Source organism: Serratia sp. P2ACOL2, from assembly GCF_003691565.1.
In the GTDB taxonomy this organism is placed as follows: Bacteria; Pseudomonadota; Gammaproteobacteria; order Enterobacterales; family Enterobacteriaceae; genus Serratia; species Serratia liquefaciens.
Genome location: NZ_CP033162.1, coordinates 1,724,264 through 1,778,257, shown reverse-complemented (window position 1 = coordinate 1,778,257; position 53,994 = coordinate 1,724,264). Strand labels below are relative to the sequence as shown.

The following is a 53,994-nucleotide window of genomic DNA, read 5'->3' as shown; positions in this document are numbered from 1 at the left end:
AGACCGAATCTGAAAAGAACGGGGCTTATTGCGTTTGATTTTCCACACGGGTAATACCGTGTTTCTTCATCACTTCTTCCATGGTCAGATTGTCATCATCCGGCGTTTCGTCAATCACAACATCCTGCGGGCGGACATAAGGCTTGGTTGCGCGTTTGAACATCCACCACCATACGAACACCAGAAAGGCACCGGACTTCAGAAAGATCATGGTCCATAACGCTATTTGATACCAGCTCATCTTAATCTCCATGAAAGCGTTAAACGCGAGCGAATGGACCTATTTTAACCCTTGGCTTGATCGGATCAATAGTAAACGGCAGATCCCTCCGGGTTCAGGCCACTGTTATAGGGATTTCTATCATGATCTGCTCTACCTGCCGCTAAAACCCCCTTGAACTGCCTCAGAAACCCTGCCCGCAGCCTGATCCTGTTTTTGCCCGCATTTTGTCATAGTGAAAGCCATGCAAGATCCTTTGCACCGGTTTTTCCCTGAAAAAAGAGTGAATTACCCTTTCTCATCGCAATGTTTTTATATAGCTAAAACGTCTAACCAAACCACTTAAAACAGCCTTTTTGACCATAAAAATGTAAATTGCCCCGATTTTTCTATATACTCGCGGAGTTTAATTTCTTGGGCAGCCTGTTTGCCCCTCTTTTTATGGAGTTGTTTTAACGGACTATCCCATTCCCTAACGGACTAGCAAGAAGGTATTCTATGAGCCAAAACGACACTGAAATTGTGGCACGTCGTAGCCATATCAATCCTCCGGTATTTTTTATATCTGCCGCTTTAATCATCGTCCTGGTGGCCTTTGCCGCCTTCTATCCTGAGTTAGCCGATCGTAAGTTCAAGGCGCTGCAACAGGGTATTTTCACTAACGCCAGCTGGTTTTACATTCTGGCGGTCGCCCTGATCCTGCTGAGCGTGACCTATCTGGGGTTATCGCGTTACGGCAATATCAAGCTCGGGCCGGATCACGCCCAGCCAGACTTCAGCTATGTTTCCTGGTTTGCCATGCTGTTTTCTGCCGGTATGGGCATTGGTCTGATGTTCTTTGGCGTTGCCGAACCGGTGATGCACTACCTTTCTCCCCCGACCGGGACACCGGAAACAGTGGAAGCGGCTAAACAGGCCATGCGCCTAACCTTCTTCCACTGGGGCCTGCATGCCTGGGCGATTTATGCCATCGTGGCGCTGATCCTGGCGTTCTTCAGCTACCGTCATGGCCTGCCCTTGACGCTGCGTTCCGCGCTCTATCCCATCATCGGCGATCGCATATACGGGCCGATTGGCCACGCAGTCGATATTTTTGCGGTAATAGGTACCGTATTCGGCGTCGCGACCTCCCTGGGCTACGGCGTGTTGCAGGTTAACGCCGGGCTTAATCACCTGTTCGGCTTGCCGATCAATGCAACGGTACAGGTGGTTCTGATTGTCGTGATCACCGGGCTGGCAACGCTGTCGGTGGTTTCCGGGTTGGATAAGGGCATCCGCATTCTTTCCGAACTGAACCTCGGCCTGGCGGTGCTGCTGCTGGTCCTGGTGGGTACGCTCGGCCCGACCGTGCTGTTGCTGAAATCCTTTGTTGAAAACACCGGCGGCTATCTTTCCGATATCGTCAATAAAACCTTTAACCTGTATGCCTACGAGCCGAAGTCCAGCAACTGGCTGGGAGGCTGGACACTGCTGTATTGGGGCTGGTGGCTATCCTGGTCGCCGTTCGTCGGCATGTTTATCGCCCGCGTTTCACGCGGACGTACCATCCGTGAATTCGTTACCGGCGTGTTGTTCGTTCCGGCGGGCTTTACGCTGCTGTGGATGACCGTTTTCGGCAACAGCGCCATTAATTTGATCATGAACGAAGGGGCGCGCGATCTGGCCAATACGGTGCAAAACGACGTAGCCCTGGCGTTGTTCAACTTCCTGGAGCACTTCCCGTTCTCTAATATTCTGTCGTTTATCGCCATGGCGATGGTCGTGGTGTTCTTCGTCACGTCGGCAGACTCTGGGGCGATGGTGGTTGATACGCTGGCTTCGGGCGGTTCGGATCAAACCCCCATATGGCAGCGGATCTTTTGGGCTTCCCTGATGGGTCTGGTGGCGATTGCGTTGTTGATTGCCGGCGGTTTAAGCGCATTGCAAACCGTGACTATCGCCAGCGCCCTGCCGTTCTCGATGATCCTGCTGGTCTCAATCTACGGGTTGTTAAAAGCCTTACGTATCGACGCCTACAAACGCGACAGCCAGATGATGACCACGATTGCGCCGACCGCCGCGCGCAACCCGATCTCATGGCAGCGGCGTTTGCGTAATATTGCCTATTTCCCGAAACGTTCTCAGGTAAAACGCTTTGTCGGTGAAGTGGTTCAACCGGCGATGGCGCTGGTGGAAGCCGAACTGGCCAAGCAAAATACCACCTCCTCGATTGACGATTCGCAAGACGATCGCATCCGTTTCGAAGTTGATTTAGGGGAAGATCTGAACTTTGTCTATGAAGTGCGCCTGCGCGCTTACATTCAACCGGCCTTTGCTCTGGCGGGGTTGAAAGATGAGGAACGCGACGAGGAACATAAATACTATCGCGGTGAGGTTCATCTGAAGGAAGGGGGCCAGGATTACGATGTGATGGGCTGGACGCAAGAACAGATCATTCACGATATTCTCGACCAGTACGAGAAGCACCTGCACTTCCTGCATTTGGTTCGTTAGTGGTTGCTTTGCCAGACAAACCGTCCCAGCCGGGGCGGTTTTTTTATGGGTCCACGGCGGCGATTGCCATCTTTCAAACCCAATAAAAAACCCCACGCTCAGAGAGCACGGGGTCATAATTTATGGCGGAGGAGCAGAGATTAAAACAACACCATTAATACATTGATATATATGCATTTAAATGAGTTCTATTTATATAGTTATACACCAAACTATACACAGAAGATCTTCCTTATCTGAGTAACACTCTCATGTGCCCAAAATCGCCGTTCAAAAACATGAAAAAAAATATCACATGTACAATTCTTAGTTATCAATTTAACACCTGATTATGGATTCATTTTCCCTGAAAAAATTCCCTATATATAACCAGAAGGTGGTGGGTTCGGTAGGTTCAGTCGGTTCACGCGATTAACTAGTTGACTGGAAAGGAATATATTTATCATTTTGAACCGACCTATGGGTGGGGTCATGAGGAATCAAAGTAGGTTCAGTTGCGTTCTACAGGTAGGCGAACTCAGAACATGACAATTGCAACTCATTGATTATAAGGGTGAGCACCGTGCACTCTGAATTTTCCATGAGAGATAATGCGAATTTATGTTGAGGTTCGAGTGGACAAGAGCAAGCAGCTTCCGCCAGACGCAGCTTCGGCATTGACTATCGAGCTGAACAAACGCTTGCAGCGGAAGTTTTGTGATATCAAAGCTACAGTTCGCCTATCTGTCTATCAACCAGCCTTACGACACCCAATCCCTGCACTGTACCCGCAGCAGAGGCACGATACCCCGGCATCGGCGCCGGTCTATAATACCTCCGAACCTACTTTTGCGGCGCAACGATCGTTTTCAACGATCAATCTGCAACTAATTGATCGGTAATACCCATTTGCAACTCCAAAACAATACACGCACCATTCATAATGATTTTCATATGGAGGTGTATCATGTCTGCGTACAACATGACGTTTTGCAGAACGTGCGGGTTATGGATAGGCGATGAATCTGACTGGTCCAATGGCGAACCGGGTTACTGTGAGAAATGCAAGCCAGCATCGATTTTAAAGCGCGTGGCAGCAAGAATCGGAAACATTATCCGAGCGGTATATACCGGAATTATAAAAAAATAAAAATACTATCAGCACCAGGGCAAACTCATTGAGGCGGCTCAACCGCCTCTTCACTTTTCGTTCAATTATAGGTAATTCAGCGTGAAATTAGCCACAGCCTGATAATCGCCCGGTTTAATGTTTCCCGGTACACCATCACCCTGAAGATAAGCAGCAAAAGAAAGAGTATTATTGCCATTTTGAAACGCAAAACTTTTACTTGGCTGATCCAGCTTAATCACCTCACCCGCACCATCTGTAAATGCAATACTGGCGCCACTGGCTGTTCCTGAAATACCAAGACGCCCATCTTTACCTGCCGCTCCAGAAAAAGTGACATTTACGCTCTTGCCCCCACCGGCTTCGCAATTCTCCAGATTAATTGAAAAATTGCGAGGTGTTGATTTGCCAGATCCATTACCGGCCTGCAAAACCGTATCGGCAATCTGACCAAAATCGATAGTTTGATCAACACTTTCAGGTGATAGTGAGCAGGTAGGCTGCGTACTAACAATGCTCCCAACCATCGCTGCCTTGCCATGCCCTTGATCAGCTACAGCATAGACGGAACCTACCATTCCCAGAGAGAGAATTGAAACCGCCATTAATTTCTTTGCAAACATAGTAATCTCCGTATTTTAATTGCGCCGTGATTGGCAAAACCAAAATATAACCACAAATAAGAAATGGAAATTCTTAGCTGTTGTGCCAAAGACAGATAAAAACAATCACCTCGCATCACCAGGAAGTTAATCGAAATAGCCAATGCCATCGGATTTCTTTTTCTTCTTCGCACCTTTACTGCCGGCAGGTGGTTTAATATCTTTTGCCAGGTTAAACGCCATCGTCAGGCCTGAGCTGCTCAAAGAAAATGCAAGGGACTCGATTAACCAGGTGCGATCCTCTTCCTCACCAAATCCCGCCGTTGTTATCCGGCTTTCGGCCGTCAACGGCACATACTGCGGCCGGCCCGGGCCGCTTAGCGTCATTCGCCTTTCGTTCCGGTTGGCCTGCGTCATTTTTGATTTGGCGCTGCTGTCCGCCTGGGCTTTGCTCGGCTGCGTGAAGGGGTTGGACTGGTCAGGCCCATCATGCTCCAGTGATTGCGTTTTCGTTCGACCATCAGCGGGGTCGAAATAGGCAACGCTCACTTTGCCCTTTTTGCCCTTACCGTCTGCAGTCTTCGCCGGCTTTCCCGTTGTGGCCCCGCGCTGGCCATCTGAATAGCTCCACGAGGATAGCGCCTCCCGGGTTATCGTTACGTTACTGAGGGCGCCACCGCTGGCGGTGGTCGCCTCCCCCTGCTCCAGGAACAACCAATAACCACCGGCGGCCTTGCTTACCGCGTTATGCGCACGCGCCAGGCGGGTCATAAGCGCCGCGTCGGACTCTCTCACCTGGTCAATGTGTTCTATCGCGATACTGGCCAGCTGCGTGGCTATTTTGGGGATGAGGCCGTTATCGGTGGCCACCGTTTTCACAATGTCCCCCAGCGTCACGCCGTCCCAGCTGCGGCTTTTCTGGCTCTGCACATCACCTGGCTGTTTTTGCGCGTTCATTGGGGCCGATGTGGCGTAAAGCTGGATCTTGCGCGGTGGCCCGCTACTGGCGCGGCCAGACACCACAAACCAACCCTTATCAACCAACTGGCCATTAAAGCCCAGGGCAACGCTCAGACGGGCGCCTTTTGACGGGAGTTTTAGCGTTTCCGACAGGAGGGTAATTTGCAGTTCATCAGTTTTGCCCGTGGCGCCGCCGTTGTCCGTTAAGCTGAGATCCACCAGGTTTTCACGAATGATCGCGGTTATATCCCGCCCCTCCGCAATAATGCGGAATTCTGGCCGGAATTCGGCCGGCTGTTTTTGTTGCATCGGTTAATCCCATAGCTGGATCGGTGATTCAGGCGTTGGCGTCTCTATGTCCGGCAAGGTAATGATTAACCCTGCCGGATAAACAGCCCCCAGCGCCGCCAGTTCGCGATTAGCGCCTAAAACCGTTACAACGGTCTGCGAAAGGTTCTCCGTGCCGTAGTGGGCCGCGCAGACGGCATCCAGCACGTCACCCTCACGGGTTAGATAGGTCATCGGCATAATGTTTTATCGTGATCGAGTAGGTTTTCTTGCGGGGGGCGCCACCCGGTAAAAACAGCGGCGTCGTGTCGGAAAATTCGGTAACAACCCACCAGCCCAGCACATCGCCGGCGCTGCTCACCAATTGCTGAGGCTCGGCTTTGTCGGCCAGATCATAAAGCGCATCGATGCCGGCCACACCGTTCCGAAACTGAGAATGCGCTTCCCCGTCCATTTTGACCGTCCTGGCGGATTTCCCTGTGTACTGCAGCAAGTCCTGTTTGCCGATCCGCTCCTGTTCACTCCAGCGCCAACTTGCCTCCCGCGTCAGCTGGTTATAGGTCGCCGTGTCGATAGAAAACTCAAAGTTGCCGAGCATCATCATAATGCTGGCGCTGTCCGCCGGCCGCCGTTCATCGTAGGCGCCCGTGATCGTGCCGATAATGTCCACCATTACCAGACCTCCGCAGGGTCATGCATTGCGTTGTTACCGTTAAATACATCCAGGTTTTTCATTGACGTTACGGCGCTATCCGCCACCGCCTGCGGGTCCTGGCCTGGCTGAGCGATCACCGTCATGTTGACCTGCTGCCGGCGATTGTCCGTAACCGGCGCTTTCTCACCGCTACCCGAGCCGCTAATACTCCCTATCATTTCTGAGAATTTACTGAGTACCGGATCACCTTCCTCTTTATTCACCGTTTTATTAAATATATCGTCAATATTTTTATCGTATGCTTTATTGTCTCTAAACATCCAACCTTTAGAGTCTGTATTAGCTTTTACAGCTTCTTTTACCAAATTAGGATTAGCTTTCAATTGTTCATCAAACCACGCGCCTAACCCATTCCTTTCTGCTGTATTCCTGGCTATTTCAGTTGAACCATTAAGACTTAGAGAGCGTAATACATCTTTTTTATCTTCATTTTCATCAGGGACGAATTTAGATAAAAATCGGGCAACACTCATGGCTACTTTGCTAAATGTGATTAAACCGTTACCAAATTCAATTAACGCAGGGATCCAGGATTCTCTAATGGTGGAGGCGATAACCTCAATGCCTCCATTTTTAAACCAGTCGGATAGCTCGTCCGCCAATTCTGTCACCATCGGCGCCAGGTCGTTACCTAACTTGCCGGCGATTTCTTCAACAGAGGATCCCCAGACCGTGCGCAAGTTATTGAAAGCAATGTTGCCACGAATGGCCCCATCAGCGCCCTCCTTCGTCACCAGGTTGTATCGTTTCTGCTGATCCATCATCTCCTTGTAACTTTTGCCGGTCAGGCGCATGTAGGTCAGGATTTTATTGGCTTCACCCCCCATCAGCATATCGACCGCGGACGCCGCCTCCTGCTCGTCTTTATGCGTCAGCGCACGCCCCATTATTTTTTCAAACATCTGCTCATTGTTCATGCCGGCCAAATCGCCGGCACCGAACCCCAGCATTTTAAAAGCATCATTGAGGGAGCTTTGTTCCCCGGTCGCTTTATACTCGCCGACCTTGTTTTTTAACTCTTCCAGCAAGTCGCCAAAATTTTCACCATTCAGCCCCATCTGCTGCGCATAACTATCCCAGGCGTTATAGGTTTCAACCCCCACCCCATAGGTGCGGGCCTTACCTACAGATTCAGCCGTTTTTGCATTCATACTGACAGGGGTCATTACGGCACCAATACCGGCACCAATTAAACCGCCTATTGCGGCAACCCCTAACCCCGTGCCGACCGTCCGGCCCAGACGCCCGCCGAGCTGCCCTACTTTTCCCCAGCGCTCGCGGCGCCGCTCCAGTCGCTCGGCCAGTTTTAAATTGCGATTCAGTTCCTCCTGCTCATCATTGGCCCGCTTGATGGCGCGGCCCACTTTGTCATATTGCAACTTTAATTCATTAATGTTTTTCCCTTCATTTTTCGCCTTTAAAATTGCTTCCCGCAATTTCTTTTGCTGCGCGGTCAATTTTCCCGATTGTTGGGTAACTGTTTTTAAGCCTTTATTTAATCCGGCTGTAGATTGTCCCCAGCTTGAGTCGATATTGCCGCCAAAATTAATGGAAGCATTCATTTTCTGGCTAATGCTTGTCATTTATATGCTCCAATTCAATTTCTATAAATTGACAAAACACTGAGAATGGCATGGTTAACCAGTCTGCCATTGTGTAATGCAATCGACGGCCCATAAGCCTTAACGCTTTTTGGATTTCGCTTTCTGTCGCTCGTCCGGTGGCAGCAAAAAACGGTTAAACGCTGCCTCAACCTGCGCATAGTCTGCGGCAGTCAATAAATACATATCCTCTATATTCATATCGCAAAGGTTCGCCATCATTCCCGCGTCTTTTTCGACTGCGTTCCCAGGGTTTTTAGAGTAATCGAGGCGGTCCCTTAGCAATGGCTCACGCATATAGACACTCGTTAATTGACTGCCATCCTTCAACGTAAGCGGGGTGTAAAATTTAATTTCTTCTTTCTGACCTGGGTAATTCATATAAAGCTCCAATAAAAAAGCGGCCCACGGGCCGCTTGATAGCAAGGGTGATTAAGGATTAAAGGCGGATTTTGGCGGCGATGCCGCGCAACTGATCCACGCCATTCACACGGCGAATAAAGCGCTCCGTGTCGATTTCGAACAGCTCGCGACCTTCAAACGTTTGTTTGTAGTAATTGATCGCGATTTCGACCGTGGTCGCCTTTTCTGACAGTGCCTGATTATCCCGGGCGTCAGGCGTAATTTTCGAAACAAATCCCTCTATCTCGTCAATCGCCCCCAGTGCGCGGCCGTTGCTGAGATAGCCCTCATAGGCCGCAAAGCGATTGCGATTGCCCGTCACAAAACCAAATCGGGTCAGCATGTCCGTATCGATGCCATAAAACTTGATCTGGCAGGTTAGCGCCTCCATGCCGTCATCCATCGGCGTGGGGGCATCCTGCGCGCCGGTGCGCAGGTCTGTTTTGACGATCGACAGTTCCGGCGGCGTGTACTCATGCGCGCCCTGGATACGGAAACCGCCGGCAAAAAATGTCCAAGCTCTTACCGTTGCTTTATCGCTCATACCGTCCCCAGCTCCTCTACTGCATATTGATTATTAATGCGAACCCGCATCGTGATCCGTTCTGTGGGTGATTTCGGCCCAAAGTCATAATCGATATAGACCTCACCGGCCGCTAGGGTTTCGGTGGTGTTCAGTTCCTCATCCAGCCAGGCCCGGCCGCCAAAAATGGCTTTGAGCTTGGTCAGCGTGCGCATATAGGAGTTAATCGTGCCCAGGATGTCATCGATATTCTCCAGGTCGAGCGGCCGATCGACGTACAGCAAAGCCGTCTCCTGGATACTGTCCTCGATAACGTCTGCAGTACGTCGCACTGATTCAAACTGCCATTGCGGATCCTGGATACACAGGCGGTTACCCCAATGCCGAAAACCATCACGGCGGATAATGGTCGTGACGTTTTCCATGTTCAGTAAGTTGGCCTGGCAGTTACGATCGCCGAGGATAAACTCGTCTACCTGTTCAACGCCGAGGATGTTCGCGATCGCCTGATTGGACTTGCTCCACCACCAGCCCTTTTCTAAATCAATCCGCGCGCGCAGGCCTGCCGCCAACGCGGAATAAGGGCGAAAGGTGATTTCACCGTTGGCTTTCACTTTCGAGACTCGCGGGCGTAACAGCTCCACCCGGGCGCCATACATTTGGCGGCGGCTGACAACCTCCTGAGCCGTGGCCATCGATTCACAATCAACATAGGCCACCGCGCGCAATTTGTTTGCGGCCGTTTCCAGCGCTTTCCCGATCACATCGTCTTCACTGAAACCCGGGGCAATCAAAATGCGCGGCCGGTAACTGGTGATCGATTCACTTAATGACCAGGCGCCCATAGCGGCGATAAGATTAGCCCGCATGTCCTGCTCTACGGCAAAGGTCTGCTCTGTGAGCAATTTCGCCCCGCCTTCGGTCGTTAACTTCACGCCCTTTTCCGTACTCAGCACGGCAGCGGCTTTACCTTCCGCTTTATCCGCCGCACGCACGACAATGATCAGCGCGTTCGTTTGGTCCGTGATGTCCGTAATCGCCTCGCCCAGCGTGCCGGCGGCGCCGAGGGCGCTTAGTTGGGTGCCGCCCATCACGGCCACCGGCGTATTCAGCGGAAACGGCTCATCGGTCCCGCCGGCTAACAGGGCCGTGAATGGCGCCACAATCCCCGGCGCCGTGGTTTCAACGGCAATGATTTTGCTATCAGCCACCGCCTTCACCGCTGCAGCCACCTCGGCCGCGGTCGCGATTATCACGCCCTCTGTATCTGCGCCCAGGATGATCGACAGCACCCCGGCCGCATAGCTGGCCGAGGTTTTCGCCTCTGCAGCGCCGGCGACTGCCTTAACACTGTACTGATTGCCCAGGCGCCCCGGCTCTGAGGCGTTAAACGTCAGCTCATTATCCAGCAACGGGGTGCCCGTGGTCCGGCTTGCTACCGTCCCTTTAGACGCGTTTGGCGCCGTACCCACCAGCCCGATAATCGCGGTCTGAATGGTTGTCACGGCTACCGAGCCGATATTCAGCTCTATTGTTTCCACACCATGTAAATCTGCCATTGTTATCTCCAGGCATAAAAAAACCGCCGGCGGCGGTCAGGGGGTTGTTTTATCAGGCTGGCAACGCGGGCCAGGGGATATCGGGGGCCTGGCCGATATCAACACGGCTTAACAGCACGCGGTATTTTTTCCAGTTGGCCAGGCGTTGATCATCGCCCTCTTCGCTCATTCCTGTCTCTGCAGCGTCGTTAAGCAATTCAATCTGCTGATCTGCCTGCTGCCGCAACTGCTGCCGGATTTGCGCGGCTTGCTCTACAGCGGCCCGCTGTTGGGCATCGGTATCTGTTACCCACTGCTCACCGTCCCACTGGTCCCAGGGCGTTGCTGGCGGCGTAAAGGTGCAGTCAGGGGGCAAGATAAAATAGGGGTCGGGCACTGCCTGGGGGCGACCGTCGGCGGTGTAGTAGGTCTGCCCTGATCGGTCTTCAATTTGCTGCCAGCCGTCGCCCGTATGCAAAACCGCATGGCCAGGTTCTGCAGCCGGCGGCGCGGCGGTTACGGCCCATTCAGGCAGCGCGGCCAGCTCCATCATGACAAACTGATTTCCACGCGGATCCCAATAGGTTGATCCGCGCACATCGGGAATATACGTCCAGCTTGTGCCATCCCATACGCCCGCCTGGCCCGCCTTCGGGTTACACTTCAACGGGGTGCAATTCGCCGGTAGTCCCGTGTGCGGCGCGACGTAAAAATTGAGGGAGCCGGTAAAAATGCCGGCATCGTCAAAGCGGTAAACCCATACCCAACGGGGAATATCCGAAAACTCAAAGCTCTCTGTCATGCCAGCCTCACAATGTAGTTAAATGCAATGTTATCAACGGTGTTTCTTGCTGCACCGAACGCATCGATACGCAGGCCGTGGCCGTGCCAGCCAATATCTACCCAGTGGGAGTGATTGGGTGTTGCCTCTACCAGAGGGAAGTCTGATAAATCTCGGCCTAATTCAAATGAAAACCGTTCACTCCAGCCGCCATCAATCGCAGTGTTTGAGTGATAACCGCGAATTTTTGGCTGAAATGCCCCGGCTTGCGTCGTTTCTTTACTGCCCAGGTCAGCACTGCCCACTTCACCGCCGTGGCCGTGACTCTTAACCTCACCATCAGCCAACGATAACGGGCCGCGATCATCCGGTTTCCCCAAAATAGTCCGGCCTCGCATGTCGGGGAAAACACCCGACGGGTACGCCTGCGCCGTGCGCGGATAGGCGTTTTTATCAAAGGCCTGTCCCAGCATTAAGGCATGGCCAGGCGGCGGGGAATCACCCGAGAAAGGCAGCGGCACAATCGGTTGCTGTTCTTCTATTGCAAACGTCCCGGCTTTACTTCTTAGGCCTCCGGTTTGGGTATCAAACTCCCAAATACACTCCATCCCGCTATCACCGATAGCATGGATGACAGGATGCGCGTGCATATCCGTTCCTGGCATAAGGTAGCCAAAGCTGACGGCCGTCGGCCACCCTTTGCCTTTTCGAGTGCCTCGCCCTTTAACGAGGGGGATATAAGTGCTTCCTGGCGTCACAGACCAGTGATAATCAGGTGAATAAAATGGGGCGTGGTTATCTAATTGCTCCTTGTACATGCCTGCGCCGGCCGGTATGCCGTTAGTGCCGTTTGCCTGGAACATTGGGGCGCCCAGGTCGCCCGTCGCCGTGTCGCCCTTCCTGAAAAGATAACGGGCGTCCGCTTCTTCAATCGTCAATACCGATACATTCGGATCAATCTCCAGTACCACGTTTTCCGCGTGTACCAGCGGCATGGCAAAGCTAATCACCAGCTCTTTTACGATGGAGTCGTTTTGCTCCGGTAGATAGCTGTCGGGATAGGCGCCATAGGCAATCAGAACGCCGGCGCTACTCATCAGCCCGAACTCACGGACCACTTTCCCTGGATATTCACGGGCGTTTATAACTGCCTGGCCGGCAATCATGCCGCTACCCGAATCCCCTTGCGTAAAGGGCACATCCCCAAATTTATTAACCAGCTTGGTTACTGCAGGGTCAGGGGTCACAGAGGCCCCGCCACCATCACCAAACGCGACGATCGGGATAGTGACCACCTCACCGGCCTGATAAGCCGTCTCTATCGCCTCGGCGCCGACGGCGGTTAAAATTAATCCTGAGGCCATTATTTTTTCTCCACTTCAATCACTGCAGCCGTCGAATAATCGTTAGGGTCCCACGGCGAAACGCTGCCGGTTGTCGCAGAGGTTAACCGCACAAACCGACTGAAATTTGAGGGACTCCCCGGGGAAGCAGTAACCCAGCGGGCTTCCTCCGAGGTTGAACCCATCCAAAACTTGCGCCAGCCGTAGGCTGCCATGTTTCCCCACTCCCCCCACAGATGCCCCATTTCGCGGACCTTCGTTCCGCCGGCTTGCGGCCAACGAATTAAATCCTCAACCAGGCACATTCTGCCGCCCTGTTTTTCAATAAACGCAGGCATATCAGATTGGCTAAGCTGAATATCTGCCGGCGTGGGAACAAGGTAACGAACAGGGTTGATTGCGTGGCTGATCGAGCGGTTACGGGCATCTGTCCCCGTGATAGCGACTGCCCCGGGACCGGTGATTGTTACCGTTCCGTCACTGGCCACCGTCGCCGGGCCTGTTACGTGCCAGGTGATCGCGCCAAAGTTGCCTTGCGTTACCAGCGTGTAAACAGCCCCATCAAACGACGACGTAGGCGCAAACTCCGACGTCATCCAGCCGTTGATATGTACACCGATAAACTCAAACACAGGGATGATTGAGAATGACTCAGATGCAATCATGTAGCCGGCTAAAATCGCCTTACCGTCCAGGCTGCCTTTAAACGACACATCGAACCAGGAGCGCAGGTTTTTACCTTTCATTACCGCGCTTTTCAGGTCCTGCACGTCCGTTAACGTGATCGGCCGGTCGTCCTGGGTCACATCGAGAGAGAACGTGTAAGGCTCTCCCCGGGGCGTTTTTTCGAACCACTCGACTACATCGCTAGCGAACGGTGAAGAGGATAACGACATTTCGATCGCCGCCCGGGTCCCCCTGTGTCGATGGATATACGCCGCCCGGGCGATTGCCGCCCGTTTCTCCGCCTCTGTCCAATCCGTGTTCCAGGTATCCACGCTGTACTCCCACGCCAGCCACGGCAGCAGATCAACAGGGCACAACGCCGGATTTTTCACTATCCGGATCAGGTCAGGGATAGAGAGCACCTCCTCAATTGTCGCCTGCTCCAGGGCGCGCTCTGCCGGGATGGCATTGGGCGGGAGGAGGGTTTTAAATTTATTCGGCATTAATGATCACCTTACGCAGCGTCACTTTTGAGCATCGCGGCGCCTGCCCCATTGCCATGCTGATATCTGCAGCGGGTGAAGTGAGTTTTACCGTCACTATTCCGGCTTGATGCAATGCGCGGTCAATGGCCGAGCACGACACCAGCCGGCCGAGACGGTTAACAATAGCCAGGTACTTGGCCAGCTCATCCTCTGCCGCTTTCATCACCGTGTCAGTGTCCGGGCCGTAGGGGATTTGGATATCTGCAATGACTTCAAAATCCACCATTTCCGCCGGCTTCACCGTGACAAAATCGGTCAGCGGTCGAACCTCTTTTTTATTGACCGCTTCGGCAACCTTTTTCAGCACCTCCGCCGACGGGATCCCCCCATTGGTCCGGGACAACACATAGAGATACACCTCGCCAAGCAGTTGATGATCTTCGGGGCCGTATGCCCGAACATCTAAAACGTCAGGGTCTGCAGACGCGGCAAAAAAGGTGTAGGTGTTTTCGGCGCCGGCGGTACTTAACCGGGACCATGCCAGTTGTATCCGGGTTCTAAACGCCTCGTCGTCTTCATAGACTGGTGCCACTGGCGGGACGGCGTTCGGGTCGCCCGGTGTTATCAGCAAGCGCAACACATCAAAATTAGCGCCCAACTGGTCCAGGTCGTTCCCTTGGGCGCTTGCCAACAGCACCGCACGAATAGAGTCATTCATGCCCTGGCGGATCAGTGTTGAGTGATACGCCAGGACCTCCCCTTGTTTAAACACCGGGTCAGACTCCAGCAAGGCATCATAATCCGGGTCCAGCTCGCGGAGTCGCGCCAGCCAGCCGGCAAAAATCAGCGCGGGGTCAGGGACTTTCACCGCGTCAGGAACGGGCAATTCTGAAAGGTTAATCGTCGCGGAATTGGTCGCCATTTATCGTTAACTCCTCCAAAGTGATCGGGTAGCCCGTTTCTGTGTTGATGCCGTAAATCGTCAAATCAAATTGCCCGTCGCCGGCAAACTGGACCGCTACCGTTTTCACCTGCAGACGCGGCTCCCACTTCGCCAGGGCACTGGCCGTGGCGGCAATGATATGCACCCGTGTGCTTTCGTCCTGGGGGTTGTCCACCAGGTCCAGTAAATCGCTGCCGTAATCCCGGACCAGAACGCGGCTACCGATCGGCGTGGTCAGGATGTCAAAGACGGACTGGCGCAAGTGAGACGTATCCGCCAGGCGTTTACCGTTGGCTGCATTAACTCCCTGCATAGTGCCCCCATAAAAAAAACCGCCGGAGCGGGTTACATTTGGTTGTTCGGTTTGTCGGTGTCCCCGCCATGCGGATCGGGGTGGTTATGGTCGTTGAAAATTTCCCGGATCCGGTCCAGAGAGCTTTTGCCGTCGGAGATTTTCCCTGTGGCGGACAGGTCCCCGGTGACTGCAGTATCCGCCTGCAGTTCCGTTTTCCCTTTCACCGTCAGCGTGTCCGTTATCTCTACCGGCCCGCGTAACGTCCCTTTACCGATAATTTCATAGGTGCCACCCTCCGGTAGCGTCAGCGTAAAGGCGTGGGCTTCGCGGTTGTAGCGAAACTCGGCGCCGTCGCTGTATCGGGTGATGTGCTCCGCGTCGCTGCCTTCTGGCGCCGGCATGACGCCCGTATTACCACCGGGAAGCACCCGCCCGTTATTCAGTTCGCCGGCCTCAGATAACACGGTCACAGGGTCCCCAACTGCGCAGGGGTTGGACTCCGTGCGATTTGCGCCTGAAAAACCCATACACAGAGGAAGCCAGGCTGTGATGATATCGCCCAGTTCGACGCGGCAGGCCGGTTGCTGGCCATGCCGTACAGAATGAATAACCCCCCGGCGGACCATATTGGCAACCCGGCGCTGCAGGTCTGATAACGCGTCATCACTCATCGCCGGCGGCCTCTTTTTTCTCGTAGATAAGCCTGTAATCGTCAACGTGCGCACTGCCAATATTCGGGGCCTTGCCCAAAAATACCTTTTTCAGCGGGCCGGCTTTCGACTCAAACGGATCTTCACCCATCGCCGCCACCTGGGTGAAGGTAATGCGCCACACAATATAGGCCGCCATCTCCGGATCAAACTCGTCAGGGTCAGCACTGACAAACTGCGCCGGCTCCAGCCCTTCAAGCCCAAACGTTTTGCCCTCTATCCATTGACTAAGGTCAGCGGCGGCCGTGCGAACATATATCTGCGGTTTTGAAATGTCAGCCGTCGCCGATCGATCAACAACAACAAAGAGGTCATGCTCAAACTCTACGCGTAACTGACCATCCCCACTGGGAACATTCTTCCAGCCAATAATGGAAAAATACACGGCCGGCGTGGCCAGTTGCGTCACGGTTTCCGGGTAATCATTTGCATCAGTGACCCAGGAAATTTCACGCAGCGCAGATAAAACCGCCTCATGATAGTGGGCCATTAAAATCGGTGTAGGCATTTACATTCTCCGGCCGTCCAGGTCTATCCGCTTTTTAATGCGCCCCCTGATGTCATTCGTAAACTCTCGATAGAAATTGGTCGCCATATCGGGAAATGAATGGTCTTCAAGGTGATCCAGCACCGCTGCATAAATATCAATTTCCGCCTCACGGGCACGGCGGGTCTGGGGGTCACGTATTAGTACCGTACGCCGCCCTTCCTTTTTTGACCGAGCAACCTCACCGTCAGGGAAATTCATCGCCGGCAGCAAAGCACCTTTAGGTTCAAAGCCCACCTCGTTCAACTTTCGCCGACGGGCGGCAATAAACCGGCCAGACTGCGGATCTCTGCGGTTATGGTGTGGTCGCGCCCGCCCCTTAACCCGACCTTTGAGGTCTTTAACCTTGATAGCGTTCAAGCCAAACCAGATCTTCCCCTCGCCCAGTTTATTACTTGTGTCGGTGATAGTGCCCCGGGAGCCTTGATAAGACAGCACACGTTTCTCTATCATTTTCATGTCCCGGGGAGCGAGTCCCGCCTTGAGATCTCCCCGGGCCGACCTTAGAGACTTTGCTAACGTACGCTTCAATGCCCTGCTGTATGCATTACGGTATTGTTTATGATTAGCGCCGGCGGCGACGGCTATTTGTTGCAGCACCTGCAGGTCAATATCAATCGGCAGGTTTCGGCGTAAACGGCTTTCACGGGCCATATTATTTACTCCATTTGTCAATCGCTGGCGCGGGCTTACCTGGCACCCCACGCGCCAATGTGACAACACAGGTTCCTGTGTCGTCCGGGCCGACCTTCACCACCCAAAAGGACTCTGTGCCAATCTCCACCCGATCTTTAGGTTTCAGGCCTACAATCAGCGCCGTTTTAACAAATAGCCGAGGGGCGACGTCCTGAACCGTTGCGGCGCCATAAGGCAGGGAAGTATCAGCGGCAGGCTCATCGAAAACGGCACGGACAGGCGTCGGCGCACCATTGATAGACACCTCCATTTCCCGCCCCATCACCTCAATAATTCGGCTGTCAGCATCGAAAAGGGCCTCATCAAAAAGGTTATCGAACCCATCCATGCCGCCCCCTTAAAGCTCTGTCGCGTGGCCAGCGTCTTCCAGGTCGTCCACGTCCGAGGCCAGAACGCGGACCGTATCGCCGGCATACGCCATTTTCACCGGTTGATTTCGCGTTTCATGCAATGCGTTGATATGCAACGTCGTCAGCACGCGAACCGGTACCCACTCTATTTCGCCTTCTGATTTTGGCGCCATTGGCTGGCGTTGTTCGGTGGTCGTCTGCAGCAACGGACCGGAACCAGACGCCCCACCGGTGCCACCGTCTGTACCGTCGCCGTCTTCCTCCAGAGCCTCGATTTCCTCTTCGGCTTCACGGATCCGCAGTTGCAGATCTGCGATAGTCCCTTCTGTGCTCAGCTCACGGCCCAGCACCTTACCCAGCTCGTCCAACTTGGTGATCAACTCGTCTTTATTAGCCATTGTGTTCTCTCTCTAAAACAGGGGAAAAGGGGCCGTAGCCCCTGCCTGATTAATCGGCGTTATGCGATTGTGATGACAACGAAATTGTCAGGCTCTGGCAGCACCATGAGCGGGGCGGATTGAGTCATCGTGTATTCGCTGCTCACGTCGCCTTTTGTGATCCAGTTTTTCGGATAACGTTTAGCGACGGTGATCCCTTCTGCGACAAATTCCGCATCATGGATCATGCCGTAACAGCGGATACCATCAGCCAACGTATTCCCCAGCACAATGGTGTTATCCGGCATATAGCGCGCTGTTTTGCCGTCCTCTTTCGCGTATTGGCCTTTTGTCACAACAATAGCCAGGTCGCCGTAATAGCCCTTGAAGGAGACAATCGCCCCCAGGTCTTTCAACGCCGTTTCCAGCTGAGAATTAGACCCGCGACGGGTATCCATCTTTTCACGGAACAACTTGAACCCGTTCAAGGCGCGCCAGGACAACCCGTCCATCACGGCAATATTGATGGCCCCGTTACTTTGGTCAGCGTACATATCCAGATCAAACGTTGGGTCAAAGGTGTCCTGGTCCTGTTTTGACCAGGCCGCCGCGCCGCTCTGAATAATGTTGTTTGCAGGGTTTCGACCAAAATCGACTTCAACTTTCTCGAATTGCTCCCCCTCCATCAGGTACTTACCCTTTAATACCGCCTGAACAGCCTGCATTTCTTCAACCTGAACAATGGATTCCTCTTCCTGTTTCAGATTCTGCGCAATAACACGTTCACGCCTGTACGCCGGATCCGCCAACATTGCAGGGTCCTCGCCCGGCAAACGGTCAACGACCATATCCGGTGTAACCTGGTGTTTCGGTTTGACATACCCGGGCTTTAGCGTGCGTGTCATCCCCCCCAAATTACGTAAAACCTTGCCCTCTACCTGAGGAGAAACGTACATGGCTATCGGCGCCCGACCGGTAATTTTGTCCAGCATCACCTCTTTGGTATCGAAAGTGATTTCACGCTTAAAAAACAGATTCAGGAACAACGCATTAAACTTGAGTTTGTCCTGGGTTACGCCAATCAGTTGACGCGTGGTAAACAGGCCCATAGGCCCTCCTTCTGGTAATAAAAAGGCCGCCAGGCAGCCTTTAGTTATGAGGGGGAAACCGTCTTAAGCAACGCTGAGGGCGGTACCGATAAACGCATTTTGTTTTAACTGATCGGTCACACCGTCAGGCCAGGCGATCACCTCAATAGCAAACGTCCCCGACTTGTAATAGGTCAGCAAGGGTGCGATGCCATCATGTGGTAGCGCCAACACGGCGACAGCCGTTCCTGCCGCTGCGCCATCCCAGGCCACCAGTAAACCACCTTCGGCCGCAAGCATCAGAGGCGTCAGTGCCAGAGTTGCCTTGGTCAGCCCACTGCAGGCCTTTGCGGTGTGTGCCGTATCGCTGCCGGCAAAAACTCGATGATCATTACGCTGTTCTACGGTCATGCATTTTCCCCTTGCGTTAAGAATGACGCTAAACGCGATACCCCGTCTTGCGCCTTGTTTTCACCGCTCCCCTGGCCCAGCGCTTCGGGAGAATCAGCCATCAGGCGATCAAGTCCCGTTTCAGTCCGGGCCTGAGCGCTTTCCGGCATACTGGCAAGAATGCGCTGGGCATTTTCTACCGTCATGCCTGGCGTAGCTGCCAGGGCACGCGCAGAGACGCCCCGGCCTTTGGCCTCATCACAATCTAAAATCCCCATGATGCGGGCATTTTCGGCCTGAATGGCATTATTAACGGCCGCTGTTACACTTCCTGCGGGCTGAGCCGCTGCCGGATCCGCTGCCGTTTGTGCTGTGGCCACTTCCGACCCGGTTGGCGTATCCGCTACGGTTTGGGTTTGATTTACTGACATTTGGCCTCCTATAGACCGGGTTACTTTTGAGTTACTGATAGCCTCACGCATGACCGCTAACGCATCGGTGTTGATAACCAGTTCATCAGACAGACCTACGTCTATCGACTCCTGGCCGGTATACACGGCCGCTTCGGTATCGAGCACCGCCTGAACAGAAATACCGGTATAGCCCGATACTTTGTCCGCAAAGGATTGCCGGATGGCGTTCATTTTTGCCTGAAATGTTGCCCGAACTTCTTTTGGCAAGGCTTCCCAGGGATTCCCGTCCACCTTGTGAGCACCGGCAAAAATAAGGGTGATATCGACACCGGCTTGCTTCAGATTGCCGGCGTAATTACTGTGGGCCATCAACACCCCGATAGAGCCGGCTTTAGCCGTTTGCGTGACCAGGCGCCGAGAGCACGCGCTGGCCAGCAACTGCCCGGCGCTGCAGTTCATATCGTTGGCCAATGACCAGATCGGTTTTTGATTACGCAGGCGGGCGATCATATCGGCCGCATCAAATCCGCCGGCGACCATTCCGCCCGGGGTATCCATATCAAGCAAAATCCCGTCAACGCCGGGATCGTTAATTGCCGCTGTTATCCTGGAAACAATCCCGTTGTAGCCGGTCATGCCAGAATACGGACGCAAAGCGGCGGACTTGCTGACCAACGTCCCCGATATCGGGACAATGGCGATCCGGTCCTGGATGTCATAGCCGTTATCCGAGACAGTCATTCGTCCGGGACCATAGGACGCGGCTAATTCGGTCATTTGCGGCGGTGATAAGACCGTATTTGTTGTGCCATCAATCAGGCGCCCCACGCCCAGCTCGTTACCCAACGCGCAAAAGAAAACCCGCGCGTAGGCGGGTTCTAATAAAAGCGGCTCATTGAGTGCCATGCTGGCGATATGGGGCAAGTTACGCGCTTGATCCACGCTGACCTCCCTCGTTTTGTGTAGAATTCTGCAGCTGAGCCTGGAAAGCTGCAGCCACCCACGCAGGCTGTGTTAAGCCGGCTGCCTTGCGTTCTTCTGCCTCCCGCACCTGCTGGCGGAAAATCTCCTGATAGTCTTCGCCCAGCTTGCCGCATTCCTTTTCAAAGGTACTTAAACCCGCCTCTATCAGCATGACGGACTCCTGCACCTCTTTCAGGCCATCAATGGCCATGCGGCCGGCGCCGATCCATTCTGAATTACTCCAGGCACATCGCGCCTCACTGAATGAGAAACGTGCGCGGGATGGCATTTTTACCACCCCACGGATCAATGCTTCCTCCAGCCAACAGGAAAACATCATGCTCGCCTGGCGTGACGCAATAAACTTGCGGCGACCAAGGAAGTAACGCCAGGATTCATTAGCCGATGCCCGGGCACTGGAGTAACTCACCTGCGAATAATCGCGGGAAAGCTGCTCGTAGGACACGCCCAGGCCGGCTGCGATGTATCTCAGCAACGACTGTTCAAAGACTGAATAGCCGTTATCCGCGTTCTGCGCGGTTTTCAGTTCCAGTTTGTCCCCTGGGAACAGGTGCGGGACTTTGGCGCCGCCAAACTTCACTTGCGCGGCCTGGTAATAAATCAGGTATTGCTCCAGGAATTTATTCATCGGGGGTTCCTGGCCTTTCACGTTCCCTGCCCCCAGGATGTAATCAAACGCCTTTTCTGTATCCAGCTCAGATTCAATGGTTGCGGCATACATCGCCTTAACGATCGCACTCTGCAGCTGCGTGTTCTGCAGCGTATCGAGCATCTTCATTTGCTCCATCACGCTGTAAAACCGGTTGGCTCCACGCGTCTGGCCATCCTCCAGGGGTTCAAAAATGTGGATCATCGCCGGCCGACCATTTGCCAGCTCACGGGGCACGTAGGAAACGCGGCGGGTGCCCCAGCTCGGATAGCTGTCATCCACCACGTTGTAACCAATGGCGGCACCATATTTGTCCAGCGAAACACCGGCGCGCTGCGTTTTGCTGTCGAGCACTCCGGGCGCGTTTCGGATACGTTTGGGGCTGACCATTTTAAACTGTGTTCGAAACAGCCGATGCGGAGCACGATCCCAGCAAGGCTGGGTAAAGACCTCCCCGTTAAACGCGTGCATGGCCACGCCTTCACGGATCATCATCGTAAAGGTTCGTTTGCGCTCCACGTCCAGGCAACAATCAGGGTCCTCTGCGTACTCTCGCCAGGCCGCCTCTATCTCGTCAGAAAACGCCCGGGATTCTTCCTCTGCGATACCGAGATATCGCCAGTTTGGTCGATAGCTAAGACGAAAGAAGGAGCCGACGATATGATCCTGGTGCAACTGCACGCCATTGGCCGCATAACCGTTATTTCGTACCAGGTCATCCGCCCGGGCGTTCCCCCGTTCAAATTGCGGCAGTAATGCGGCGTCTACGCTTTGTGAAGACGGTTGCCAGCCGGCAATTTGGCCACCAAAGCCCACACCGCCACCGGTATAACCGGCGTATTCACGCAGCGGCGTCGCGCCATCCGGGCCGAGTAAAGTTAGATTTTTAGTCATACCCCGAACCCCACCGGGCCACGGCGCCGACTGGCTAACCCCAGTTGAACCTCTAAATCAGAGATATAGGCGCGCAGCTCGTTTAACGTGGCGGAGGTGAATGTCACGGCGCGCCCGTCTTTTTGAATCGATGCCACACGTTTACCCGTCAGCAGTTCGTGCAAGGCTTTTCGGGCTTCTTCCAATTGTGCCAGTGTCGCCACGTTATCCTCCCAATTGAGCCGCCAGGGCGGCCAAGTCATTATTATTTCTGGCCTGCTGGCCGGACGGTGATTGTTGGCGGCTGGCCAGTAACACATCCAAATCCAGCTGCCAGCGCGAAACGCTGATACGCAAAGCCGCCAGGGCATAAACAAAACAGTCGAGGGCCTCGTTTCGGCGTTTTTTGGCGTCCCAGAGCAATTTAATTTTCCCTTTCTCATATTTTTCTATGAGTTCCTCTGCCGTCATCTGCTCGGCTTCGGTCAGGTCGAAAACTGCCGGATTATTCGGGTAGTGAATAAGCCCAGGAACGGGGGAGCCATCAGCGGAGCGTTCCAGTTTGTAGCGGCTGTAAATGACTTCTTTGGCGACGTCAGTGCCGATTTCTGTCAGAAAAACGCCGTGGCTGTTTTTCTTGCGCGGCATGTTGGCCACTGGCTTCCCATAAACGCTGGCGCCCTTGATCGGGATTACCCGAAAGAGGCCCAGTTTTTTCGAGCGGTTATAAACTATCGTCTGGTCGATACCGCCGGTGTCCCAACAAACGCGGCCAATGGTCATGATCGTGCCGTCGGCCAGCTGATACTGTTTGTTGATGGCCTCATCAACACGCAGCAACGTTTCCTCTTCATCGTGCCGCTCCATGATAATCACGCGGTCGATCAGGAATGCCTCTTCACCTGGCGCCCAGCCCCAAACACGCATTTCGTAACGGTCGAGCTGGGAGTCAATGCCGGCAGTGAGGTAAACCACACGATCGGGCACCTCTGCCCGGTAATGTTCTGCCAGTTCAACCAGGGTTTCAGGTAATGGCCGCTCCCCCACTTCCTCGGCCCAGGTTTCGCCTAGCGTCGTGTTGGTGAACGTTTTCAGCTTGCCCGGGTCGCCCTTCGTCTTTCTAAAGTCCTTAACGATTTGCGCCCAGGTAGTAAACGAGCTGTAAGCGGTCCAGATGTGAAAGGATACTGATTCAGGGGGATCAACCTCCTGCCCCGTCGATTCGAACCAGCGGAGGCCATCAGACGTGTAAAGGCCCGTGTTTTCACAGATATAACGCGCACCACTAAAATTAAGTTCCTGCTGGCGTATCACGCAGGCGTTATGCTCACAGAGATAAAAAACCGTCTTCGGCTTCCCTGATTCCCACTTAAAACCGTATGGCGTTTCACGATCGCCGAACTTTAAAAACTGCTCCTCGCCGCAATGTGGGCATTTCACATGAAAACGCATCAAATGCCCGGATTCACTGGCGGCGCGTTCTATCTGGCATATGCCCCTGATTTTCGGTGTAGATCCGCGTATAGACTTTGGCCACACTGAGCCTTCTATGCGCTTATCACCCAGGAACGTCGGTGAACCCTCTTTCTCCACATCCTCATCAAAGGCGGCCAGTTCGTCATAGCCAACATAATCGACCGATTTTTCACGGTAGTTTTTTGCCGCTTTACCTCCCAGGCACCAGAAACCCCGACCGTTCGAAAAACGCTTCATCGAAAGCGTGTTATCGCGGTGTTTTTTTCCGTACCAGGGCGCCATTGCCAAGAGACTGGGAACGTCGCGGATCGTCGGTTCGACGTGCGACTTCATAAAATTTTCAGCGTCGCCATCCGTCGGCTGCCACAACAGCCCGTTTCGCTGTTTGTGCTGGATAAAATACGCCACGACGGCCAGCAACATTTTTGAATAGCCGACGCGCGCCGACTTAATCAGGTTTACCTCCCGGATGTCATCGCTCCCCATTGCGTTCATGATCGCAACCTGAAACGGCATCGTTTCCCAGCGCCCCTCTTGATAGGAGGATTCTTTGGGGAGGTAATAAAATTCGTTAGCCCATTCGACCGCCGTCATAGGAACGGGGCGGAATAGCGAACGCAGACCGGCTGCAACCCAATAACGCAGCCGATCAATCCGTTTGTTCGATATACTCATTCAGCAACCCCGGAAGAATTTCATCCAGCGCAGCCGCTTTATTCATGGCTTTCACCACATCCCGCTTTAAAAATTCGATATGCCGATTTTCCAGTTCAGGAAAGCGCCGCTGCATTGAGAGAGGAATGCCGTCAAGAATGCCGGCAATCTCCCCCGCAACCTTTGACAGGACAAACATGCAGAAGCCGGTTTCCACTACCTCGGCGGAGTCTTTAGCATTCTTTAATTCCTGGCCGTCGGCCTGAGCGCGGGTTAAACGGTAGCGCTCATAATCGATAGTGCCGGGCTGTAAGGCCTCATCCCCGCTTTGCTGCAGGGCGTCCAGCTCTTTACGCAATATCTCGTTTTCTAGCGAGGCCTCGCGGTCGGCGTACCAGGTAATAACGTCCTTTGTCGAATAGGTATTTTCCCCGCCTTTACCGCCGTTCCCCTCGCCGGCCACTACCGGCATTCCTTGCGATTGCCATGTGGTGATCGTGCGCGTTGAAACTTCGAAGAGATCCGCCAGTTGTGCCTTTGTTACATTCATAACCCCCCCGAAACTCCTTTTTATTAACATTTTTTTAACCGGGAAGTGATTTCCCGAAAATCGAGAGGATCTCGATAGGATCACTTCCCGCTCTGGCTATAGGTGAATTAAGTAAAAACAATGCGTTAGGTGTTAAGTGAGAAGGAAGTAGGATCCGCGTCCAAAAAGCTCATAAATAGCGACTTTTCGCGCGTCTCCCGCCCCTCGGTGTTTTGAACTCCAGGAAGGACCCGCGAGAGTTGATAGCCATTCTCATTTAAGTGATTTCATCGGACGGTAAAGGCCAAAACGCTGTACAAATTTGTTTGCAATAATCAAAAACCCACCATGTGGTGGGCTTAGATTAGTTTTTAGTTGAAGCCTTTTTAATTATCTGGTCTGCCTTTTGTTTCAGGCTTCGAGATTCCTTGATCGTTTCATCGACTGTTTTCCCGTCCATTATTTTGAGATACAGCCTTTGACTCGCATCATCATCGTTAATACCCTCCGCGCCACCTGTCATCATATAAGCGTATAAACGTATATCAGCGGTTGCTTGCTTCAACTCGTCTTGCTTATCTTTAGGCAAAGCTTCAAGTACTTTCTCACCTGAATAAATCAATGCTTCTCTGCTAGAACCATCAAACCGGGGAGCTTGATCGCAACCACTCAACGCGAACATAAATACCATTGGTAACAAATAACGTTTCATTCGTCCTCCTGACGTATTAGTTATGGCTTGATGTTACCGGTATTTATCCCAAGCATATAGCCCTGCGCTTTATGAGGCCTTGGTTGATTGCTTTACCGCCCGCACCGCGTCGGCTTCCTGTGTTCCCTGCAGTTGCCTATTCAGCTTGTCCACCGTGACCAGTAGCGGCTCAAGCCAGTAAACAGCCTGGCCAGGTCAATCGGCAGCCGGCGGCAACGGTGGCGGTATGTGTTGCAGTAGCGCCGGCGGCAAGGCCTGGCACTGCGCCGGCACGTAAACGGTTCGCGTAGTTGAGCACCCGCTGAGCAACAACAGGATTAACAAACTGCCGGCCAACCGGGTCACGCTTAACAATCGTGCGGATTTCATTCTGCGACTCTTCTGATTTCAGACCGACGGCTGTTTGATACCCAGCAACCGCGCCGGCTATTTGGTTCATTCGGTTAAACTGAAACGCCTGGGTAGCGATAGCCTCCCCCTGTAGGGAGTTATCGGCCTGCAGCTGGCGCGCCTGCCCCTCGACCCGCTCTGCTCGTTCTGAGTAGTACGAGACGGACCACAGCGAAATAGCCAGGTCAGCAACAAGCACTGCCACCAGGCCTAACCGCCAATACTTAAGCTACGCGGCTATCACGCGGGGATCTCGACGTGGGGAGCGTCCAGGAACTTCGCCGGCTTATCTTCTGGATTATCCGTCCAGGTGAGCCCAAATCGCAGCTTTACGCCAAGCTCCTGACCAGTCTGCCACATGGCCACCAACACAGGCAGCCAGCATTTATAATCGTTCCAGTCGGCACCAACGGGCAGCAGGTCTACCGCATTCCCGGAAAGGTGGCGGCTATTCATGGTTTTGCTCGCGCCGGCGTCTTTCAACTGCTGTTGTCGTGCCTTGGTGCGCAAGCCTCCAATAACGGTAAAATTAACAGGTGATAGCTCAAGGGCGCGGCGTACAACAGCCACCAGCTCGGAATTGACGCCTTTTAAATTGCCTTCGCTGCGTTCGCTGAAACGATAATTAGCGGTCATTTTTCGGTTTATCCTTCTCTTCCATTGGCACATGCGTTTTCATCGTTGAGAAAGCGCGGAGGATTGCCAGGCAACGCTCGACACCTATTCCACCGATCACAACGCCAATCAGCAGCGCGTTGTCTTGGCTCATCCCGAATAGCTCAAGGGAATTGATAACGCCGAGAGAAATCAGCAAACAAATGGCCCCGGCGATAACGGCATCCAACCACGATTTGCCATCACGTAAGGTCAGTAAGGTAGCCATGCCGAACGCAGCGAATGAGCCGTAAAGCACTGGCGCATTGGTTTTCATCCACAGCAAAGTTGCCTCCAGGAATCCCGGCGGCAGGTGTTGATTATTCATTGCCCGGCTCCGGGTTTCAGAAAGTAAAAAGCCACGCTTATGCGTGGCAGGCGTGGCATTCAGATATCACATGAATTTGACATTATTTGATTGTCAACTAAATAAATAACTACCCCGTGTGGGTATGTTGTTAAAAACAGGAAAAAACCGTTTCTATAACTAGATTAACTCTTACCTATTTAGTGAACTCAACCATGTCAAAATTTCAATATCTCAGCAATACAGCGGATAAACTACAGTGTGCAGTTTTTCCCAACGCAGAATTTAACGACCTTCTCAACGATAAAGGCTGGGAGCCTGTACCCTATCAGTTAGATAAACATAACGCCCCCCCTCAGGACGTTGTTTCCATCATGAACTTTCGGGACGTTAGCCTAGTTGCAGCCTGGCGTATTTATCGTGGGCTATCACAGCATGCAGTAGCAAAAAAACTAGACACGACTCAATCGGCTGTTTCGCAATGGGAATCAACGTTTTCAAAACCACAGAAGAAAACACGCATGAAGCTTGCGGCTATCTATGATTGTTCCCTTGAACAATTGACCACAAAGACGGTGGAACCAATAGTGGGTTGAAATCTGTTCCAACCGTTAACACTAAAGAGATATCCTGTCTACCTCATCTATAGGGATACACCAATGGTAAGATTCCAGACCAAAGACCATCGATATTGCGACAATTAGATGCATAAACATTTTAATGTTGCGATATAAAATCTCTTTTAATGCCGATAATTAGACAGTCATTGCCAAGCAGCTAGAATATTTACACTGGCCTAGAGCCAGTCCATGTAGATAGTTGTTCTTACCCCTTGCCCTGAGCGACCTTGCGGTTTCAGGGCTTTTTTTAAATAACGAAGGTAAAAATGCGTGATTGGTTCGCCTTAATGGCATTGGCTTTTAGCTCGGGGGTTATGTTTACTTTGTTATTTATCGGTGAAATTTGGAGTTATTAAAAAGCCCCGGCAAATGCCAGGGCTTGGTGTCGGTCTTTCCCGGCTGTCACTTCACATCGAGGGACGCATTCAGATAACCCAGGGTAGGGATTGATAGTGCGTATCAAACCCAAATGCGCCCTTCTGATGCGCTTTCCAGCCACTCCGGGTAATCCCATCTTCGCAGGCTGAAAAGCTTTTTCTGGAGCGGTCAGCGGGAATCGAACCCGCATCATCAGCTTGGAAGGCTGAGGTAATAGCCATTATACGATGCCCGCATTGGTCCGCCATCGAGGTCTCGAACCCCGTACCTACAACTTAATGGTCGTTGCTCTTCCTGCTGAGCTAATGGCGGTTTGGTGGCCCTTGCTGGACTTGAACCAGCGACCGAGCGATTATGAGTCGCGCGCTCTAACCAACTGAGCTAAAGGGCCGAGGCGCGCATACTAATGCAGCCAGCATAACCACACAATACCCATTGATATTTCTTTACATATCAACGGTGCTTTTCTGACTCGAACTTCTCGCTCAACGCAATGCCGTCCGGCAGCAGTGCCCAGGCGACGTAGAAATCGTGAGGGGTCAGTTCTTCCATCAGCCAAGTGTGAATACCGATGTGGTAAACCTCACCGTCTTCCTCTAATGCCCGGATGTGTCCTTCGTGCCAGCCGTCGCAGGGATTGAGAACCAGCACGCCATTACCCGTGGGGTTGGCAGTTTGCTGTCGGGTCGGAATACAAGACTCTGGTTACGTGCATTGACATTTACCTGGCTCCATAACGACACAAAACACACCATTGCCGGGGGGCGATGATAAGCGGTGTGGCGAAGTCACCAGCCTTTTGGAATTCCACAAGCTTTTTTTATCGCTGGCGGATAGACGTTCTTTTTCAGGCAATACCGACCACCTTAAGCGAGACAGCATCATTAAAGCCCTCTGCCGCCTGTAACCGCTTCAATACCAGTGAGTAAGATATGCGCAGCTTGGTATCCATGCTGCGCACCGGTATGCAGTGAATATAATTCCACTCCAGCAGCATGCTCAGGCCCAGCAGTGCTGGATTTAGCTATGGCGTTCAAGCACTGTAATGAACGGCATCCGTGCAGTGCGTTAGGTTATAGTCCACCGCTGAAATAGCTGCGCGGCAAACCTAAAAAAACAGGTATTATATCTAAAAATATAGGGGAAAATCTACCTTTTGACGGCTATGACAGATGTCGGTTATTTATACCGGAATCTGTACACTTAGGCCTAGACTAATAAAAAACTCATGCACTTATGCTTTGTATAATCGAGATAGGGGAAGATATTCAACATAACTTAAATTACCTATTACTTTACCATCTTCAGAAATTAGATTATTTAGCTCATAATTATACGTAAACTCTGGAATTCCCGAGTTGTGCTTCATATCAGAGCGGGAAACATCTTTTGCACCCTCTGTAGGAATAAATTCATTAAAGCATTGCAGACCTTTTTCAACATTTTCCCTTATGGCATTTTTTGATGTAAAGGTCACACCTTTTCCTCTGCAGGAGCGCATGCGTCTAACCTCGCCAGTGGAGCCTATGGTATTAGAAGCGCTTGCGCATAGCTCCAAGGAGACGAGCCCATTAACCAATACTACGTTTGGCTGTATGCCAAAGAAAGCGGGGTCCCAAATAGTTAAACAAGCAAGCTTTCCTTTTTCCACTGAACCAACATGCTTATCTATCCCTAAAGCAATTGCTGGATTTATTGTATATTTACTTATATATCTCTTTACACGATAATTGTCACCAGAATCCTCGTCATCACCATCAAGCGGTCCATATTCATCTTTCATAACATGGGCTAACTGCCATGTTTTTCTGACAACATCTCTAACCCTGCCTGGACTTAAATAACCAGAAGCGATAATTGGGATAAATCCTTGATCATGTAACACTGACTCTGCCGCGATAACACCCTCATACTTTGATGTGTCATAGAGATGATTTATAGCATGACCCTTTTTAGAAAGGTTATGCTGCATACTCATTACTCCCATTGAATCATAACATAAGTTTTGTGTAAATATCAAACCAGACGATGTAGAAATAGGAATTATGTTAGCATACTTCGAACAAACAATTGAATCATTCGGGCCTCCACAAAACCCAGATATATTAACAGCAATTGCAGTTCGACTTGACAGTCCAAGAGGTAAATGCTCAACAAACCCTCTTGTATTACATGCATCCATTTTGAATAAGAACGGGACGTCCTTCTCATTCGCCACTTCTGAAATTTTGCTTATGGAATATGATGTTCCCTCTCCATATTCGTTAAGATAAAACCCAGAGGCAACACTATTATATAATAAATCATCAAATCGGTCAGTATTATATCCTTGCGCAGCCCCATGAAGCATTATATTAATAGGAAGATTATCCAATAGTTGGGCGCCTTGATTGACTTCATTTTCTCCTATTGAGTATGCACCACTTTCTTCTGCATTTATTGTATTTACCCCACAACAGGAAACTGTTGTAATCCCTGAATTTAAATATTCATCAATGGCATTACGACTAAACGACAACGCGTAGCAATCAACAGCCCCAGCCGTAACTATCATTCCTTTAGCTTGGATTACTTTAGTCGCCACTCCTATAACCAATCCTGGATCTACTTTATTATGAATGTCTGGGTTACCAGATTTTCCTACACCACAAATCCTACCATCTTTTATCCCAATATCAGCCTTAAATATACCTGTATGATCAACTATTAACGCATTAACAATCACTGTATCACAACAATATGCCGAGGGTAATGATGAATTTTTTCTTGCTTCACCATATCCAGTTACAATCTCATCTCCATAACCACAATAATCATTTTCAACCCGAATAGTGAGATTTGTATCTGATAGCCTTACTATGCAATCAGTGGTTGGACCATATCTATCAACATAACCTTCAAGATCAAGAAATTCAGCATTACCATCATAACAATCTGTAACAACAAGGTCTTGCTTCTTCATTCCTATAGCAGCTATTTTTTTCTTATCACCAGGTTGGAAAAGAAGCAAGTCTCCAGACGGGATATAAGGTCGCTTCCCCTTCAATATAGCACCGTCAGGATACAGTTTCAGGGATAAATTAACTTCAGAAAGATCAGAGTGAGACCGGATATACATGTCATTAAATGAACTATTGATAACATCAACCGCTATCACATCTTCATCGGTATTTACAAGGCATGGATCAACAATACTTGCAATACATTTATGACTAGGGATTATAATTTCACCTGGATGTATCTCACCATCACTAGCTATAATGCCAAGATCATCAAAAACAATAGTGCTAGCCCCAGTAACAAGCATAACTTCGACTGAAATTGACTTTACCAAATTGGCAACCCCTGGAAGTAGAGAGATATCGCCATTCAAAAGGTTATTATTTATTTCAATTTTAACTTTTTGTTTAATAGAATGTAAATCACTACTATCCCTCGCCTCAATAAGCGCGAGGTATTTTACATATGAAACGAACTCCGGGTAATTCATGTTTTTAGCGGTAAATTTATTATTCATGTCCCTTCCAAAAAATAGATCGTACGCTAAAGAAAATTGGTTTGACACTTCAACACCATAACTATTCTGATCACTATGCAACGGATAGTTATTCTTGAAAGGATTAACTGCAAAACCACCTTTGTTAATCTTGCCAAGTAAATTTGGTGTCCCATAGCGACCATCGCATAAAAGCCAGCCATCCGGTATAATATTTCCATTAAACGGTATAATAGTACCCTTTCCAACATTCACCATAACAGAGCCTTAGCATTAGCATGTTTTCATATAAAATAAAGTTCAATTTTAAAAATCCCCCTGTAGTGTTAAACCTACTGACGGCGAGTCAGAAATACGAGAAACTAAATGATTTAATAAATTTTGAAATTGTTTTTCTTTTTTCTTCCAGAAGCTTACTTGTTTCAATAGAAAAACAGTCTTTTGCTGATTTTTCTTCTTTTACTCCCGATTTTAACCTGATTGGTGCGCGGCATTCATAAATACCAAATGCTGGGGATACTCGTCGAGTCTCAAAATCTCCTAAATAAAATGTATTTGAAGATAAATGACCTACCTGCCTTATGCGTGATGGGTTCGTTGTTGGGACTCTTCGATCATCATATTGAGCATTGAAAATTACATAATCTGTTACATCCAGAAGGCCTAAAGCGTTTCTTGTAATTGAACGAGCACTTCTCACTTGATTCCCTTCAATACGAAGAAGCGCTGCAAATTCTTCTTGCCATCCATACTCTCGATAAAGCCCCAAAGCCTGTTGACGTATCCCATAAGCATAATTTCCCAATGCCAGAGCAAGCAACGAACCGTTAATATCATAAAAATTATCACTAGGTGTTATTTCATAAATCCAAGCAGAGTCCCCCTCTTCATAGCCCACAACAATTTCAGCCATTCGTTCGATAGCCCCCCAATTACTTGTTGTTGATATAAGAGCGCTTATTTGATCTCTTATATTTTCACCACTAACATGCCTAAGTAGTGATGGATCCCCCCCCAAGATGTAAATCCTAAATTAAATATATCTGCAGGACCTCTTGAGTCGATTCGGTACACGACATTCACTGGAGGGATAGCATATACAACTGCGGAAAAAAACAAAGTAAAACATAAGATTAATTTACGTGAAAAACAACACCTTAATACATTAAAAAAAACCACCCACCCCTCCACGTTAATTAGTTATAAAAAATCAACCTTTAATCAGGATTGCATAAATTTGATCACCATTCTCTTTCATACAAAAAGTTGCACTAACGCCAGTGACACTTGCAATTGTAGCTAAATTAATCATTGGAATATAACCCGCTTGATATGGAGCCCTATAATAAATCTTACCTCCTATTATTTTCCCTGCATCATATTTTAAATTCGCGTAAACATTTTCCTCCCCATCATAATTTGTTGTTGCTATAACATTTAATACCTTACCTGTATATTCATGATAACCATTGCATATATTAGGGTTTTTCATTTCAATTTCACTTGCATTGGAATTGGTATTAAATAAAACTGACAGTGCTATAGAAAAAAATACAGATGTTTTTAAACGCATAAACCCTCCAAAAAAACCATAATAACCCTACTCATTTCTTTTAACCCCACCTTGAACATGTATACCTACTAATCGATTAATCTTTCTTAAATTATCTAAATAGCAAACTTCGATATAATCAACCTTCCACCCATTATGAGCAGTCGTGAGCATTCGCGCACACATGTCAGACTTGTATTGATCTTCAATCAATAATGGAAAATAATCTTCTTTTTTATTAATGTCTGACGTGATATCCACATTGTTTTTATTTGATATTTTATTAATTTTATAATCAACCCCGCAACTATGCCTCAATTCATTATTCAACACAGCAACAGATGATTCTTTGAATGAAACTATACTTCCATAGTACTTTTCCACTCCTAAAGTTTCGTCACATTGAAATGCGCCAGCATAGCATGCTGACACCTGGAAAAGTGCAAAAAACAAACCTAAAATTGACTTTTTCTTCCTCATAGTCATGCCTTTTTTTGAATTAAAAAAAACAAAAATTACCATTAAAAAAACTCTACAACTGAAATGGATAATAGCCCCACCAACTTTATTCATTACCAACATACATTATATAAGCCAAAGAATAAATTTCTGATGAACGACAATCTGAGGTTCCTTCACACCTTACATTTTCGCCTTTCTGCTCACCTTCATAAACACCTTTTTCCTCTTTACGTTTTTTTTTGTCATTGTAACTTTCTTCCCTTACTCCACTTCCCTCTATAATTTTTTCCGTTAAATTTGGAGTACCATTTTTTCCATCACATAAAACCCAACCGCTAGGGATAATATCCCCACTATAATTAGTGATACCACCAATAGGAAACTGTTTCATTACTACATCCTTTTTTAATTTCAATAGTTAGGTGTCATCCACCTTAAGTCAACTTATAAAATTGACATCCTCGATAATCCTGGAGACTAAACTCTTAGATAGGGTAGCCCGGACTACAAAAATACGATTTTTTCCCCCTGAATTCCGCCAACGGGCTGTTCGTATAGTTCTGCGAAGTTAGAACGAATACTATTCAAAAGAGGTAGTTCTTAGCCCCGTAGCCCCAAAGATTAGCTACCCGCCGGAGACGTACGCACCAGGCAAAGATGTGCGTACATATCGTTTATTATCGACGTTAGCGTTGAACGTACTAGAACAGGCATTGAGGTTCAGATGCCCCAGCTGTGGTGCCATTCTTCACGAGAATAAAGGCCCTCAGTATGTGTCGCCAGCATACACACAGTGACTTCAAAATGAAGGGCTGCTGACGTCAATAGACTGCACCGACGACTCATGCGACAACGCGATACTTGAGCATGCTAGCGGACTCTTTAAAGCAGAGGTGGTAATCGTACGGGCTGGGAAAAATGCACCGATGTGAAGCTAGTCATGCTGACGTAGGTGGACTGATATATCAATAGGCGATAACTGGAGCAACTTCCTGCAAAAATTGAACAAGCATATTGCGCTTCCATCATGAGCAGTGGTCTCACAACCTGAGTTCGCAGACAAATCACTCTTTCGGAAAACCAAGGCGGTTGACATCACTTTCTTTAATCTTTATTGGTTATGGGCAATAGCCATCGGATTGACATTTTAGTAATAAGCCTGGTTCGTACAGGAATGCGGCCTTGGAAGACTCCAGCAGACAAGCTAGTTCTTCAAACACAACCTGAAAGGTTCTGAATGATTTGCGCTGCGAAGCGTGGGTATATTGCGGATACAAAAAAGCCCCGCAAAGGCGAGGCTAAATAATTTGGCTAGTTGCGGTTAAGGTACGCCACTATTTGGATAAATTACGCCAAACTTATGCAAAATGCAACTCATTGCTTAAAAACGTCGACATCCGTGTCGAGATTGCTTTATTTGGTTATTTTTTGGAACTCAGTTGCGGCCACGCCTTCCTCGATTTCGCATTTCGCCACCAGCGACTCATAGAAGGGCTTCCAGTTCCGTGACCAAGACGATTGTGTCAGTTCAGGCAGTAGCGCTGTAATCGCCCTGTGGGCTACGGATGAGGGCATGCGGCTAAAGCCTTTGCTGCCGCACCGTTCGCAGTCCTTGATAACAGGAGACGCGCTCGCCTTGGTTGCCTCACGGTCGAGCGCCTTCCCGGTTCCCTTGCAGTTCCGACAGCGCTTGTGGATCTTGCCCTTACCGTTGCAGGTCTGGCACATCTCACGCACCATCTGCCGTTTGGTTGTCGGCGCGATTTTCTCCTCACCGTCCATACCGATGTAACCCGGGTAGATCACAACATCACGCTCGATATCCACCAGCCCTTTTCCGTGACAGTCGTGACAGGTCACACTGGCACCGGCTGAGTGCGAATATTCCTCATAAGCCAGCGCGGCAAGGATCTGCATACAGCGGGCCATGCGGCGACCGGCGACTTTACCGACATGCTTAGGTGCCTTCTTCATCGCATACAAAGTCAGTTCTGCAATGGCTCTTTCCCGATCTTCACTGCTGATGCCGGTTTTACCCAGGAACGCCGCCATGCCGAAGTGGGCCTTTGATTCTGTCAGCCCCAGCGCAGCCATAACATCAGTGCCAGTAATACGGTCAGCCGAGGTACCCGATGAAGAGTCCGTAATTGCCAAGCCCTGCGGGCTGAAGTGCTTTAACGCCGCTTCCAGTCTCATTTTCGCCACCTTTCACGCAATGAAATCAATACGTCAATTGTTGCACAAATTGCAACATAACTCACTTTATTGCATTTTACGAAACAACACCACAACCAGCACTAAGCCACTTCATGCATGCCGATCAGATTCAGATACACCCCGTCGCTGTCGGCATTCATATCCTGATAGCGTGGGTGATCCAGATACCACTTCAGCACATCGAGCGCCTCAGCGCGGGTGATCGGTCTGATCGTCTCCAGCAAATGGTCAAGATATTGTTCCCTATCCCACAAGTGCGTGTCTTCATGGGCATATTCATCGGGGTAAAGTTCTTTGTGTGCGCCGCCACGCATTGATGATAACCAATCCCAATACTGGACCTCCCTCACAACATCGCTCAACGTGTAAGGCTCGGGTAACACATCAGTAAAGGCGAACTCCCCCGGCCCTTTTGCCATGTAATCGCAGTAAATCTCCCGACACGGCCCGTACACCTCCTCAATCCGGCACTCAGCCGCGACGGGTTCGAATGCCGCCTCAAGATTGCCAAATACACCACGTACAGAGCCGGCCTTCTCGTGCTGTGTTTTTGCCTGGTCGATATAATGCTGAGGATTGTCCATCCACATAGTGGAAAACACCGAGGTCCAGCCCGCGCCCTGAGTCTGCAGATAGCGCGTATAATTGGCCTGCGCTTGCTTCGGTGTGATGGTCAGCTTTTTCAACCCTTCTTCCACTGCCGCAATGTGCGCAGGTTCGCCGGTCTTAATCACCTCCAGTACCCACAAATACGCATCGGTTTGCTTATCGCCTGTGACAGCACGCTGAAGCGGCAACGGTTTGGGAATAGCTACCGCCGTGGAGTATTTTCGCTCAGGGATAGTGAAAAGCACCCGGTGTTCAGGATTATCGCGAAACAGCCCCGATCGGCGGCACGTGGTCTTTACCGTGTTAAGGTTCACGCCGGTGAGGCGGGAAATGGTTTTATACCCCTTGCCCTCTCGCTTGAGGCGCAGGATTTCGGCTTTCTGGTCTTTCATTTTGCACACCCCGTGTTCATCTTGGAATTGGCGACCCGCTGACCGCCCCCCTCGTTATTGGCCCTGACGCTTGCCACCACTGCGCACCGTGCGTGCACTGATAACCGAATCGGCCAGCACCTGATACCCGGTGTTCATCTGGCCATCACCGCCGGTCCATTGGTTGATGTTCATCGTCCCGGATACGCTGATGAGGTCGCCTTTGCTGTGCTTTGCCAGAAAGTCCGCCTGCTTGCCAAACGCCGTAACCGCCAGCCAGAAGGTGGACTGTCCATCATCGGCACCATGACACGGCAACGACACTGCCATACGTCCAAGCGCCATCGAATGCCCGTTGCTGGTGGTCTTGATTTGCACGTCAGCCACCAGCCGGCCGTGTGCTGCGATATGTGCGGTCATTACACCTCCTCCTCGGTGTCGTCCGGCATCATCAGCACGACGAAGCGCGGCTGCTTGCCGTCGATTCTCAATGTTTTTTTGGTCATTCCCTTGGCGGGCTTGTCCAGCATTCCTGCATCGGCCAGAGCCTGAGCAAAGGCGACGGGGTTAGCTCCAGCGGCGATCTCGTCACGAAACACCGCCGGATAGGTATGAAATATCAACGTCTCAAGTCCTGGCCGTTCTTCCCGATAACCCGCCAAATCCCGGATCGGCAAGTCACGCGGGTCGCTGTTGGGATGCGGCATATACCGGCTATAACCAAAGCGCTGCAAAAAGGCTTCCGCCTGCTCTACCCATGCCTTGGCCTCACGGTTACCCATACCGAATTCATTCACCCAGGCATTGAAACTGTGCTGCAGGGCATCGCGGCTTTCCTGCTCGCCCCACCCGGTCAGCGATTTCGACAGGATCAGGGCACCTTCCAACACAGCAAAGCGTGACGCCACCCGGCGAACCTGCTCGCTGGCTTCTTCGGGCAATAATCCCAACCACCGGCGTTCAGCAGCGCGAACCGCATCAACCGCCTCCTTTTTCTGGATGGCAAGCTGGTTGATCCACTCACGGCCCACAACACCATAGTTCTGCTTGCAGGCGTCGCGCATGGCATCAGCATGCGTCTTACCGTCGGCATAACCGTGATACTGCGTCGCTTTAGTGATCGGCACGTTAAGCAGGCGTACCAGTTGCCCGGCGTTAATTTTTCCGCCATCAGCCCGGATATAGCTTTCCATATCAATCTCACCGGTACTGAAGGCCATCGCCCGCCAGCGCTTGATATCCCTGTTGCCGCCATCCTTTGCCCCCTGGATCTTGCCCACGCCGTTGAAGAGCGCATAAGCCGCATCAGCCACCGCCTTGCGGTTACTGCCCTGGCCGATTTCATCCAGTGGCATAAATCCATCGTTGTGTGCCGCCGCTTCGTTCACCAGCCCGAGCGCCGTTGAATACCAGGTCAGCTTTAACGCGTCCGGCTCACCGTAAACCGTACTGGCCGCATTGCCGGTGGTCGTCTTCCCCGCTGATGAACCTCCGAACAGGTGAACACCAAAGCCATCAGCCCCCGCGATACCGATCAGCGGTGCCGCCAGTGCACAGGCAATACCCAGCATCATTGACGGGTTCCCCTTCGCCAGCATGGCCACACTGTTACGCCAGCTCTCCGACGTTCCTTTGACGGTATAACCCCGTGCGGCGGCTGAACGCCCATTGAACAGCACCGGTTTTTCAGGTTTCCCCAACACCTCACCATCGGGCATGATGTAGGCGCCACATTGCCACCCACTGGCGCTGGCGATCGCCCACATGTCACGTTGACCACTGCGCTGCAGGTGATCGGCAAGAATGGCCCTCAGACCGCTCTTTGAGGTGACCAGCATCCCGCCAGCCTTGAGTTTGGCCCAGCCGTCACGTTCACCAATATCACGCAGGGGCACGGCTTCCGTACGCCGTTCATCACTGCCTTCCGGTGTCCAGGCGAGGATCAGGTAGCGCTCTGCATCATCCTCGCCAACACCGACCACCTCAGCCAACGTTGATAGCCAGCTTTCCTTTTCATTGATCTCACCGGTATCCCGATCGGTTTTAGGCTCCACCCAGTACAGCCCACCGTTCCGGGCATCAACATAAGGTTTCAGTCCAGAAGGTGCTGCCTGCTTTCGTGCCTGCTCCGTCTTGTCTGTGACCTGATTGAACAAGCGATTTATCCGCTCGCCGTCAGAAAGGGCAAACGCCAGGGTTTTGCGCTCAATATATTCAAGCACCAGCGCCTCACGTTTTTCCCTGGCAGCTTCTGGCGACCTGTGCGACTGGAAACCATTGTCAGCCAACCATTCTGGACTCACGGAATCACCAAGAACCATAGTGTTCAGCTTTCTCGCCAAATCGCCTTCCGGCGTTGCCTGTTTGGTCCGCTTTACCGCTGCTGCCGCTTCGTTCCGCATGACAGGCCTGCCCATCACCCAGCGATAAACGCTGGAGAACAGTGCATCCGGCCACTGCGCATGTGCGACGCCATCCGGTGTTTTGATTGAACTACTCATCAGTGCATCACCTCTTCAGGAAGTGGACCTTTGTCAATCAGCTCGATAGCCTCGAAAAACACCAGTTTCAGCCTTTCTACCGCTTCGATGCCTAACGGAGTCAGCCACTGGGGAGAATCTGGCGGTGCCACCTGTGCATACATGTTCAATGCCATCCGGGTACCTTCCTCTTCGCCCAGATGTTCAATCATGGCACCTTCCATATGACTGGCTACGGCGAAACGCATGGCGCGGGGATACATCGGCAAAATATTCAGATTGCCATTAACTTCATGCGTGAAGGACGGTGCGCCGGTTAATTCGGTTTGGTAATTCCGCCAGCAATCCACAAAACGCCAGCGCCAGAACAGCAACGAATCTGCGTCTGATGGGTTACCGGTGTAGAGGAGCCAGAACACCATTAACTCAGATTCCAGCAGCCCACAACTGTGCTCGCGATCATTGACCCACTGCGGAATATCTTTCACCAATACGGTTGCAACAAAAACCTTTCCGTCCTGCTCGTGAACAGTGATATCACCCAACCCACCTTCAGACAGGCCAGGTGTCAGAATGAACTCGCCAGAGCGAATAATTTCAGGGGGAATTTTCGTTGCCATTAATACATCTCCAAACCAAGGGTGTTGCCCTTCGGATTTTTCAGCGCCATTTCCACCGCATTGCTCATCAGTGACGCCATAAACGCAATACCTTCCGGCGTTAATTTGCTGTTGTCTTTATTCAACATGCAGGAATAGGTAGATGCCAATAATTTGAGGCTGTTGGCCTGCCCGTATTTTTTGTAGCACTCCGCTTCAAAGCAGTCCATCAGGCAACGGTGTACCGCGTCCGCGCTCAGTTCACCAAGGATGACCTGCTGGCGATTGACCGTAACCGTACATACCGGGTGTCCACCGCTGCGACGCTTGCAATAATCCACAAACGCCTCCGCAATGTGCTTGCGATTTAATTCAATTGAGTGAGTCATATTATTTCCTTACCGAATTCCGGCCGAGTGAAGCCCCCGACCGGCGTCGGTATTAAATTTGTTGATGGCAATTAGTTAATATTTGGCGTCAGCGTTTCTTTTTCTGCTCTCGCTCCCTGATAGAGAAATCAGCCTCATCCGCATTAAATTTAAGTGCTGCCGTAATGCCAGGGATATACATCAGCATTTCACCGAGCGCATGCAGATCTGTTCGCGCCATATTGTCGGTATATTCTTTGTTGTCACATGCCCAGAAAGCGATATTGCCGATTGCTCCAAGCCCGGACAGTAACCCCTCATATGCACCTTCGGAGTGCATGCGGATAAATTTGAGCTGTTCGGTGTCTTCGTTGCTGATATCGGTGCGTGACAAAATCTGTTCGATATAGCTCACAGTTCACCCCCGAAGAGTTTGCCCAGATCAATGCCGTACACGTCCAGCCATGCGCCTGCTGGCCAGGACTTAACACTGCCGTAGCGTGGGTCTGGCACATCAACCGCCGTGACGCCTCGCTCTTTACACCACTTGCGCAGCGCAGCAAACTTAAATTCGCGCTCGGTCTTCTTCTCCACCTTGGTGATCGTCGCATGCTTCACGCTTTCGCCCAGACGTTCTTCCAGATCCCGGCATTTACGGGTGGCCGCACTAAGTTTGCCAAGGGCAGAGGCTTCGCGCTTGCGACTAATCTGCGACTTGGTGCGCTCCGCATAGTTGGCCCGTTCTTCTGCTGCGAGGCGGCCCTTTTCGGACTCGAGAGCTATCTGGATGATTTCCAGCTTGGACAGTTCCACTGGCGCAGGTAATGCCTTGGCATCGCGGTGGGTAAAGTAGAACTCAGTCAGGTCGTTGTAGTATTCCCACGCCTGATCGGTTTCTAATATCTTCGCGTGGTTGGCAGCTCCGCGCTCAGTCCATAGCGTGAGAGATCGTGCTTTCGAGGAAATTTGCACACCGCTGAAAGAGTTGCGCAAAATTTCTACTTCTTCCCCCCTCAACTTGAAGTAATGCTTCCCCTCAACAAAGCGCGTTTTGTTGCGATTGAAATTATTCGTGATCATCTGCTCAGTCGCACCATACCCAGCCGCCAACTGCTCGGTAGTCGCCACACGCTGCCCGCGATACTCGATGACCTGCAGGTCTTTGGCCTCGACGGCCATCAGTTCGGTTTTCTTAGCCATTGCACACCCCCTGCTCATTTTCCACCGTGGACTGTTCGCCGAGATCCAGCGCGTTAGCTGCCCGTTGAGTGAAATCCTCGGCAACATCCACCAGCGACATGACGTATTTCTGCATATGTTTGTCCTGCGCATTGATAATGAGCTGCGCGCAGTTCAGCAGATCCAGCGAGCGCTGCAGGTGCAACAGCACATCCTCACTCACCTGATAGGTGTAGGTTTTACTCATTTTCAGCCTCCGCGCCACGGCGGGCGATTTCCTCAATCAAATCGACGAGTTCAAAACAGATCTGCTCCTCACGCTCGCTCGACGTCAGATAGCCAGCAGCAGCGGCCAACACCTGGATTTTGGCAAGGGCATTGATGGCATCTAATACCTTTACGCTACGCATGGTGACCTCCCGCCATCAGCCCCAGCAGATAAACGAAACCAGCCAGGCTACCGAGTGTGATAAACAGAACACCGGCCACCAGTAGCAGATCAGCCATAACTTCCGACAGCATTTTGTAGTTACGAGGTTTGCGCATGTTCTACCTCCCTCAGGCGGTTTTCTTCCATTAACCAGCAGACCGGCTCAGCGGCAAGGTTGAGTGCCATTTCAGCCAGCGTTTTTACTTCGTCGGCATCAATCACATCTGCTGCCACCGCCAGCGACGACAACAAAGCATGCAATTGAATAGCTTTATCCCTTGCTTGCCCCAGCGCGATTTCATGTGGCATTTTTAACCTCCCGGCGACGTTGCTCCTCCATTAGCCAACATGCAGGCCCACCAGCCAGATCAATCGCCAGCGTGACGAGTGTATTCATGTCCGTAATATCGATTTCGTCAGCACCGATATTCATCGCTAACAACAACGCGTTTAATTGGTCTGCCTGTCGGCTCATCTCTGGCAATGAAGTTTCATGCGACATTGGCAACCTCCAGCTCCGGGCGTTCCGGTGATACATACCAGCCAGCACGCTGCGCCAGTTCAACGAAGGATTCGACCGAGCAGCAAAAATGATGATCGGGGATCGGCAGGTTCGAAGTGATAACGCCGTTCTCGACGAACAACATCACTCGACCAGTAGTGCCAGGGTAAATACCGAGCAGGGTCAGAATTTCAGGGGGAATGTTATGCAATGCATAGCGCTTACCGTTCTCATGGTTAGCGAACTCGCCATGGTGGCATTCGCGGAAATCCTTAATTGCCTGTTCAGCATCAGAAATATTAGTGAATACCCCTAAGTGATGTCGCTTACCGTTGTTCGTACACATCGCAAGCCATTTTCTTGAAGGTTTATGCCAACTAACACCCTTCACACCAGATTTGTTATTCCTGTACATCCGTTGGTTACGGCAATTTTCCACGTTAGTCGCCGAGCGAAGGTTGCAAATACGATTGTCGTCTCGAACACCGTTGATATGATCGATTTGATCAGAAGGCCAACTGCCATGAACATAAAACCAAGCAAGCCGATGAGACTTATACATTTTCCCCTTTATCTTGATCTCGATATAGCCTCCTTGTTTCAGGCCGCCAGCGATATAGCCAACCCTTGCAGCGCCTCGATTAACCTTCCATGTAAAAACACCAGATTCCTGATCGTAATGCAGGATCTTTTTTAAATATTTCTGCGTTAATTCAGACATTTAACCACCTCCGATGCAGACTGGCGCTGTTCGTAAACCCACATAAAGCCGTCGTCAGTGGAGAAGATTTGCAGGCGACAAGGTGCTGCCGTGCGGATTTGAGCGGCAAAGGTCAGCGTCCAGCGAGGGAATTTGGCGCGAGCGTCAACCTCGGTATCTGCCTCAGCTCGCAGCACAGTCGGTGTGGAGTCGGGGAATTCGTTAGGGGTAGCCAGAAACAAGAATGTGAATTTCGGCCGAGTTTGGGTATCATGTGAACATGCCATAATGTAAGTCTCAGTTACGTTGTGGTTAGAGGCTCCAGGCGGACTGCAATCCACTGGAGCTTCGCTATTATTGAATGCTGCAACATCCAACTGGCACCCACTATATACATCAAGTGGCACCCACATCAATCCTTTTTCGAAATTATTTTTCGTGTATACTGGCACCCACAAAAAAACACGGAGACCAGTAATGTCGCCAAATAACATCAACAATAAATCACAGAAGATGAGCGCTCGCGTTCCGCACGAAGTAGCGGAAGCAGTTGAGTTAGTCAAAGATGAAGGCGAAAGCACTGCCCAGTTCATCGTTACCGCCATGCAGGGCGAGATTAAACGCCGGCAGCGCAAGAAACCCAAGGAATCGCCAGAGGGCTGACCTACACTTTTTGTGCAGGTTGAGATATGACCTACGAAATTTTCGTAGTGCCGCTCCCGCCGTTCTGCAATATACTGACAGTGCTTCTGATTGAGAAAGCAGTCGTCCCAAAGGGCAGCATTTGCGGTGCTGCCTTTTTCTTTCCAAGTGCCGGGCATCATTTGCACACCTCCCCATCAGCGAACTCAAGCCCCAGAGTGAAAAAGATGAATTGCTTTGCGGCCCGATCTGCATTCTCGATCGCTTTCTTCTCTTTTTTACGGCGGTGCATTTTCATGCTGCCCTTGGTGCCGTTTTCCCGCTTCGAATATTCCTCGGCCTTAACGAGAAAATCGGTGATCTGTTTTACCGAAAAATCCTTCAATGAGGCGAAGCTGAGGTTTGCCAGATCCAATGCCTGTGGCTGGGTTTCTTGCTCGGCAAGGTCCAGCAACCAAATACGCAGCTCCCTAGCGATCTTGGTACGCGAAAGCATGCCGATCAGGTGAGCGCCGCGAAGAGAGAACAGCCGGATTTGAACGTATTCTAACTGATTGTTTTTATTGCTGACCGTCACTTTGGTCACCATCGTCATGCTTTCAGTAAACTCTTCCTTGTGACGCTGGAAAATCTTGTTCACCTGCTTTACATCCGCATACCCGAGCAGCTTGGCCAGTTGCTCAGCCGTGAACCATATTTTCCCGTCACCATTGTCGAAGGGAATTACCACCTGGTTGTGGAATTTAAGCTCCGCGATATTGGCGCTGACGCTGAATTTAGGGTGAGTTTGGCCCCGACCAAGAATGGCCGTACTTTTCAATTTCATTGGTTATTCCTCGTTAAAGCTCTTGTTTACTGAGGGTGAATAATGGAGACAATTCACCGCAACAGCACGCAACAAATGAACACCCGGTATTCTTTCTCAGGCGACCTCCTTGCGAGACTCGGCAATACGTTGATTGACCCAGTCATCAATCTCGCTTTCAACGAAGGCAATGGCGCGAGTGCCAATTTTTACAGATGCAGGGAATTGCCCCTGGGACATGAGGCGGTAGATCCAGGCCTTACTGTAACCAGTTCGGCGCTGAACATCAGGAAGGCGAATTAGACTCTGTGACATTGGTATAGCTCCTGTAGTGTATCGCGGTCTACGGGAGCTATCTTGCGTGATTCTTAAAATTCTATGGGCAATATTGCAAATAATAATTGAAATATTTCACTTCTAGTCGATATCCGACAACCAGTTCTCGACAGTAACACCACTCGGACAATGAAGTCCTTTTGACTCCAAGTCCGTTCTAATCTGGGCCATTTTACCATCAATGTATTTTCTTGGATTTTTTGCTACATCTTCGTCATACATGAGAATCAAGAGGTTCTTAATGAATTTCGCTTGGGCATTTACTGTTTTCTTCGACTGTTTAGGCTTGTTTGTTATAGAGGGTGTATTTAGAGTTTCTACAAGTTTGTCTAAATTAGGTGTCCTGGCCACAAAATATACATCTTCTGGGAAGGTTGGTGCTGGAATGTACCGTTGATGTGCATCTGGGTCCCACATGCTGATTGACTTAATGCTTTCGAATAGACCTATTATGTTTTTGAAAGCCGGATGGTTAATGTCTCCAGCAACTGAAGCTGCTGTATATAAACTTTCCAACTCACGATCCACATTAATGAACTCCTGTAGTTGGAAAAGTCCTGTGGGCCCAGCGCTTATTGTTACCCCTCGAATGAGATCTTGCTTTTTTGATGGTTTTGGAAGACGCAGGTGATCACAATATTGTTCTTCGGCAAATAGTCGCTCGATACCTAACAAAGGAGTATCCTGAACACCACTTAAACTGGTCAAATCGAAGGCTAGAGGAACAGCAAAATCAATAAGTCTCTCTGGTGAAAAAGATTCACCAACATACACCCCCCAATTATCGTGAACATAAACTTCTTTATACTTCGCTGCTATGTGCATTTTTACCCTTTGAATCTCAACTTTCTTAGCTATTTTCGGTGACTGCAAGTTTACCGATAAAGTGAGGTGCCCATCCAATGCAAACCGCAACACATCCGTGACCGCGACTTGTTCCTCAATCTTATTTTCGAGATATTTAGCTGCTTCCTCGAGACTTAGCCATTTTCTCAGGCAATTCAACTTTGACAAAGATACCTCCTGTATCTCTTTTCCTGTAGTGGGCACCATAAATTAGCCACGGTTTTAGATTTTTCCAGAACAATCGTTCTGATTCATTCGGCGTCAAACCACAATTATATTGATGAGATCTGAACTGGCTGTAATATCCCGTTATGTAATTCGTTATCGCTATACTGGTTTCGCTATAATTAGCGTATCTATTATCCGGCACCCACTCCGTTTTCAGACTTCTAAAAAACGTTACATCGGGTTGTTATTCCAGCAACTCAGGCTTGGCTTTAACTGATATCTCCATAGTAACGGTCCGAAATCAATCCCTGCCGGGATAGTGACTATCTTGATCCGAAAGACACAGCAAATTAGCGGATTTTCCTCGCACTTCCCAGGCCAGGGACAGCGATTTCGCTGTCAGTGCAGAATCCGGCGAAAATAACATCGTCCAGCCAAGTTGGTTTACGGGGAAGATCAAGTGCAACGGCTAAATAAGCCCAACGTTTACCCGTCCAGATATAATTCCCGTCACTGAACCAGACATGATTAGGCTCTGTTACTGCTACTGCAAAATGGCGTTCCAGATAATTGGGGATCTCCAAGTGTTCCTTAGACGCCTTTTTATATAGATGGCCAGGCTGCTGACAATTGATGATACTAAGTTTTTCCATTAACTTTGTTGCTCGCCAGCGGCTCATTTTTACGCCTTTGGTGGTGACCATTGCGGCAATATTTCTTGCATCTGCAGAGCCATTACTTTCACGAACAAGACTGAGTAATGCCACGTGTGTGGCATCAGGCCTCTTTGGTGCCGCCAGTATTTATAGCTGCTGCGATGAACCCCAAACACGTTGCACATAACGGCAACAGGAAACAGCGCCTTAAGTTTATCAACTAATGAGAACTGTCCAGGGAGTCTGACATCAAGATTGCGGTAGTCTTTTAAATACATATCGTTAAATTCAATGCGTTGCATTCTTTTCTTCAGCTCACGTTTTTCAATCTGCTCAGGTATCATGGGTGAAACTATGGGTGATTTTCCCGCTCGTTCTTGTTTCAACTAGAGGACGTATTTTTCCATTGTGGATTTGCCAACATTCATTGCCATGGCAGCAGCGGTAACGGTGTAATGCTGTTCGAGTACAAGCTGGGTAGTTCCAAGGCGAAACTCGGGGCTAAAATTGTGTCTGTGACGTCCGATCATAATGTCACCTGTTTTTGACTATTAGGCGATGATATCACCTCGATTCAGGTGGCCAAATTCACTATGCCACTACATCCCTCATATGCTTTTGCACCAACTGATGGGGCAGCGACATTCAGTAACGGACCTAGGTGATAGCGATTTTACTGTCGCACATGATGCGCTGTCTATTCATCTAGCCCTTTCACACATCGATTGATTGTTTCAACATATGAAGGTAGGTTCAAACAGCCTAAAGTCGGTTCAAACTCGGTTCAACAATTCAACAAAAGCCATTATAAAACATATAAATAATTAATTGAACCTACCGAACCGACTGAACCTACCTACTTTTCTCACACATGAGAGAACACCTTGAGACGATCCCCCCCTCTGGCGGCAGCTTACGAGCGCTCCTGCGAGTCGATATAGTCGGCATACCACTGCAGCATTTCTCTACGTCCCTCAAGGTACTGCGCATGGTTGTAGGTACCCCTGATGCTGTTCTTATCGACGTGAGCGAGTTGTAGCTCGATCCAGGAGCTATTGAAGCCCTGTTCGTGCAATACGGTACTCATCGTATGTCTGAAGCCGTGACCGGTCGCTCTGCCGCTGTATCCAATGCGTCTTATCAGAAGGTTCATTGTCATTTCGCTGATTGGCTTATCGCCACGGCCTCGCCCAGGGAATGCCAGTTCGCCCCGCCCACTTATTGGGTGGACGCGATGCAGTATCTCAAGAGCTTGCTTTGATAGAGGCACCATATGGCTACGCCGCATTTTCATTCTCTCCGGCGGGATTTCCCAAATTGCATTATCCATATCAATTTCACGCCACAATCCACCGCGAAGCTCACCAGGGCGCAAGCCGGTAATAATCAGCAGCCTTAAGGCAAGCTTGACCACTTCGCTGCCACGATATCCATTTACTCCGTAGAGAAAGTCTGGCAATTCATCTGATTTCAGGTGAGCGTAATTATCGCGCTTATGGGGTTGAAGTGCGCTGGATAGGTCGGGGGCTGGGTTATATTCAGCTCTACCTGTAACAATGGCGTATCTCCAAACTTCAGCACAGCGCTGTCTAACTTTGCGTACTTTTTCGGTTGCGCCTCGACGTTCCATTTTAGATAGCACGTCTAATAATTCGAGGGGTTTAATATCTTTAATTGGACGGTGGCCAATATAGGGGAAAACGTCTTTTTCAAATGCGTTCATCATGTCCTTGCTGTATCCCTCAGACCAGCGTTCGACATTACGTCCGTACCATTCTCGGGCAATAACCTCAAACGTATTAGCCTGCTCCAAAAGCAACGAGCGTTTATTATCTTTGCGTACGTCACTCGGATTTTGACCATTGGCAACCAACTTACGCATTTCGTCGCGTCGCTCTCTAGCCTCGGCCAGAGTCACCAATGGGTAAGTCCCCAGAGAAAGCATCTTTGCCTTGCCAGCAAATCGATATCGAAAACGCCATGCTTTGGAACCGTTGGGTTCAACTATGAGAGACAACCCGAAACCATCAGTTATGCTGTATTGCTTGATATCAGGCTTTGCACGCCGAATTTGGAGATCAGAAAGAGGTGCCATGTGTATAGTTTTCCTTGCCGATGTGTATAGCTACTATGAACGCGAAAAACTATACACAAAACTATGCACACATGTATGTAGATTTGAGTTGATTTGGGTAGACGTTGAAATATCGAAGATCGATTGAAAGCTGGATGGTAACTGGATTTAGTAGACTTTAAGAGAGGTTAATAGAGGTTGGAATGGCGGAGGAGCAGAGATTCGAACTCTGGAACGGTTTCCCGTCGACGGTTTTCAAGACCGTTGCCTTCAGCCACTCGGCCACCCCTCCGCAACGAGGCGAACTATAAACAGAGCTGATCCGCTTGTAAAGCCCAAGGCCGTTCAACCGAACGAAAAACCAGCACCTCACGCTTGAGCGTTGAAGAAACCGCCAACTCCGGCTCAAGGTTGCAGCAATGATAACTAAGGGTAAAGATTGGTAAACAAACTTTAATCAAACGCTTGCGCTGCCTATCATCGTCACTAATTTTGTGATGACCTGACTAAGAGAGATCATTATGGACCGTATTGTCGTCTCATCCTCCTCGCGCGACTCTTTGCTGAGTACGCATAAGGTTCTGCGTAACACCTATTTTCTGCTTTCACTGACGCTGGCTTTCTCGGCACTCACCGCAACCGCCAGCACCATGCTGGGGCTGCCGGCACCGGGCCTGCTGCTGATGCTGGTCGGCTTCTACGGGCTGATGTTCCTGACCCACAAGCTGGCTAACAGCCCTGCGGGCATCCTGGCGGCATTCGCCCTGACCGGTTTTATGGGTTATGCCCTGGGCCCCATCCTCAGTTCATTTATTAATACCGGAGCCGGCGACCTGATCATGCTGGCGCTGGGAGGCACCGCAGTGGTGTTCTTCTGCTGTTCAGCCTACGTACTGACCACCCGCAAGGATATGTCGTTCCTGTCCGGAATGATGATGGCCGGTTTTGTAGTACTGCTGGTGGCGGTGATCGCCAATCTGTTCCTGCAGATCCCTGCCCTGCACCTGGCGATTAGCGCACTGTTTATCCTGTTCTCCGCCGGCGCCATCCTGTGGGAAACCAGCAACATTATTCACGGCGGCGAGACTAACTACATTCGCGCCACCGTCAGCCTGTACGTATCGTTGTACAACATGTTCATCAGCCTGTTGAGCATTCTGGGCTTCGCGCGCAGCAACTGATTCGGCGTCTGAGTCATACCCAAAGCCCCGCTCCGGCGGGGCTTTATTTTTTGCGGCGGTAAAAGTTTGCTAAACTGGCGGCCGTTCTGAATTACCCGTTACCGAGGCAGTATGTTGGAGTATCAAGGTCAGGTTATTGAAACTGACGCACAGGGTTACCTGAAAAACAGCGCCGACTGGCACGAGGCCCTGGCGCCGCTGCTGGCCGAGCAGGAAGAAATCACGCTAACCGAGGCGCATTGGGAAGTGGTGCGTTTCGTACGCGGCTTTTACCTGGAATTTAATACCTCACCGGCGATCCGCATGCTGGTCAAAGCTATGGCGCAGAAGTACGGAGAGGAGAAAGGCAACAGCCGCTACCTCTATCGCCTGTTCCCCAAAGGCCCGGCCAAACAGGCAACAAAAATCGCCGGTTTGCCGAAGCCGGTAAAATGCATCTGAGACGCTAATAGCTAATGCTGAAGCCTTGATAATCTGCCGTACCGCGCGGTTCCACCAGCACGCGATCGACACGTGCGCTACGCGGACCGCCGCTTTTCAGCCATTCCACCAGTTTATCCACCTGCGGTTGCTCGCCGCAGGCCACCACCTCGACGCTGCCGTCATCAAGATTGCGCGCATATCCGCTTAATCCCAACGCCGTCGCCTGATGCTGGGTGTTGTAGCGAAACCCTACCCCTTGCACCACGCCATAGACATACGCAGCAATACAAACTTGTGTCATAATCGGCCCCTTATCGAATTTCGTTTATGGCATTTTCTGTGCGTTCGCACGGCAATGTCACTCTTTTTACCTAGCTGGCAGCATTCTTAATTATGACCGTACGCCTGTTTCTCGCCAAAGGACGTGAAAAGTCCTTACTCCGTCGCCACCCATGGGTCTTCTCCGGTGCCGTTCAACGTATTGAAGGTAAAGCCCTGTCCGGCGAAACCATCGATATTCACGACGCGCAGGGAAAATGGCTGGCGCGCGGCGCCTACTCGCCTGAATCGCAAATCCGTGCCCGTGTCTGGACTTTCCAGCAGGATGAAGACGTTAACATCGAATTCTTCATCCGCCGTTTACAGCAGGCACAAAGCTGGCGTGATTGGGTTGCGAAGCGCGACGGGTTGGACGGATACCGTCTGATCGCCGGTGAATCCGACGGCATGCCGGGCATCACCATCGATCGCTTCCAGAATTTCCTGGTGTTGCAATTGCTGTCTGCCGGCGCCGAGTATCAGCGTGCTGCGCTGATTACCGCTTTGCAGCATTGCTACCCGGAATGCGCCATTTACGATCGCTCAGACGTCGCGGTGCGTAAGAAAGAAGGCCTGCCGTTGGCGCAAGGACCGGTATTAGGTGACCTGCCCCCTGCTCTGTTGCCAATCACCGAGCATGGCATGAAGCTGTTGGTGGACATTCAGCAGGGCCATAAGACCGGTTTTTACCTCGACCAGCGCGACAGCCGCCTGGCTGCCCGTAACTATTCCGCCGGCCGCCGCGTGCTTAACTGCTTCTCTTATACCGGCGCATTCGCGGTATCTGCATTGATGGGCGGTTGCTCACAGGTGATCAGCGTAGATACATCGCAAGCGGCGTTGGATATCGCCAAACAGAACGTTGAACTGAACCGGTTGGATCTGAGCAAGGCCGAGTTTGTGCGCGATGACGTGTTCCAACTGCTGCGCAACTACCGCACGCAGGGTGAAAAATTCGATCTGATCATTATGGATCCGCCGAAGTTCGTCGAGAATAAAAACCAGCTGGCCAGTGCCTGCCGCGGCTATAAAGATATCAACATGTTAGCGCTTCAGTTGTTGAATCCAGGCGGTATTTTGCTGAGCTTCTCCTGCTCCGGTCTGATGCCTACCGATTTGTTCCAGAAAATTTTGGCCGATGCCGCTGTAGATGCCGGGCGTGATGTACAATTTATAGAGCAGTATCGTCAGGCTGCCGATCACCCGGTAATTGCGACTTACCCTGAAGGGCTGTATTTGAAAGGGTTTGCGTGTCGGGTGATGTAACTTGAAATACGCTGTTTTGCCCTCATATAGAGAGCAAGGCACTGTTTCTCAGGAGGTCATCATGATTGCCAGCAAATTCGGTATCGGACAACAGGTTCGGCATAAGCTGCTGGGGTACTTGGGGGTGGTAATTGATATCGACCCTGAATACTCTATGGAACAGCCTAAAGCTGATGAAATAGCGGCGAATACCGATCTACGTTTCGCCCCTTGGTACCACGTGGTGATGGAGGACGAAGAAGGCCAACCGGTGCATACCTATCTGGCGGAAGCACAGCTGGATGGCGAAGCCCAGGATGCCCATCCTGAACAACCTTCACTGGACGAGTTGGCGGAATCTATCCGTCACCAGCTCCAAGCCCCGCGCCTGCGCAACTGATTAGCCAGGCCTGAGAAACACCCAATAAGGGCCTGGCATTTGTCAGGCCTTTTCTTTTACCGGCTTTCAGCGCTCCAGACCCAGGCGAGGAAGCTCGATTTTAGGACAACGGTCCATTACCACCTTCAATCCTGCCTCACGTGCCAACGCCTCGGCCTGTTCATTAATAACGCCAATTTGCAGCCATAACGCTTTGGCACCAATCGCAATCGCCTCTTGCGCTACGCCATACGCCGCCTCCGAATTACGGAACACATCAACCATGTCCACCGGGTGCGGAATATCTTTCAGCGTGGCATAGGCCTGCTGGCCAAGCAACGTTTGCCCTGACAGCTTGGGGCTGACCGGCGTTACCTGATATCCCTGTGACAGCAAATAAGCCATGACACCAAAGCTGGGCCGGGATGGATTATCACTGGCACCCACCAGCGCAATGGTTTTCACCTGCTTGAGCAGGTCGGCAATCTCGTGGTCTTGCATCTTCAGCTCCAATCATCAACGGGCGACTTCCCTATTTCGAGTGTACTCTATCGGCTTTAAATCGGCTAAACGCAACCATGCGGAAACTCCCGGCCACTTTTGCGGTCTGATGCTGTCACTGCCAGCATATCCGGCTCAAATAAATGTCCAAATGAAAATAAATATGTACATTTGTAAACCAAACCGTAATGCTGAAAAACTTTGACACAATCTATGGCGTATTCAACACTAATAGCGATGCCACTTATAAGGAGATAACCATGAAATTTGGTCTGATGGTTGCGGGGCTGCTCAGCATCAGTATCAGCATGCCTGCCGTGGCTACGACCCTGAAACTCTCCCCGGACATCGATCTGCTGGTGGTCGACGGCAAGAAAATGACAGGAGCGTTGTTAAAAGGTGCCGACAGCCTGGAGCTGGATGGCGGGCAACATCAGTTGCTGTTTAAAGTGGCCAAGTCTGTACGTTCAGGACAGCACGAACAAACTGCCTATACCTCCCCTCCGCTGATCGCGACCTTCAGTACGCAGAATGTCAGCTCCGTTGCCATTGAGCTGCCGCGTATTGAAAATGTACGTGATGGCCAAAGATTCGATAAAACGCTCAACTATCAAGTGATTGATAAGAACGGTAACGCGCTGGCGATGAAACACGACGTGCTGCATGCCGATGGCGCCACGCTCAGCGTCGATTTGGAAAAAGTCATGGCGGACTACAACAGTCAAAACCGCCCGGCCTCGGTGCCGGCTTTCACCCAGGTGCGCGCGACTACGCCTTCCTCTCCGCTCGCCAGTGCCGCGCTGAACTCCCCCACGGTCACTTTGAAGGGTGAAAACGTTTCCGAACAGATGCTGCAATACTGGTTCCAGCAGGCGGACAAAGAGACGCAAAAGCGTTTCCTCCATTGGGCGAATAAACAGCCCGTGCGTTAAGATTACCGGCGCCTTTATTTAAAGGCGCGCTTTCTTCGCATTTTCAGGTGTAAACGCTAGGCAGTGAAAAACAGTTTCAGTAATCTGTCGCACATCCCCTGATTAGCGAAGGACATCGAGATGGAATTTACTACCCGCACTATCGCCGCGCGTAAACACATTGCGCTGGTGGCACACGATCACCGCAAACAAGCCCTGCTTGCCTGGGTTGAAGAAAACAAATCCGTCCTTGAGCATCATCAACTGTACGCCACCGGCACTACCGGTAACCTGATCCAGCGTGCCAGCGGCATTCCGGTGCAAAGCATGTTAAGCGGCCCGATGGGAGGCGATCAGCAGGTCGGCGCGCTGATTGCCGAAGGCAAAATAGATATGCTGATCTTCTTCTGGGATCCCCTCAATGCGGTTCCCCACGATCCGGATGTGAAAGCGCTGCTGCGTCTGGCGACGGTATGGAACATTCCCGTCGCCACCAACCGCTCAACGGCGGATTTCCTGATCGATTCTTCACTCTTCAAACGTGAAGTGGAAATTGCCATTCCTGATTATCAGCGCTATTTGCAGGATCGCCTGAAGTAACGCTCGCGGCCTGGTTTCCGCCAGGCCTTAATTTTAAGGCTTCTTCTGAGCAGGAACGCCGAGATCCTGCAGTTGTTCGACGAAGACCGACGGACGTTCACGATCCTGCAGTAACCAGACCTGGTGCTTGGCGCGAGTCAGCGCTACATACAGCAGTCGCCGCTCTTCGGCATCCGGGAAATCT

68 protein-coding genes, 4 tRNA genes and 1 pseudogene (1 of these 73 running past the window's edge) are annotated in these 53,994 nt (G+C 50.8%); 9 read left to right on the top strand and 64 right to left on the bottom strand.

The window, feature by feature from the left end; translation table 11 throughout:
* Positions 1 to 25: 25 nt before the first annotated feature.
* On the bottom strand, positions 26 to 241 hold the full coding sequence (locus EBA31_RS08590) for a hypothetical protein (RefSeq protein WP_020826186.1): 216 nt from the start codon (positions 239 to 241) through the stop codon (positions 26 to 28).
* Positions 242 to 718: 477 nt separating this feature from the next.
* Between EBA31_RS08590 and EBA31_RS08585 the strand changes: the two genes are divergently transcribed.
* Positions 719 to 2,713, top strand: coding sequence for a choline BCCT transporter BetT (locus EBA31_RS08585; protein WP_020826185.1), 1,995 nt, complete (start codon positions 719 to 721; stop codon positions 2,711 to 2,713).
* Positions 2,714 to 3,907: 1,194 nt separating this feature from the next.
* Here EBA31_RS08585 and EBA31_RS08575 read toward each other — a convergent pair.
* The 29 genes from EBA31_RS08575 to EBA31_RS08435 form a co-directional block, all read right to left on the bottom strand.
* Positions 3,908 to 4,444: a fimbrial protein gene (locus tag EBA31_RS08575; protein WP_122078368.1), complete on the bottom strand. Its 537-nt coding sequence runs from the start codon at positions 4,442 to 4,444 to the stop codon at positions 3,908 to 3,910.
* Positions 4,445 to 4,570: 126 nt separating this feature from the next.
* Positions 4,571 to 5,692: a contractile injection system protein, VgrG/Pvc8 family gene (locus EBA31_RS08570; RefSeq protein ID WP_122078365.1), complete on the bottom strand. Its 1,122-nt coding sequence runs from the start codon at positions 5,690 to 5,692 to the stop codon at positions 4,571 to 4,573.
* A 3-nt stretch (positions 5,693 to 5,695) separates the two neighbouring features.
* Positions 5,696 to 5,905, bottom strand: a complete 210-nt coding sequence (locus tag EBA31_RS08565; protein WP_369982328.1) for a tail protein X — start codon at positions 5,903 to 5,905, stop codon at positions 5,696 to 5,698.
* The gene (locus EBA31_RS08560; protein WP_122078225.1) at positions 5,886 to 6,344 is read right to left on the bottom strand and encodes a phage tail protein; all 459 of its coding nucleotides are present in this window, start codon (positions 6,342 to 6,344) and stop codon (positions 5,886 to 5,888) included. Before EBA31_RS08560 ends, EBA31_RS08565 begins: the two co-directional genes overlap by 20 nt.
* Entirely contained in the window at positions 6,344 to 7,969 is a 1,626-nt protein-coding gene (locus EBA31_RS08555; protein ID WP_122078223.1) for a hypothetical protein, read from the bottom strand. Before EBA31_RS08555 ends, EBA31_RS08560 begins: the two co-directional genes overlap by 1 nt.
* A 99-nt stretch (positions 7,970 to 8,068) precedes the next feature.
* Positions 8,069 to 8,368: a phage tail assembly protein gene (locus EBA31_RS08550; RefSeq protein ID WP_122078220.1), complete on the bottom strand. Its 300-nt coding sequence runs from the start codon at positions 8,366 to 8,368 to the stop codon at positions 8,069 to 8,071.
* Between the two features lie 58 nt (positions 8,369 to 8,426).
* Positions 8,427 to 8,933, bottom strand: coding sequence for a phage major tail tube protein (locus tag EBA31_RS08545; protein ID WP_017892548.1), 507 nt, complete (start codon positions 8,931 to 8,933; stop codon positions 8,427 to 8,429).
* Positions 8,930 to 10,471, bottom strand: coding sequence for a phage tail sheath C-terminal domain-containing protein (locus EBA31_RS08540; protein ID WP_122078218.1), 1,542 nt, complete (start codon positions 10,469 to 10,471; stop codon positions 8,930 to 8,932). The genes EBA31_RS08545 and EBA31_RS08540 overlap by 4 nt, the downstream gene beginning before the upstream one ends.
* 52 nt (positions 10,472 to 10,523) lie before the next feature.
* On the bottom strand, positions 10,524 to 11,252 hold the full coding sequence (locus EBA31_RS08535; RefSeq protein ID WP_122078216.1) for a tail fiber assembly protein: 729 nt from the start codon (positions 11,250 to 11,252) through the stop codon (positions 10,524 to 10,526).
* The gene (locus EBA31_RS08530) at positions 11,249 to 12,595 is read right to left on the bottom strand and encodes a phage tail protein (protein WP_122078363.1); all 1,347 of its coding nucleotides are present in this window, start codon (positions 12,593 to 12,595) and stop codon (positions 11,249 to 11,251) included. The genes EBA31_RS08535 and EBA31_RS08530 overlap by 4 nt, the downstream gene beginning before the upstream one ends.
* Complete coding sequence (locus EBA31_RS08525) at positions 12,595 to 13,743, bottom strand: phage tail protein I (RefSeq protein ID WP_122078361.1); 1,149 nt, start codon at positions 13,741 to 13,743, stop codon at positions 12,595 to 12,597. Before EBA31_RS08525 ends, EBA31_RS08530 begins: the two co-directional genes overlap by 1 nt.
* Positions 13,733 to 14,647, bottom strand: coding sequence for a baseplate J/gp47 family protein (locus EBA31_RS08520; RefSeq protein ID WP_122078359.1), 915 nt, complete (start codon positions 14,645 to 14,647; stop codon positions 13,733 to 13,735). The genes EBA31_RS08525 and EBA31_RS08520 overlap by 11 nt, the downstream gene beginning before the upstream one ends.
* Positions 14,622 to 14,981 carry a GPW/gp25 family protein gene (locus tag EBA31_RS08515; protein ID WP_122078357.1) on the bottom strand — a complete coding sequence of 120 codons (360 nt, stop codon included), beginning with the start codon at positions 14,979 to 14,981 and terminating at the stop codon, positions 14,622 to 14,624. The genes EBA31_RS08520 and EBA31_RS08515 overlap by 26 nt, the downstream gene beginning before the upstream one ends.
* Positions 14,982 to 15,013: 32 nt before the next feature.
* Entirely contained in the window at positions 15,014 to 15,589 is a 576-nt protein-coding gene (locus EBA31_RS08510; RefSeq protein ID WP_238387503.1) for a phage baseplate assembly protein V, read from the bottom strand.
* 37 nt (positions 15,590 to 15,626) lie between these two features.
* Positions 15,627 to 16,181, bottom strand: a complete 555-nt coding sequence (locus tag EBA31_RS08505) for a hypothetical protein (protein WP_202914196.1) — start codon at positions 16,179 to 16,181, stop codon at positions 15,627 to 15,629.
* Entirely contained in the window at positions 16,182 to 16,874 is a 693-nt protein-coding gene (locus tag EBA31_RS08500; protein WP_122078353.1) for a hypothetical protein, read from the bottom strand.
* 1 nt (position 16,875) lies between these two features.
* Positions 16,876 to 17,244 (bottom strand): head-tail joining protein, encoded by a 369-nt coding sequence (locus EBA31_RS08495; RefSeq protein WP_122078351.1) that lies wholly within the window; start codon positions 17,242 to 17,244, stop codon positions 16,876 to 16,878.
* Between the two features lie 9 nt (positions 17,245 to 17,253).
* On the bottom strand, positions 17,254 to 17,664 hold the full coding sequence (gene gpFI / locus EBA31_RS08490) for a DNA-packaging protein FI (RefSeq protein ID WP_122078349.1): 411 nt from the start codon (positions 17,662 to 17,664) through the stop codon (positions 17,254 to 17,256).
* Between the two features lie 59 nt (positions 17,665 to 17,723).
* On the bottom strand, positions 17,724 to 18,752 hold the full coding sequence (locus EBA31_RS08485) for a major capsid protein (protein WP_122078194.1): 1,029 nt from the start codon (positions 18,750 to 18,752) through the stop codon (positions 17,724 to 17,726).
* Positions 18,753 to 18,815: 63 nt separating this feature from the next.
* Positions 18,816 to 19,142, bottom strand: a complete 327-nt coding sequence (locus tag EBA31_RS08480; protein WP_122078191.1) for a head decoration protein — start codon at positions 19,140 to 19,142, stop codon at positions 18,816 to 18,818.
* Positions 19,139 to 20,440, bottom strand: a complete 1,302-nt coding sequence (locus tag EBA31_RS08475; RefSeq protein ID WP_238387502.1) for a S49 family peptidase — start codon at positions 20,438 to 20,440, stop codon at positions 19,139 to 19,141. Before EBA31_RS08475 ends, EBA31_RS08480 begins: the two co-directional genes overlap by 4 nt.
* 19 nt (positions 20,441 to 20,459) lie before the next feature.
* The gene (locus EBA31_RS08470) at positions 20,460 to 22,061 is read right to left on the bottom strand and encodes a phage portal protein (protein ID WP_122078189.1); all 1,602 of its coding nucleotides are present in this window, start codon (positions 22,059 to 22,061) and stop codon (positions 20,460 to 20,462) included.
* Positions 22,058 to 22,264: a phage head-tail joining protein gene (locus EBA31_RS08465; protein WP_238387439.1), complete on the bottom strand. Its 207-nt coding sequence runs from the start codon at positions 22,262 to 22,264 to the stop codon at positions 22,058 to 22,060. Before EBA31_RS08465 ends, EBA31_RS08470 begins: the two co-directional genes overlap by 4 nt.
* 1 nt (position 22,265) lies before the next feature.
* The gene (locus tag EBA31_RS08460) at positions 22,266 to 24,191 is read right to left on the bottom strand and encodes a phage terminase large subunit family protein (RefSeq protein ID WP_122078347.1); all 1,926 of its coding nucleotides are present in this window, start codon (positions 24,189 to 24,191) and stop codon (positions 22,266 to 22,268) included.
* Positions 24,166 to 24,720, bottom strand: a complete 555-nt coding sequence (locus tag EBA31_RS08455; RefSeq protein ID WP_122078345.1) for a terminase small subunit — start codon at positions 24,718 to 24,720, stop codon at positions 24,166 to 24,168. Before EBA31_RS08455 ends, EBA31_RS08460 begins: the two co-directional genes overlap by 26 nt.
* A 343-nt stretch (positions 24,721 to 25,063) precedes the next feature.
* On the bottom strand, positions 25,064 to 25,411 hold the full coding sequence (locus EBA31_RS08450; protein WP_122078343.1) for a DUF6694 family lipoprotein: 348 nt from the start codon (positions 25,409 to 25,411) through the stop codon (positions 25,064 to 25,066).
* 169 nt (positions 25,412 to 25,580) lie between these two features.
* On the bottom strand, positions 25,581 to 26,006 hold the full coding sequence (locus tag EBA31_RS08445; RefSeq protein WP_122078341.1) for a hypothetical protein: 426 nt from the start codon (positions 26,004 to 26,006) through the stop codon (positions 25,581 to 25,583).
* A gap of 35 nt (positions 26,007 to 26,041) precedes the next feature.
* Complete coding sequence (locus EBA31_RS08440) at positions 26,042 to 26,437, bottom strand: M15 family peptidase (RefSeq protein WP_122078339.1); 396 nt, start codon at positions 26,435 to 26,437, stop codon at positions 26,042 to 26,044.
* Positions 26,427 to 26,783: a phage holin family protein gene (locus EBA31_RS08435; RefSeq protein WP_122078167.1), complete on the bottom strand. Its 357-nt coding sequence runs from the start codon at positions 26,781 to 26,783 to the stop codon at positions 26,427 to 26,429. The genes EBA31_RS08440 and EBA31_RS08435 overlap by 11 nt, the downstream gene beginning before the upstream one ends.
* Before the next feature lie 194 nt (positions 26,784 to 26,977).
* On the opposite strand from EBA31_RS08435, the gene EBA31_RS08430 reads away from it, so the two are divergent.
* Positions 26,978 to 27,358, top strand: coding sequence for a helix-turn-helix domain-containing protein (locus EBA31_RS08430; protein ID WP_122078337.1), 381 nt, complete (start codon positions 26,978 to 26,980; stop codon positions 27,356 to 27,358).
* Between the two features lie 562 nt (positions 27,359 to 27,920).
* On the opposite strand, the gene EBA31_RS08425 is transcribed toward EBA31_RS08430, so the two are convergent.
* The 25 genes from EBA31_RS08425 to EBA31_RS08325 form a co-directional block, all read right to left on the bottom strand.
* A tRNA-Gly gene (locus EBA31_RS08425) sits at positions 27,921 to 27,995 on the bottom strand.
* Between the two features lie 2 nt (positions 27,996 to 27,997).
* A tRNA-OTHER gene (locus EBA31_RS08420) sits at positions 27,998 to 28,072 on the bottom strand.
* Between the two features lie 2 nt (positions 28,073 to 28,074).
* A tRNA-Ile gene (locus EBA31_RS08415) sits at positions 28,075 to 28,151 on the bottom strand.
* Between the two features lie 62 nt (positions 28,152 to 28,213).
* Positions 28,214 to 28,411, bottom strand: coding sequence for a hypothetical protein (locus tag EBA31_RS08410; protein ID WP_238387441.1), 198 nt, complete (start codon positions 28,409 to 28,411; stop codon positions 28,214 to 28,216).
* Positions 28,412 to 28,994: 583 nt separating this feature from the next.
* Positions 28,995 to 31,514 carry an urease subunit alpha gene (locus EBA31_RS08405; RefSeq protein ID WP_122078335.1) on the bottom strand — a complete coding sequence of 840 codons (2,520 nt, stop codon included), beginning with the start codon at positions 31,512 to 31,514 and terminating at the stop codon, positions 28,995 to 28,997.
* A gap of 88 nt (positions 31,515 to 31,602) precedes the next feature.
* Positions 31,603 to 32,169, bottom strand: coding sequence for a hypothetical protein (locus EBA31_RS26765; RefSeq protein WP_162302876.1), 567 nt, complete (start codon positions 32,167 to 32,169; stop codon positions 31,603 to 31,605).
* Between the two features lie 56 nt (positions 32,170 to 32,225).
* Complete coding sequence (locus tag EBA31_RS27245) at positions 32,226 to 32,330, bottom strand: hypothetical protein (RefSeq protein WP_369982354.1); 105 nt, start codon at positions 32,328 to 32,330, stop codon at positions 32,226 to 32,228.
* 136 nt (positions 32,331 to 32,466) lie between these two features.
* Complete coding sequence (locus EBA31_RS26760) at positions 32,467 to 32,829, bottom strand: hypothetical protein (protein WP_162302874.1); 363 nt, start codon at positions 32,827 to 32,829, stop codon at positions 32,467 to 32,469.
* 27 nt (positions 32,830 to 32,856) lie between these two features.
* Positions 32,857 to 33,381, bottom strand: a complete 525-nt coding sequence (locus EBA31_RS08395) for a hypothetical protein (RefSeq protein ID WP_122078331.1) — start codon at positions 33,379 to 33,381, stop codon at positions 32,857 to 32,859.
* The gene (locus EBA31_RS08390; RefSeq protein WP_122078329.1) at positions 33,374 to 33,661 is read right to left on the bottom strand and encodes a phage tail protein; all 288 of its coding nucleotides are present in this window, start codon (positions 33,659 to 33,661) and stop codon (positions 33,374 to 33,376) included. The genes EBA31_RS08395 and EBA31_RS08390 overlap by 8 nt, the downstream gene beginning before the upstream one ends.
* Positions 33,662 to 34,683: 1,022 nt before the next feature.
* The gene (locus EBA31_RS08385) at positions 34,684 to 35,466 is read right to left on the bottom strand and encodes an antitermination protein (protein WP_122078327.1); all 783 of its coding nucleotides are present in this window, start codon (positions 35,464 to 35,466) and stop codon (positions 34,684 to 34,686) included.
* 101 nt (positions 35,467 to 35,567) lie between these two features.
* On the bottom strand, positions 35,568 to 36,488 hold the full coding sequence (locus tag EBA31_RS08380; RefSeq protein ID WP_122078325.1) for a hypothetical protein: 921 nt from the start codon (positions 36,486 to 36,488) through the stop codon (positions 35,568 to 35,570).
* A 54-nt stretch (positions 36,489 to 36,542) separates the two neighbouring features.
* Positions 36,543 to 36,887 (bottom strand): single-stranded DNA-binding protein, encoded by a 345-nt coding sequence (locus EBA31_RS08375; RefSeq protein ID WP_122078323.1) that lies wholly within the window; start codon positions 36,885 to 36,887, stop codon positions 36,543 to 36,545.
* Entirely contained in the window at positions 36,887 to 38,968 is a 2,082-nt protein-coding gene (locus tag EBA31_RS08370) for a DUF927 domain-containing protein (RefSeq protein WP_122078321.1), read from the bottom strand. Before EBA31_RS08370 ends, EBA31_RS08375 begins: the two co-directional genes overlap by 1 nt.
* Complete coding sequence (locus tag EBA31_RS08365; RefSeq protein ID WP_122078318.1) at positions 38,968 to 39,567, bottom strand: hypothetical protein; 600 nt, start codon at positions 39,565 to 39,567, stop codon at positions 38,968 to 38,970. The genes EBA31_RS08370 and EBA31_RS08365 overlap by 1 nt, the downstream gene beginning before the upstream one ends.
* A complete protein-coding gene (locus EBA31_RS08360) occupies positions 39,567 to 39,935 on the bottom strand; it encodes a hypothetical protein (protein ID WP_122078316.1) in 369 nt (122 codons plus the stop codon). Before EBA31_RS08360 ends, EBA31_RS08365 begins: the two co-directional genes overlap by 1 nt.
* 88 nt (positions 39,936 to 40,023) lie before the next feature.
* A complete protein-coding gene (locus tag EBA31_RS08355) occupies positions 40,024 to 40,329 on the bottom strand; it encodes a hypothetical protein (protein WP_122078314.1) in 306 nt (101 codons plus the stop codon).
* The gene (locus tag EBA31_RS08350; protein ID WP_122078312.1) at positions 40,326 to 41,114 is read right to left on the bottom strand and encodes an ORF6N domain-containing protein; all 789 of its coding nucleotides are present in this window, start codon (positions 41,112 to 41,114) and stop codon (positions 40,326 to 40,328) included. Before EBA31_RS08350 ends, EBA31_RS08355 begins: the two co-directional genes overlap by 4 nt.
* A complete protein-coding gene (locus EBA31_RS08345) occupies positions 41,107 to 41,340 on the bottom strand; it encodes a hypothetical protein (RefSeq protein WP_122078310.1) in 234 nt (77 codons plus the stop codon). The genes EBA31_RS08350 and EBA31_RS08345 overlap by 8 nt, the downstream gene beginning before the upstream one ends.
* Entirely contained in the window at positions 41,333 to 41,503 is a 171-nt protein-coding gene (locus EBA31_RS26905; RefSeq protein WP_202914195.1) for a hypothetical protein, read from the bottom strand. The genes EBA31_RS08345 and EBA31_RS26905 overlap by 8 nt, the downstream gene beginning before the upstream one ends.
* On the bottom strand, positions 41,496 to 41,639 hold the full coding sequence (locus tag EBA31_RS26755) for a hypothetical protein (protein WP_162302873.1): 144 nt from the start codon (positions 41,637 to 41,639) through the stop codon (positions 41,496 to 41,498). The genes EBA31_RS26905 and EBA31_RS26755 overlap by 8 nt, the downstream gene beginning before the upstream one ends.
* Positions 41,623 to 41,832 carry a hypothetical protein gene (locus tag EBA31_RS08340; protein ID WP_122078308.1) on the bottom strand — a complete coding sequence of 70 codons (210 nt, stop codon included), beginning with the start codon at positions 41,830 to 41,832 and terminating at the stop codon, positions 41,623 to 41,625. Before EBA31_RS08340 ends, EBA31_RS26755 begins: the two co-directional genes overlap by 17 nt.
* Positions 41,822 to 42,025, bottom strand: coding sequence for a hypothetical protein (locus EBA31_RS08335; protein ID WP_122078305.1), 204 nt, complete (start codon positions 42,023 to 42,025; stop codon positions 41,822 to 41,824). Before EBA31_RS08335 ends, EBA31_RS08340 begins: the two co-directional genes overlap by 11 nt.
* Positions 42,015 to 42,746: an HNH endonuclease gene (locus tag EBA31_RS08330; RefSeq protein ID WP_122078302.1), complete on the bottom strand. Its 732-nt coding sequence runs from the start codon at positions 42,744 to 42,746 to the stop codon at positions 42,015 to 42,017. The genes EBA31_RS08335 and EBA31_RS08330 overlap by 11 nt, the downstream gene beginning before the upstream one ends.
* Positions 42,734 to 43,012 carry a host cell division inhibitor Icd-like protein gene (locus tag EBA31_RS08325; protein WP_122080599.1) on the bottom strand — a complete coding sequence of 93 codons (279 nt, stop codon included), beginning with the start codon at positions 43,010 to 43,012 and terminating at the stop codon, positions 42,734 to 42,736. The genes EBA31_RS08330 and EBA31_RS08325 overlap by 13 nt, the downstream gene beginning before the upstream one ends.
* A 190-nt stretch (positions 43,013 to 43,202) precedes the next feature.
* Between EBA31_RS08325 and EBA31_RS08320 the strand changes: the two genes are divergently transcribed.
* On the top strand, positions 43,203 to 43,388 hold the full coding sequence (locus tag EBA31_RS08320; RefSeq protein WP_122078300.1) for a YlcI/YnfO family protein: 186 nt from the start codon (positions 43,203 to 43,205) through the stop codon (positions 43,386 to 43,388).
* 157 nt (positions 43,389 to 43,545) lie between these two features.
* Here EBA31_RS08320 and EBA31_RS08315 read toward each other — a convergent pair whose 3' ends face one another.
* From EBA31_RS08315 to EBA31_RS08290, 6 genes and pseudogenes are all read right to left on the bottom strand, one after another.
* Positions 43,546 to 44,193, bottom strand: a complete 648-nt coding sequence (locus EBA31_RS08315) for a BRO family protein (protein WP_122078297.1) — start codon at positions 44,191 to 44,193, stop codon at positions 43,546 to 43,548.
* Between the two features lie 96 nt (positions 44,194 to 44,289).
* The gene (locus tag EBA31_RS08310; protein WP_122078294.1) at positions 44,290 to 44,487 is read right to left on the bottom strand and encodes an AlpA family transcriptional regulator; all 198 of its coding nucleotides are present in this window, start codon (positions 44,485 to 44,487) and stop codon (positions 44,290 to 44,292) included.
* A gap of 102 nt (positions 44,488 to 44,589) precedes the next feature.
* Positions 44,590 to 45,522, bottom strand: a complete 933-nt coding sequence (locus EBA31_RS08305) for a hypothetical protein (RefSeq protein WP_122078291.1) — start codon at positions 45,520 to 45,522, stop codon at positions 44,590 to 44,592.
* Positions 45,523 to 45,574: 52 nt separating this feature from the next.
* A pseudogene (locus EBA31_RS08300) lies at positions 45,575 to 46,708 on the bottom strand (IS3 family transposase); the annotation flags it as partial.
* A 383-nt stretch (positions 46,709 to 47,091) separates the two neighbouring features.
* Positions 47,092 to 48,273 (bottom strand): integrase arm-type DNA-binding domain-containing protein, encoded by a 1,182-nt coding sequence (locus EBA31_RS08295; RefSeq protein ID WP_122078288.1) that lies wholly within the window; start codon positions 48,271 to 48,273, stop codon positions 47,092 to 47,094.
* Positions 48,274 to 48,456: 183 nt separating this feature from the next.
* Positions 48,457 to 48,544 (bottom strand) — tRNA-Ser (locus EBA31_RS08290).
* 229 nt (positions 48,545 to 48,773) lie between these two features.
* On the opposite strand from EBA31_RS08290, the gene yccA reads away from it, so the two are divergent.
* Together yccA and tusE are read left to right on the top strand one after the other, a co-directional pair.
* On the top strand, positions 48,774 to 49,433 hold the full coding sequence (gene yccA, locus EBA31_RS08285; protein ID WP_004942825.1) for an FtsH protease modulator YccA: 660 nt from the start codon (positions 48,774 to 48,776) through the stop codon (positions 49,431 to 49,433).
* Positions 49,434 to 49,544: 111 nt separating this feature from the next.
* The gene (gene tusE / locus EBA31_RS08280; RefSeq protein WP_020826184.1) at positions 49,545 to 49,874 is read left to right on the top strand and encodes a sulfurtransferase TusE; all 330 of its coding nucleotides are present in this window, start codon (positions 49,545 to 49,547) and stop codon (positions 49,872 to 49,874) included.
* A 4-nt stretch (positions 49,875 to 49,878) separates the two neighbouring features.
* On the opposite strand, the gene yccX is transcribed toward tusE, so the two are convergent.
* Entirely contained in the window at positions 49,879 to 50,157 is a 279-nt protein-coding gene (gene yccX, locus EBA31_RS08275; protein ID WP_122078285.1) for an acylphosphatase, read from the bottom strand.
* Positions 50,158 to 50,249: 92 nt separating this feature from the next.
* Between yccX and rlmI the strand changes: the two genes are divergently transcribed.
* A complete protein-coding gene (gene rlmI, locus EBA31_RS08270) occupies positions 50,250 to 51,440 on the top strand; it encodes a 23S rRNA (cytosine(1962)-C(5))-methyltransferase RlmI (protein WP_044549619.1) in 1,191 nt (396 codons plus the stop codon).
* Between the two features lie 61 nt (positions 51,441 to 51,501).
* Positions 51,502 to 51,819: a heat shock protein HspQ gene (hspQ, locus tag EBA31_RS08265; RefSeq protein ID WP_020826181.1), complete on the top strand. Its 318-nt coding sequence runs from the start codon at positions 51,502 to 51,504 to the stop codon at positions 51,817 to 51,819.
* A 66-nt stretch (positions 51,820 to 51,885) separates the two neighbouring features.
* Here the strand turns inward: hspQ and EBA31_RS08260 are convergent, their stop codons facing one another.
* Entirely contained in the window at positions 51,886 to 52,299 is a 414-nt protein-coding gene (locus tag EBA31_RS08260; RefSeq protein ID WP_046373973.1) for a CoA-binding protein, read from the bottom strand.
* A 260-nt stretch (positions 52,300 to 52,559) separates the two neighbouring features.
* Here EBA31_RS08260 and EBA31_RS08255 point away from each other — a divergent pair, with 260 nt between their 5' ends.
* Together EBA31_RS08255 and EBA31_RS08250 are read left to right on the top strand one after the other, a co-directional pair.
* On the top strand, positions 52,560 to 53,231 hold the full coding sequence (locus tag EBA31_RS08255; protein WP_122078283.1) for a DUF2057 family protein: 672 nt from the start codon (positions 52,560 to 52,562) through the stop codon (positions 53,229 to 53,231).
* 120 nt (positions 53,232 to 53,351) lie between these two features.
* The gene (locus EBA31_RS08250; RefSeq protein ID WP_020826178.1) at positions 53,352 to 53,810 is read left to right on the top strand and encodes a methylglyoxal synthase; all 459 of its coding nucleotides are present in this window, start codon (positions 53,352 to 53,354) and stop codon (positions 53,808 to 53,810) included.
* A gap of 33 nt (positions 53,811 to 53,843) precedes the next feature.
* Here the strand turns inward: EBA31_RS08250 and helD are convergent, their stop codons facing one another.
* A protein-coding gene (helD, locus tag EBA31_RS08245; protein ID WP_122078280.1) for a DNA helicase IV crosses the window boundary here: on the bottom strand, positions 53,844 to 53,994 show its end. The gene runs 1,904 nt beyond the window's last position; only the last 151 of its 2,055 coding nucleotides appear in the window; the start codon falls outside the window, past its right edge; the stop codon is at positions 53,844 to 53,846.

Excerpts from the sequence above, each read along its gene's own strand:
- EBA31_RS08590 (WP_020826186.1), bottom strand. The coding sequence starts at position 241 with ATGAGCTGGTATCAAATAGCGTTATGGACCATGATCTTTCTGAAGTCC.
- EBA31_RS08585 (WP_020826185.1), top strand. The coding sequence starts at position 719 with ATGAGCCAAAACGACACTGAAATTGTGGCACGTCGTAGCCATATCAAT.
- EBA31_RS08575 (WP_122078368.1), bottom strand. The coding sequence starts at position 4,444 with ATGTTTGCAAAGAAATTAATGGCGGTTTCAATTCTCTCTCTGGGAATG.
- EBA31_RS08570 (WP_122078365.1), bottom strand. The coding sequence starts at position 5,692 with ATGCAACAAAAACAGCCGGCCGAATTCCGGCCAGAATTCCGCATTATT.
- EBA31_RS08565 (WP_369982328.1), bottom strand. The coding sequence starts at position 5,905 with ATGACCTATCTAACCCGTGAGGGTGACGTGCTGGATGCCGTCTGCGCG.
- EBA31_RS08560 (WP_122078225.1), bottom strand. The coding sequence starts at position 6,344 with ATGGTGGACATTATCGGCACGATCACGGGCGCCTACGATGAACGGCGG.
- EBA31_RS08555 (WP_122078223.1), bottom strand. The coding sequence starts at position 7,969 with ATGACAAGCATTAGCCAGAAAATGAATGCTTCCATTAATTTTGGCGGC.
- EBA31_RS08550 (WP_122078220.1), bottom strand. The coding sequence starts at position 8,368 with ATGAATTACCCAGGTCAGAAAGAAGAAATTAAATTTTACACCCCGCTT.
- EBA31_RS08545 (WP_017892548.1), bottom strand. The coding sequence starts at position 8,933 with ATGAGCGATAAAGCAACGGTAAGAGCTTGGACATTTTTTGCCGGCGGT.
- EBA31_RS08540 (WP_122078218.1), bottom strand. The coding sequence starts at position 10,471 with ATGGCAGATTTACATGGTGTGGAAACAATAGAGCTGAATATCGGCTCG.
- EBA31_RS08535 (WP_122078216.1), bottom strand. The coding sequence starts at position 11,252 with ATGACAGAGAGCTTTGAGTTTTCGGATATTCCCCGTTGGGTATGGGTT.
- EBA31_RS08530 (WP_122078363.1), bottom strand. The coding sequence starts at position 12,595 with ATGGCCTCAGGATTAATTTTAACCGCCGTCGGCGCCGAGGCGATAGAG.
- EBA31_RS08525 (WP_122078361.1), bottom strand. The coding sequence starts at position 13,743 with ATGCCGAATAAATTTAAAACCCTCCTCCCGCCCAATGCCATCCCGGCA.
- EBA31_RS08520 (WP_122078359.1), bottom strand. The coding sequence starts at position 14,647 with ATGGCGACCAATTCCGCGACGATTAACCTTTCAGAATTGCCCGTTCCT.
- EBA31_RS08515 (WP_122078357.1), bottom strand. The coding sequence starts at position 14,981 with ATGCAGGGAGTTAATGCAGCCAACGGTAAACGCCTGGCGGATACGTCT.
- EBA31_RS08510 (WP_238387503.1), bottom strand. The coding sequence starts at position 15,589 with ATGGTCCGCCGGGGGGTTATTCATTCTGTACGGCATGGCCAGCAACCG.
- EBA31_RS08505 (WP_202914196.1), bottom strand. The coding sequence starts at position 16,181 with ATGCCTACACCGATTTTAATGGCCCACTATCATGAGGCGGTTTTATCT.
- EBA31_RS08500 (WP_122078353.1), bottom strand. The coding sequence starts at position 16,874 with ATGGCCCGTGAAAGCCGTTTACGCCGAAACCTGCCGATTGATATTGAC.
- EBA31_RS08495 (WP_122078351.1), bottom strand. The coding sequence starts at position 17,244 with ATGGATGGGTTCGATAACCTTTTTGATGAGGCCCTTTTCGATGCTGAC.
- gpFI (WP_122078349.1), bottom strand. The coding sequence starts at position 17,664 with ATGGCTAATAAAGACGAGTTGATCACCAAGTTGGACGAGCTGGGTAAG.
- EBA31_RS08485 (WP_122078194.1), bottom strand. The coding sequence starts at position 18,752 with ATGGGCCTGTTTACCACGCGTCAACTGATTGGCGTAACCCAGGACAAA.
- EBA31_RS08480 (WP_122078191.1), bottom strand. The coding sequence starts at position 19,142 with ATGACCGTAGAACAGCGTAATGATCATCGAGTTTTTGCCGGCAGCGAT.
- EBA31_RS08475 (WP_238387502.1), bottom strand. The coding sequence starts at position 20,440 with ATGGCACTCAATGAGCCGCTTTTATTAGAACCCGCCTACGCGCGGGTT.
- EBA31_RS08470 (WP_122078189.1), bottom strand. The coding sequence starts at position 22,061 with ATGACTAAAAATCTAACTTTACTCGGCCCGGATGGCGCGACGCCGCTG.
- EBA31_RS08460 (WP_122078347.1), bottom strand. The coding sequence starts at position 24,191 with ATGAGTATATCGAACAAACGGATTGATCGGCTGCGTTATTGGGTTGCA.
- EBA31_RS08455 (WP_122078345.1), bottom strand. The coding sequence starts at position 24,720 with ATGAATGTAACAAAGGCACAACTGGCGGATCTCTTCGAAGTTTCAACG.
- EBA31_RS08450 (WP_122078343.1), bottom strand. The coding sequence starts at position 25,411 with ATGAAACGTTATTTGTTACCAATGGTATTTATGTTCGCGTTGAGTGGT.
- EBA31_RS08440 (WP_122078339.1), bottom strand. The coding sequence starts at position 26,437 with ATGACCGCTAATTATCGTTTCAGCGAACGCAGCGAAGGCAATTTAAAA.
- EBA31_RS08435 (WP_122078167.1), bottom strand. The coding sequence starts at position 26,783 with ATGAATAATCAACACCTGCCGCCGGGATTCCTGGAGGCAACTTTGCTG.
- EBA31_RS08430 (WP_122078337.1), top strand. The coding sequence starts at position 26,978 with ATGTCAAAATTTCAATATCTCAGCAATACAGCGGATAAACTACAGTGT.
- EBA31_RS08405 (WP_122078335.1), bottom strand. The coding sequence starts at position 31,514 with ATGGTGAATGTTGGAAAGGGTACTATTATACCGTTTAATGGAAATATT.
- EBA31_RS26765 (WP_162302876.1), bottom strand. The coding sequence starts at position 32,169 with ATGGCTGAAATTGTTGTGGGCTATGAAGAGGGGGACTCTGCTTGGATT.
- EBA31_RS26760 (WP_162302874.1), bottom strand. The coding sequence starts at position 32,829 with ATGCGTTTAAAAACATCTGTATTTTTTTCTATAGCACTGTCAGTTTTA.
- EBA31_RS08395 (WP_122078331.1), bottom strand. The coding sequence starts at position 33,381 with ATGAATAAAGTTGGTGGGGCTATTATCCATTTCAGTTGTAGAGTTTTT.
- EBA31_RS08390 (WP_122078329.1), bottom strand. The coding sequence starts at position 33,661 with ATGAAACAGTTTCCTATTGGTGGTATCACTAATTATAGTGGGGATATT.
- EBA31_RS08385 (WP_122078327.1), bottom strand. The coding sequence starts at position 35,466 with ATGAGACTGGAAGCGGCGTTAAAGCACTTCAGCCCGCAGGGCTTGGCA.
- EBA31_RS08380 (WP_122078325.1), bottom strand. The coding sequence starts at position 36,488 with ATGAAAGACCAGAAAGCCGAAATCCTGCGCCTCAAGCGAGAGGGCAAG.
- EBA31_RS08375 (WP_122078323.1), bottom strand. The coding sequence starts at position 36,887 with ATGACCGCACATATCGCAGCACACGGCCGGCTGGTGGCTGACGTGCAA.
- EBA31_RS08370 (WP_122078321.1), bottom strand. The coding sequence starts at position 38,968 with ATGAGTAGTTCAATCAAAACACCGGATGGCGTCGCACATGCGCAGTGG.
- EBA31_RS08365 (WP_122078318.1), bottom strand. The coding sequence starts at position 39,567 with ATGGCAACGAAAATTCCCCCTGAAATTATTCGCTCTGGCGAGTTCATT.
- EBA31_RS08360 (WP_122078316.1), bottom strand. The coding sequence starts at position 39,935 with ATGACTCACTCAATTGAATTAAATCGCAAGCACATTGCGGAGGCGTTT.
- EBA31_RS08350 (WP_122078312.1), bottom strand. The coding sequence starts at position 41,114 with ATGGCTAAGAAAACCGAACTGATGGCCGTCGAGGCCAAAGACCTGCAG.
- EBA31_RS08345 (WP_122078310.1), bottom strand. The coding sequence starts at position 41,340 with ATGAGTAAAACCTACACCTATCAGGTGAGTGAGGATGTGCTGTTGCAC.
- EBA31_RS26905 (WP_202914195.1), bottom strand. The coding sequence starts at position 41,503 with ATGCGTAGCGTAAAGGTATTAGATGCCATCAATGCCCTTGCCAAAATC.
- EBA31_RS26755 (WP_162302873.1), bottom strand. The coding sequence starts at position 41,639 with ATGCGCAAACCTCGTAACTACAAAATGCTGTCGGAAGTTATGGCTGAT.
- EBA31_RS08340 (WP_122078308.1), bottom strand. The coding sequence starts at position 41,832 with ATGCCACATGAAATCGCGCTGGGGCAAGCAAGGGATAAAGCTATTCAA.
- EBA31_RS08335 (WP_122078305.1), bottom strand. The coding sequence starts at position 42,025 with ATGTCGCATGAAACTTCATTGCCAGAGATGAGCCGACAGGCAGACCAA.
- EBA31_RS08330 (WP_122078302.1), bottom strand. The coding sequence starts at position 42,746 with ATGTCTGAATTAACGCAGAAATATTTAAAAAAGATCCTGCATTACGAT.
- EBA31_RS08325 (WP_122080599.1), bottom strand. The coding sequence starts at position 43,012 with ATGGCATGTTCACATGATACCCAAACTCGGCCGAAATTCACATTCTTG.
- EBA31_RS08320 (WP_122078300.1), top strand. The coding sequence starts at position 43,203 with ATGTCGCCAAATAACATCAACAATAAATCACAGAAGATGAGCGCTCGC.
- EBA31_RS08315 (WP_122078297.1), bottom strand. The coding sequence starts at position 44,193 with ATGAAATTGAAAAGTACGGCCATTCTTGGTCGGGGCCAAACTCACCCT.
- EBA31_RS08310 (WP_122078294.1), bottom strand. The coding sequence starts at position 44,487 with ATGTCACAGAGTCTAATTCGCCTTCCTGATGTTCAGCGCCGAACTGGT.
- EBA31_RS08295 (WP_122078288.1), bottom strand. The coding sequence starts at position 48,273 with ATGGCACCTCTTTCTGATCTCCAAATTCGGCGTGCAAAGCCTGATATC.
- yccA (WP_004942825.1), top strand. The coding sequence starts at position 48,774 with ATGGACCGTATTGTCGTCTCATCCTCCTCGCGCGACTCTTTGCTGAGT.
- tusE (WP_020826184.1), top strand. The coding sequence starts at position 49,545 with ATGTTGGAGTATCAAGGTCAGGTTATTGAAACTGACGCACAGGGTTAC.
- yccX (WP_122078285.1), bottom strand. The coding sequence starts at position 50,157 with ATGACACAAGTTTGTATTGCTGCGTATGTCTATGGCGTGGTGCAAGGG.
- rlmI (WP_044549619.1), top strand. The coding sequence starts at position 50,250 with ATGACCGTACGCCTGTTTCTCGCCAAAGGACGTGAAAAGTCCTTACTC.
- hspQ (WP_020826181.1), top strand. The coding sequence starts at position 51,502 with ATGATTGCCAGCAAATTCGGTATCGGACAACAGGTTCGGCATAAGCTG.
- EBA31_RS08260 (WP_046373973.1), bottom strand. The coding sequence starts at position 52,299 with ATGCAAGACCACGAGATTGCCGACCTGCTCAAGCAGGTGAAAACCATT.
- EBA31_RS08255 (WP_122078283.1), top strand. The coding sequence starts at position 52,560 with ATGAAATTTGGTCTGATGGTTGCGGGGCTGCTCAGCATCAGTATCAGC.
- EBA31_RS08250 (WP_020826178.1), top strand. The coding sequence starts at position 53,352 with ATGGAATTTACTACCCGCACTATCGCCGCGCGTAAACACATTGCGCTG.